At 55.7% G+C, this 54,631-nt stretch carries 43 protein-coding genes (1 of these 43 running past the window's edge); 22 read left to right on the top strand and 21 right to left on the bottom strand.

The annotated features are described in order from the left end of the window. Positions 1-77, top strand: partial view of an HAD family hydrolase gene (locus IM265_RS18045; RefSeq protein WP_028014726.1) — the 3' portion only. The gene continues 586 nt to the left of window position 1, outside the view; the window shows 77 of its 663 coding nt (coding positions 587-663); the start codon falls outside the window, past its left edge; it ends in the stop codon at positions 75-77. A 60-nt stretch (positions 78-137) separates the two neighbouring features. Here the strand turns inward: IM265_RS18045 and IM265_RS18050 are convergent, their stop codons facing one another. Further along, complete coding sequence (locus IM265_RS18050; protein WP_028014727.1) at positions 138-1,163, bottom strand: TerC/Alx family metal homeostasis membrane protein; 1,026 nt, start codon at positions 1,161-1,163, stop codon at positions 138-140. A 576-nt stretch (positions 1,164-1,739) separates the two neighbouring features. Here IM265_RS18050 and IM265_RS18055 point away from each other — a divergent pair. The 5 genes from IM265_RS18055 to IM265_RS18075 all read left to right on the top strand — a co-directional run bounded on the left by IM265_RS18055 (position 1,740) and on the right by IM265_RS18075 (position 8,563). Next, a complete protein-coding gene (locus IM265_RS18055; RefSeq protein ID WP_182034955.1) occupies positions 1,740-2,294 on the top strand; it encodes a fimbrial protein in 555 nt (184 codons plus the stop codon). Positions 2,295-2,349: 55 nt separating this feature from the next. Beyond that, positions 2,350-3,033 carry a molecular chaperone gene (locus IM265_RS18060; RefSeq protein ID WP_041911869.1) on the top strand — a complete coding sequence of 228 codons (684 nt, stop codon included), beginning with the start codon at positions 2,350-2,352 and terminating at the stop codon, positions 3,031-3,033. A gap of 37 nt (positions 3,034-3,070) precedes the next feature. After that, positions 3,071-5,578, top strand: a complete 2,508-nt coding sequence (locus tag IM265_RS18065) for a fimbria/pilus outer membrane usher protein (RefSeq protein ID WP_193031704.1) — start codon at positions 3,071-3,073, stop codon at positions 5,576-5,578. Between the two features lie 10 nt (positions 5,579-5,588). Continuing rightward, positions 5,589-6,632, top strand: coding sequence for a fimbrial protein (locus IM265_RS18070; protein WP_193031706.1), 1,044 nt, complete (start codon positions 5,589-5,591; stop codon positions 6,630-6,632). 107 nt (positions 6,633-6,739) lie between these two features. Beyond that, entirely contained in the window at positions 6,740-8,563 is a 1,824-nt protein-coding gene (locus IM265_RS18075) for an integrin alpha (protein ID WP_193031708.1), read from the top strand. A gap of 53 nt (positions 8,564-8,616) precedes the next feature. Here IM265_RS18075 and IM265_RS18080 read toward each other — a convergent pair whose 3' ends face one another. Next, positions 8,617-9,813 carry an NAD(P)/FAD-dependent oxidoreductase gene (locus IM265_RS18080; protein WP_193031710.1) on the bottom strand — a complete coding sequence of 399 codons (1,197 nt, stop codon included), beginning with the start codon at positions 9,811-9,813 and terminating at the stop codon, positions 8,617-8,619. Positions 9,814-10,041: 228 nt separating this feature from the next. Here IM265_RS18080 and pitA point away from each other — a divergent pair, with 228 nt between their 5' ends. The 3 genes from pitA to IM265_RS18095 all read left to right on the top strand — a co-directional run bounded on the left by pitA (position 10,042) and on the right by IM265_RS18095 (position 12,488). Further along, positions 10,042-11,541, top strand: a complete 1,500-nt coding sequence (pitA, locus tag IM265_RS18085; protein ID WP_028014734.1) for an inorganic phosphate transporter PitA — start codon at positions 10,042-10,044, stop codon at positions 11,539-11,541. A gap of 172 nt (positions 11,542-11,713) precedes the next feature. Next, positions 11,714-12,103: a polymorphic toxin type 44 domain-containing protein gene (locus IM265_RS18090; protein ID WP_028014735.1), complete on the top strand. Its 390-nt coding sequence runs from the start codon at positions 11,714-11,716 to the stop codon at positions 12,101-12,103. After that, positions 12,081-12,488 (top strand): hypothetical protein, encoded by a 408-nt coding sequence (locus IM265_RS18095; RefSeq protein ID WP_136344116.1) that lies wholly within the window; start codon positions 12,081-12,083, stop codon positions 12,486-12,488. The genes IM265_RS18090 and IM265_RS18095 overlap by 23 nt, the downstream gene beginning before the upstream one ends. A gap of 43 nt (positions 12,489-12,531) precedes the next feature. Here IM265_RS18095 and uspB read toward each other — a convergent pair whose 3' ends face one another. Then, on the bottom strand, positions 12,532-12,867 hold the full coding sequence (uspB, locus tag IM265_RS18100; protein WP_003861224.1) for a universal stress protein UspB: 336 nt from the start codon (positions 12,865-12,867) through the stop codon (positions 12,532-12,534). 283 nt (positions 12,868-13,150) lie between these two features. Between uspB and uspA the strand changes: the two genes are divergently transcribed. After that, positions 13,151-13,588, top strand: coding sequence for a universal stress protein UspA (gene uspA, locus IM265_RS18105; protein ID WP_003861223.1), 438 nt, complete (start codon positions 13,151-13,153; stop codon positions 13,586-13,588). Positions 13,589-13,648: 60 nt separating this feature from the next. Here uspA and rsmJ read toward each other — a convergent pair whose 3' ends face one another. Both rsmJ and prlC read right to left on the bottom strand, forming a co-directional pair. After that, positions 13,649-14,401, bottom strand: a complete 753-nt coding sequence (rsmJ, locus tag IM265_RS18110; protein WP_045259400.1) for a 16S rRNA (guanine(1516)-N(2))-methyltransferase RsmJ — start codon at positions 14,399-14,401, stop codon at positions 13,649-13,651. Positions 14,402-14,408: 7 nt separating this feature from the next. Beyond that, positions 14,409-16,451: an oligopeptidase A gene (gene prlC / locus IM265_RS18115; RefSeq protein ID WP_047367223.1), complete on the bottom strand. Its 2,043-nt coding sequence runs from the start codon at positions 16,449-16,451 to the stop codon at positions 14,409-14,411. Between the two features lie 179 nt (positions 16,452-16,630). Between prlC and IM265_RS18120 the strand changes: the two genes are divergently transcribed. From IM265_RS18120 to IM265_RS18130, 3 genes are all read left to right on the top strand, one after another. Further along, entirely contained in the window at positions 16,631-17,473 is an 843-nt protein-coding gene (locus IM265_RS18120; RefSeq protein WP_046889498.1) for a 23S rRNA (adenine(2030)-N(6))-methyltransferase RlmJ, read from the top strand. Positions 17,474-17,544: 71 nt separating this feature from the next. Continuing rightward, the gene (gene gorA, locus IM265_RS18125) at positions 17,545-18,897 is read left to right on the top strand and encodes a glutathione-disulfide reductase (protein WP_069733657.1); all 1,353 of its coding nucleotides are present in this window, start codon (positions 17,545-17,547) and stop codon (positions 18,895-18,897) included. Positions 18,898-19,080: 183 nt separating this feature from the next. Next, complete coding sequence (locus IM265_RS18130) at positions 19,081-20,730, top strand: alpha,alpha-trehalase (protein ID WP_028014741.1); 1,650 nt, start codon at positions 19,081-19,083, stop codon at positions 20,728-20,730. 47 nt (positions 20,731-20,777) lie between these two features. Here the strand turns inward: IM265_RS18130 and IM265_RS18135 are convergent, their stop codons facing one another. Then, complete coding sequence (locus tag IM265_RS18135; protein WP_193031712.1) at positions 20,778-22,370, bottom strand: STY4199 family HEPN domain-containing protein; 1,593 nt, start codon at positions 22,368-22,370, stop codon at positions 20,778-20,780. Positions 22,371-22,517: 147 nt separating this feature from the next. Between IM265_RS18135 and IM265_RS18140 the strand changes: the two genes are divergently transcribed. Both IM265_RS18140 and IM265_RS18145 read left to right on the top strand, forming a co-directional pair. Next, positions 22,518-23,057 (top strand): GNAT family N-acetyltransferase, encoded by a 540-nt coding sequence (locus IM265_RS18140; protein ID WP_028014743.1) that lies wholly within the window; start codon positions 22,518-22,520, stop codon positions 23,055-23,057. Between the two features lie 71 nt (positions 23,058-23,128). Beyond that, positions 23,129-23,467 (top strand): lysozyme, encoded by a 339-nt coding sequence (locus IM265_RS18145; protein ID WP_193031714.1) that lies wholly within the window; start codon positions 23,129-23,131, stop codon positions 23,465-23,467. On the opposite strand, the gene IM265_RS18150 is transcribed toward IM265_RS18145, so the two are convergent. Both IM265_RS18150 and IM265_RS18155 read right to left on the bottom strand, forming a co-directional pair. Further along, positions 23,446-24,048 carry a response regulator transcription factor gene (locus IM265_RS18150; RefSeq protein WP_193031716.1) on the bottom strand — a complete coding sequence of 201 codons (603 nt, stop codon included), beginning with the start codon at positions 24,046-24,048 and terminating at the stop codon, positions 23,446-23,448. The genes IM265_RS18145 and IM265_RS18150 overlap by 22 nt on opposite strands. Before the next feature lie 173 nt (positions 24,049-24,221). Next, entirely contained in the window at positions 24,222-24,980 is a 759-nt protein-coding gene (locus IM265_RS18155; RefSeq protein WP_193031728.1) for an SDR family NAD(P)-dependent oxidoreductase, read from the bottom strand. A gap of 119 nt (positions 24,981-25,099) precedes the next feature. Here IM265_RS18155 and IM265_RS18160 point away from each other — a divergent pair, with 119 nt between their 5' ends. The 3 genes from IM265_RS18160 (at position 25,100) to IM265_RS18170 (ending at position 28,660) form a co-directional block, all read left to right on the top strand. Continuing rightward, the gene (locus tag IM265_RS18160; protein WP_028014747.1) at positions 25,100-25,999 is read left to right on the top strand and encodes a LysR family transcriptional regulator; all 900 of its coding nucleotides are present in this window, start codon (positions 25,100-25,102) and stop codon (positions 25,997-25,999) included. 51 nt (positions 26,000-26,050) lie between these two features. Continuing rightward, positions 26,051-27,076, top strand: coding sequence for an inner membrane protein YhjD (gene yhjD / locus IM265_RS18165; protein ID WP_041911856.1), 1,026 nt, complete (start codon positions 26,051-26,053; stop codon positions 27,074-27,076). Between the two features lie 261 nt (positions 27,077-27,337). Next, complete coding sequence (locus IM265_RS18170; RefSeq protein WP_028014749.1) at positions 27,338-28,660, top strand: MFS transporter; 1,323 nt, start codon at positions 27,338-27,340, stop codon at positions 28,658-28,660. 50 nt (positions 28,661-28,710) lie between these two features. Here IM265_RS18170 and IM265_RS18175 read toward each other — a convergent pair whose 3' ends face one another. Beyond that, the gene (locus IM265_RS18175; RefSeq protein ID WP_193031718.1) at positions 28,711-30,753 is read right to left on the bottom strand and encodes an AsmA family protein; all 2,043 of its coding nucleotides are present in this window, start codon (positions 30,751-30,753) and stop codon (positions 28,711-28,713) included. A 65-nt stretch (positions 30,754-30,818) separates the two neighbouring features. Further along, positions 30,819-31,592 carry a cyclic-guanylate-specific phosphodiesterase gene (gene pdeH / locus IM265_RS18180; protein ID WP_041911854.1) on the bottom strand — a complete coding sequence of 258 codons (774 nt, stop codon included), beginning with the start codon at positions 31,590-31,592 and terminating at the stop codon, positions 30,819-30,821. A gap of 229 nt (positions 31,593-31,821) precedes the next feature. On the opposite strand from pdeH, the gene IM265_RS18185 reads away from it, so the two are divergent. Beyond that, positions 31,822-32,751, top strand: a complete 930-nt coding sequence (locus IM265_RS18185) for a sugar kinase (protein WP_193031720.1) — start codon at positions 31,822-31,824, stop codon at positions 32,749-32,751. Positions 32,752-32,797: 46 nt separating this feature from the next. Here IM265_RS18185 and IM265_RS18190 read toward each other — a convergent pair whose 3' ends face one another. The 9 genes from IM265_RS18190 to bcsR form a co-directional block, all read right to left on the bottom strand. Beyond that, positions 32,798-34,291, bottom strand: a complete 1,494-nt coding sequence (locus IM265_RS18190) for a pitrilysin family protein (protein WP_028014753.1) — start codon at positions 34,289-34,291, stop codon at positions 32,798-32,800. Positions 34,292-34,518: 227 nt separating this feature from the next. Next, positions 34,519-35,805: a dicarboxylate/amino acid:cation symporter gene (locus IM265_RS18195; protein WP_028014754.1), complete on the bottom strand. Its 1,287-nt coding sequence runs from the start codon at positions 35,803-35,805 to the stop codon at positions 34,519-34,521. 159 nt (positions 35,806-35,964) lie between these two features. Beyond that, positions 35,965-37,971, bottom strand: a complete 2,007-nt coding sequence (hmsP, locus tag IM265_RS18200) for a biofilm formation regulator HmsP (protein WP_028014755.1) — start codon at positions 37,969-37,971, stop codon at positions 35,965-35,967. 119 nt (positions 37,972-38,090) lie between these two features. Next, positions 38,091-41,573 (bottom strand): cellulose synthase complex outer membrane protein BcsC, encoded by a 3,483-nt coding sequence (gene bcsC, locus IM265_RS18205; protein ID WP_041911851.1) that lies wholly within the window; start codon positions 41,571-41,573, stop codon positions 38,091-38,093. Next, positions 41,555-42,661 carry a cellulose synthase complex periplasmic endoglucanase BcsZ gene (gene bcsZ, locus IM265_RS18210; protein ID WP_047363559.1) on the bottom strand — a complete coding sequence of 369 codons (1,107 nt, stop codon included), beginning with the start codon at positions 42,659-42,661 and terminating at the stop codon, positions 41,555-41,557. The genes bcsC and bcsZ overlap by 19 nt, the downstream gene beginning before the upstream one ends. Before the next feature lie 6 nt (positions 42,662-42,667). Beyond that, positions 42,668-45,088 (bottom strand): cellulose biosynthesis cyclic di-GMP-binding regulatory protein BcsB, encoded by a 2,421-nt coding sequence (gene bcsB, locus IM265_RS18215; protein WP_032644933.1) that lies wholly within the window; start codon positions 45,086-45,088, stop codon positions 42,668-42,670. 10 nt (positions 45,089-45,098) lie between these two features. After that, positions 45,099-47,714, bottom strand: coding sequence for a UDP-forming cellulose synthase catalytic subunit (gene bcsA / locus IM265_RS18220; RefSeq protein ID WP_028014759.1), 2,616 nt, complete (start codon positions 47,712-47,714; stop codon positions 45,099-45,101). Then, entirely contained in the window at positions 47,711-48,463 is a 753-nt protein-coding gene (gene bcsQ / locus IM265_RS18225) for a cellulose biosynthesis protein BcsQ (RefSeq protein ID WP_028014760.1), read from the bottom strand. The genes bcsA and bcsQ overlap by 4 nt, the downstream gene beginning before the upstream one ends. Before the next feature lie 11 nt (positions 48,464-48,474). Further along, positions 48,475-48,663: a cellulose biosynthesis protein BcsR gene (bcsR, locus tag IM265_RS18230; protein ID WP_028014761.1), complete on the bottom strand. Its 189-nt coding sequence runs from the start codon at positions 48,661-48,663 to the stop codon at positions 48,475-48,477. Positions 48,664-48,837: 174 nt separating this feature from the next. Between bcsR and bcsE the strand changes: the two genes are divergently transcribed. Genes bcsE through bcsG form a run of 3 tightly spaced genes read left to right on the top strand, consistent with a single transcriptional unit; the run spans position 48,838 to position 52,263 of the window. Further along, positions 48,838-50,400 carry a cellulose biosynthesis c-di-GMP-binding protein BcsE gene (gene bcsE / locus IM265_RS18235; RefSeq protein ID WP_126345966.1) on the top strand — a complete coding sequence of 521 codons (1,563 nt, stop codon included), beginning with the start codon at positions 48,838-48,840 and terminating at the stop codon, positions 50,398-50,400. Then, the gene (bcsF, locus tag IM265_RS18240; RefSeq protein WP_072201618.1) at positions 50,397-50,591 is read left to right on the top strand and encodes a cellulose biosynthesis protein BcsF; all 195 of its coding nucleotides are present in this window, start codon (positions 50,397-50,399) and stop codon (positions 50,589-50,591) included. The genes bcsE and bcsF overlap by 4 nt, the downstream gene beginning before the upstream one ends. Continuing rightward, complete coding sequence (gene bcsG, locus IM265_RS18245; protein ID WP_047367233.1) at positions 50,584-52,263, top strand: cellulose biosynthesis protein BcsG; 1,680 nt, start codon at positions 50,584-50,586, stop codon at positions 52,261-52,263. The genes bcsF and bcsG overlap by 8 nt, the downstream gene beginning before the upstream one ends. A gap of 194 nt (positions 52,264-52,457) precedes the next feature. Here bcsG and birA read toward each other — a convergent pair whose 3' ends face one another. Together birA and murB are read right to left on the bottom strand one after the other, a co-directional pair. Continuing rightward, complete coding sequence (gene birA, locus IM265_RS18250) at positions 52,458-53,420, bottom strand: bifunctional biotin--[acetyl-CoA-carboxylase] ligase/biotin operon repressor BirA (RefSeq protein ID WP_028014765.1); 963 nt, start codon at positions 53,418-53,420, stop codon at positions 52,458-52,460. After that, on the bottom strand, positions 53,417-54,445 hold the full coding sequence (gene murB, locus IM265_RS18255) for a UDP-N-acetylmuramate dehydrogenase (protein WP_193031722.1): 1,029 nt from the start codon (positions 54,443-54,445) through the stop codon (positions 53,417-53,419). Before murB ends, birA begins: the two co-directional genes overlap by 4 nt. Positions 54,446-54,631: the final 186 nt, after the last annotated feature.

Raw genomic sequence — 54,631 nt, forward strand, 5'->3', positions numbered from 1 at the left:
TGGCCGCGGCGCAGGATCCTCACTGGCGGCACTTCCATCACCCACGCAAGCGCCGGAATTCACCGATTAAGGGTTAGGTGCGGTCTGTTGCCCTCACCCCAGCCCTCTCCCACAGGGAGAGGGAGAAAAGCGGTGCATCAGGCCTCACGTTTCCCCGGGAACATCACGCTCGCAATAATCCCCAGCGCCAGCACACCTAACACCACAAACAGGCTGGCCGTCGCGCCAATGCTGTAACCGTGGTGCCAAAAGTGATCGGTCGCATTCAGACCCAGCTTGAACGCCACGAAGAACAGCAGCAGCACCACCGCTTTCTCCAGGTGCACCAGATACTGCTTAAGCGCTTCCAGCACAAAGTAGAGGGTACGCAGGCCGAGAATGGCGAACATCATGGCGCTGTAGATAATCAGCGGCTCGCGGCTTACCGCAATAATCGCCGGTACGGAGTCAAACGCGAACATCACGTCAGAGAGTTCCACCACTGCCACGCAGAGCAGCAGCGGCGTTGCGTAGCGCTTCGCCTTCTTCACGCGGCCAACCGTTACGTCCTGGTTTTCCGGCTTTTCAAGCTCCGCATCCACCTCTTTCTGCGTCAGGATAAACGCGTTGCTGCTGATTTTGGGCCAGACGGGATAGAAGCGTTTCACCAGGCGATAGGCAAGGTGACCCGAGTAATCTTCCACTTCGTCACTCTCTTCATTGCGCTTGAGCATCATCACCGCCGTCCAGCCGACGACCAGCGCAAAAATAACCTCCACGTACGGCCCCAGGCTCAGCAGGCTGGTGCCGATCGCCACGAAAATACCGCGGAAGACAATCGCCCCCAGCACGCCCCAGTAGAGCACACGGTGACGGTACTTATCCGGCACGCCGAACCAGGCAAAGATCGCCATCATCACGAACAGGTTATCGATGGAGAGCACCTCTTCCAGCGCGTAACCGGTGAGGAACAGGCTCGCCATCTCGGCGCCGTGGTGGATGTACAGAAAACCGGCGAAGGCCATCGCCATCGAGAACCAGAAAACGGACCACATGGCCGCACTTTTCAGCGAAACAGGTTTATCGTGACGGTGCATGAAGAGGTCGATAAACATCGCCCCAACGGCCATCACCACAAAGACAACAACGGTTTCAGTCGGGAAACCGAGATGAGCAGAAGCCATGAATCTATCCTTAACCTTCATCTGCGCGCTGGCAGAGGCAACGTTTGCAACAAAAAAAAGAAAACGCCCGTATCACCGGGCAAGAGAATAATAATAACACTTCTTAGCGCCAGCCCGGCAATGTATATGTGATGTTAAAAGCGCCAGGATTCCCCTTACATCTTCCGGGAAGGCAACGTGTTCTTCCGGAGATTATTCTTTCATTATTATGAAAGTTTTATTATCTGAGCTGAACCTGACATACGGCAAGTAGTAAATAAGCCGTAAAATTCTCACACTGAATTGCTGATAAAACCCTGATAAAAACAACCTAACTCATTGATTTTAAAACAACCAAAGACAAATCATGACGTTCTCACTTTATTTTTTTTAAACGCTTGTTAACCTGACCCAGAAAAATATTCAGACTTCTTGTGATGGAAGTTTTTCACATGGACTGGTAAGCGATGATGAATATCCACCTTAATGTTTCATATTAGCGGAATATCCACATCCCGTGACCACAACAACGCTTTCGAGTGACTAACCCGAAATAATACTGTTCTACCTTTTACACACTGAGGAATATTTTAAAAAATGAATAAATCCGTTATTACCATGGGATTTTTATTGGCTGCAATTGCCAGTCCTTCCAGCCATGCAGCGCCAGGTAAAGGCGCAGGGACGATTGAATTCACGGGTATGATTACCGCGAGCACCTGTGATGTCGATATTAACGGTCAGGGCGGGAACCCAACGATCGATATGGGTACCATCTCGTCTTCAGCATTTAAAGAAAAAGGTGACGTTGCGGGTATTCACCGTATCCAGATAGAACTGTCTAACTGCGATACCGCCGTCCTTAAATCAGCCGGAGCACGATTTGGCGGTGCCTATGATGCTAATGATAATAATCTGCTCGCGCTTAAAACCGGTGGCGACGCTGCAACGGGTTTGGGTATTGAATTCCTGAATGAAGATGGAACATCGTTAAAACTGGGCGACAACCCGAATAAATTTGTTCCTATTACCGGTGATGGCACCGCGGGGGCAGCCACCCTGCTGTATTCAGCCCGTTATAAATCATCCCTGGATGCTGTGACCGCCGGTAAGGCAGATGCGGTTGCGGATTACACCATTATCTATAAATAAATCATTCAACTCAGTTCCGGGCAATGAATAACAGCCCGGAACGCAAGGACGTTTTATGTTAAGGAAACGCTATCTGACGCTGCTGGCTCTGCTCTTTGGCTCTTGTATGTCACACGCCAGTGTGACCTTATCCAATACGCGGGTGGTATATCATGCGGACAAGAAAGAGAGCAATATTACAGTCAGAAATAATACTGCCAGCCCGTTCCTGGTACAGAGCTGGGTACAGGGCAAAGATTCACAGGGCACCAAAGCCCCGTTTATTGTGACGCCACCGCTTTTTCGCATGGATGCAGGTAAGTCCAACGCGCTACGTATTATCTATAACGGCGCGCCTTTACCGCAGGATCGCGAGTCGCTTTTCTGGATCAACGTAAAATCGATCCCCTCCTCTTCCAGAGAGGATATTAATAAACTGCAGATAGCGGTAAATACCCGAATCAAATTATTCTATCGTCCGTCAAATTTAATGGATGAACCCACGGATATTAGTAAGAATGTGCAATGGTCTGTTAAAAATAACGAACTCATTGTACGCAACAACTCGTCTTATTACATTTCCTTTGCGGAGGTGAAGATCAATAACAAAGCATGGTCAGAGATTGACATGCTCGCGCCTAAAAGCAGCACAACATTCACGCTCAGGAACACGCTTTTGAAAAACAATGCCACCGTGCAATGGAAATATATCAATGATTATGGCGGCAACAGCCAGTTAATCACACAAAAAATAGAATAACGATTTTAAAACAATAACCTCACAGGGGTATTTTTTCATGACTATATTTTGGGGCATTCGTCCAGCGCTTTGCTTTGCCTGGATATTACCCAGCGCATTATACGCCAGTGATTACTTCGACCCGGCCTTTCTGGAAACGGGTGGCGCGCCGCGTACCGCCGTCGATCTTTCTCTCTTTGAGAACAAAGAGAGCCAGACACCCGGCGTTTATCGTGTTGACCTGTTTATTAACAATAAAATGTTCGACACGCGCGATATCACGTTTCGACTCGAAGAGAACGCGCAGCATAAAAATATCCTCGCACCCTGCCTCAGCGAGGAGACGCTCCAGTCGTTTGGTGTTAAAACGGCGGCATTCCCGTTGCTCCGGGACGATACCCAGGGCTGCGCGAATCTGTCGGCGATCCCTCTCGCAAGCAGCGAATTTGACTTCAGCGAGCAGGCGTTAAGGCTCAGCATTCCCCAGGCGGCCCTGGACAGCCACGCTCACGGCTACATCGATCCTGCGCGTCGGGAACAGGGTATTCCGGGCCTGATGCTCAGCTACAACTACAGCGGCGCCACGTGGACCTCGCACAACGGGACGGGAACCGATAGCCAGTACCTCAGCCTGCGTCCGGGACTGAACGTTGGACCCTGGCGTTTACGCAATTTCTCGACCTGGAGTAACAGCCAGGGGCAAGCTGGGCGCTGGGAATCGGTTTATACCTATCTGCAGCGTGATATCAGCGCCCTGAATAGCCAGCTGATTGTCGGGGATAACAGTTCTACCGCAGAAGTCTTTGATAGCACCCCGTTTCGCGGCGTTCAGCTTTACTCGGATGAACAGATGCTTCCGGGCAGCCTGCGAGGCTATGCGCCGGTGATCCGCGGTATTGCTCGTACTAATGCCCAGATCACTATTTTTCAGAACGGCTACAGCATTTATCAAAGCTATGTCCCGCCCGGTGAATTTGTCATCAACGATCTTTACCTCGGCAGCAGCGGCGAGCTGAAAGTTGTGGTGAAAGAGGCGGATGGCAGCGAACAAGTCTCTTTAGTGCCTTACGCGTCGTTAGCGGTTATGCAGCGGGAAGGGCAATACAAATATGAAGTCATTAGCGGCAGCTATCGTTCCAGCAGCAGCGATGCTGAGAATGCCCTGTTTTCACAAGGGAGCCTGATTTACGGTCTCCCGTGGGAAACCTCGATATACGGAGGCATGCAGGCTGCCAGTCAATATCAGTCCCTGCTTTTTGGCATGGGTAAAAACATGGGCGATTTTGGCGCACTGTCATTTGATATTACCCAGGCCTGGGCCACCACTAAACAGGCAGAGAAAAACCGGGGACAGTCGCTACGCCTGCGCTATAACAAAAATCTGCTGACTACCGGCACTAACGTTGCGATTGCGGGCTATCGCTACTCGACGTCCGATTTCTACACGCTCGGTGAAACCCTGAGCAGCTATCACTCGCAACCCTCGCGCCTGGATCGACGCCGTAGCCGTACAGAACTGACGCTAAACCAAAACCTGGGAGAAAACCTCGGCTATCTCTCCGCCATGCTGGTCAGCGAGGACTACCACACGAGCCAAAAACGCACGACCTCCGCCACGCTGGGCTATGGCAACAGCTGGAACGGGATCAGCTATAGCCTGAATTACAACCACTATCTGAACGTGACAAAAGAGGATAACCAGCGTCTCTATAACCAGGACAATCTGTTCAGCCTGAGCGTGAGCGTCCCTCTGGACAAATGGCTCCGCTCCACACGTGCCGGTTACACCTTCTCTGCGGCGGAAAAACGCTCGCCAGGCCACAGTGTTTCCCTGAGCGGCAGCGCCCTTGAGGACAATAACCTGAACTGGAGCGTACAGCAGAATATCAACCCAGGGAGCCAGGCAAACAGCAGCGATGCCTCGCTTAGCTATAACGGACGCTATGCGCAGGTTGGCGCCGGGTATGGCTATAGCCGGGACGCGCAGCGGCTGAATTACAGCCTGCGCGGGGGCGTGCTGGTTCATCCTCATGGCGTCACGCTGGCGCAGTCGCTGGGTGAAACGGTCGCTCTGGTTGAAGCGCCGGATGCCGCAGGTGTCAGCGTCCGTAACCACACTGGCGTGCGCACCGACCCCTGGGGCTATGCGGTGGTGCCTTACCTGACACCTTATCAGGAGAGCAATATCCAGCTGCGTCCCGATACATTACCTGACGATGTCGAGCTGGAAAGTAACAGCCATAAAGTCGTTCCCACCCGGGGGGCTATCGTTCGGGCACGTTTCACCACGGCGGTGGGTAAACGCCTGATGATGACGCTGAAAGATGCGCAGGGCAAACCCGTTCCGTTCGGTGCCATTGTTTCTCAGAATACCACCAGCAGCATTGTGGGTGATGAAGGCAGCGTATTCCTCACCGGGATGGCGGAAAAAGGGACGTTAGACGTGAGCTGGGGTAAGAAACCCGATCAGCGTTGCCAGGTTCACTATCAGCTTTCTGGCCAGGAACCCACGATTAGCGGAATTGTGCAGTTAACGCAGACCTGCAAATCATCCGTTAATAAATAAAGGAATTAAAATGAAAAAATTAACGTTACTCGCGTGCCTGGCTGCAGGGGGATTGATGGGCGCGCCAGCTTATGCTGATGTTGTAGGAAGCTGCTGGCCGACATCAACCGTATCTGGCCAGGCGCACAAGTTTGATATTATCGAAAACCTTACTGCCGACGACGTACCCGGCACAACCCAATCCACATGGAATAATAAAGGTAATTTTAATGGTATCTGCTTCTGTCAGGACTCCAGCTTGCAAGAAAGTATCTTATTTCTATTTACCAGTTCGAAACTGGGCACAGGAGGCGGCAAACGTAACGCAGACTTTATCTATTATCCTCTGGATGCGGAAAAGGGTATTAATATCGGTATAAATGTCGTTCTTGGTGGCGAGGATGAATTGCGGTATATCCCGGTTGATTTGAGTAATACCGCCGGTGTTGATAATGGACGTCCTGCGACAAATAACTGTAATGATAAAAACGACCATACTCTGTTCGCAACCGGCTCCAGCGGGACTGTCTCTCTGGAATTAACTAAACCGCTTCCTTCAGGCCGCATTGATATTCCTATGCAGGAATTAGTGACCATTTTTGCCAAAAAACAGACGGGGAGTTATGACACCTCCAGACCTTTTGTCACACTTAATTTCCAACTGTCAATTGATATTCCACCACAATGCATGATTAATGACGGGCAAACCATCAAGGTCCCGTTTGGCAATATTACCGCGAATGAATTTAAGCCCGAGGCCACCAGTAAGCAAAAAAGCGTGGATATTCGTGTGACTTGCAAAAATCCTGAAGATGAAAGCAAGGTGAGTATTAAGTTCCGCGCGTCCGATTTTAATGGCTCTGGTTTTATCAAGACCCATAATGATGAAGGTGAGCGCAATGATTTAGGGATAAAACTTGAACACAACGGGAATAAAATTGATGGCAGCAGTTCGGCCGTACCAACGCAGGAGGGGAATGTCACTATTATAGCAACACCTGTCCAACAAGGAGAAAAGTCTCCACAACCAGGAAAATTTGAAGCCACATCCACGCTGGATTTCGAGTTTAAATAAAGAAAAAACTTAATACAGCGTAGAAACCTCTTATTTCCCGGCAACACATAGCGCTATACAAATGAGTTGCCGGGTATGAAAAATGGATTTGTATAAGGATATATACTATGAAACTCAAAACGAAAACGCGTGTAGCGCTTTGCGTTGCAGCTTTATCAGGTACTGGCATCACGGCATCACAGGTTATCGCCAGCGATATCGAGCCTTATTCTGTCCCTGTATCTATTAAGGGTGAAAAACAAAAAGACTATTTCGGTATGACGATGACCACGATCGGTAAGTTTTCCGATAAGGACAATGGTTCGCATATCGCGGGTGAAGATATTGTCATTACGGCTCCCTGGGGGGATGGCGCAAAAGGGATCGCGTACGTCATTTTCGGGACTTCCGGTGGGAAACCCATGCAGCAAGTCAATAACGTAGGTGAATTCGATCCGCAAAACGCGCTTAAAATTATCCACAGCAATAAAGCGAATAAGCCTGGCTCAGTGACGACAAAATGGATGGGCGTCGCGGTACGTAAAATAGGTGATATTAACGGCGATGGATATGATGATTTAGTCATCGCCTCCCACTGGCATGATCAGGTCTATATTATCTGGGGCGGACCGCATCACCGTACCGGCGCGCGTCTTTCTAATCAGATTGACCTCAATGATATCGACAACGGCGACGCTCGCCTGGGTATTCGCATCCGTACGGTGAATTCTTCAGGCAATGCGAATACCGGCGGCTGGTTTGGCGCCGCGGTAGGCCCAACTAAATATAAAAATTCTGCAGTGGCTAACAAGATGGTCGATCTTGCTATCGGCGATATCGAAGGCACGGGCGGACGCGGCGGCGCCATCATTATCTACGGCGCTCAAAAGCCAGGCGATCAGTGGCAGAACATTGATATTAAGCGCAACAACCTGGGCGACTGGGAGATCCCTGCCGCGACCGGTGCCTATATTCGTCCGCAAATGACCGCCACCAACGGTCCGGATAAACCCCTTAACTACAACCTTGGGCAGCAGATCAGCGATGTCGGGGATATTAACGGCGACGGCTTCAGTGATTACCTGATCGTCGACCCGGAATCGGTCAATGAAGGCCGTAAATCAGAGAACAGCGGCACTGATGGACGCGGCACGGCCTATCTCGTCTACGGCAGCAGCTTCAACCAGGGGAATCTCGACATCGCCTCGCTAAACTCGACGCAGGCAACCCGCATTCACGGTATGGGGGCGGCTTTCCTGGGTGGTCAGTCCGGCGGAGGTGAAGGAAGTAACGATCATAGCGCGTATACGCAGGATAAGCCCAATAACGGCACCATTACGCCATTAGGTAACTTTCTGAATGCTCACGCTAACGCTTTTGCGATTAGCGCCCCTGCCGACATGGGTATTGATAAAAAACGTTCCGGGCTGGTCTGGATTATTAAAGGTAAGGCCGACGGCAGTAAGCTGCCATCGTCTCTGTTCCTCGATGCGGCGCACACCCGGCTGAACTACAACAAAACATTTAGCGTACACGATGGCTATGCTATTTACGCCGACAGGCCTGGCAGCAAGCTGGCAGGGTTCGGGAACAGCATTCTCGGTAATGTGGACTTGAATGGCGACGGTAAAAAGGATCTGGTGATTGGCGATCCGAATGCGGTAAACGGCAGCGGCACGCAGGTGGGCGCCGTGTATGTCATCAACGGCGGTAAAAGCCTGGATGACTACGCTGACGATGAAGAAGGCATGATCAATATTAATACGCTGGTGAGAGAAGGCGTTGCGAAAGTCTACTGGGGTAAAAATCAGTATGAAAAATTCGGCGCGTCCATTGCGGCCGGGAGCTTCAATGGCTTCACTCAGGACAGTCTCGCCATTGGTTCTTACCGTGATAACACCTGGACAGGTAAGGTCACCTTCCGCATTGCGGATTACGCTATACCGGATTAATGCTTACATCATCTGAATGGGCAACACCGCCGGGGAGGAGACTCCCCGGCAATTTATTGCGCATTTTGCAGCGCCTGCGCGCACGCCCAGGCGCTCGACCACGCCCACTGGAAATTGTACCCGCCGAGCCAGCCGGTTACGTCCATTACTTCGCCAATAAAGTAGAGCCCCGGTACGTTGCGCGCTTCCATCGTGCGTGAAGAAAGCTCATTCGTATCAACGCCGCCCAGCGTCACTTCCGCCGTGCGATACCCCTCGGTACCGTTTGGCTGAACGCGCCAGTTCGTCAGCGTATCCACCAGCGTATCCTGCTCGCGGCTGTTAAGCTGCTTGAGCGACACGTCGGGGATCTGCCCCAGCCCCTGCAAACACTCCACCAGACGCTTCGGCAGCTGCATCGCCAGGGTATTTTTCAGGCTCTGATTCGGGTGCGCGGCGCGCTGTTCGTTGAGGAACGCGTCCAGATCGCTGTCCGGCAGCAGATTCACCGAGACAAATTCCCCCGGCTGCCAGTAGCTGGAGATTTGCAGGACCGCCGGGCCGGAGAGACCACGGTGGGTAAAGAGCAGGTTTTCGCGGAACACCGTCCCGTCTTCGGCGGTAATGACGGAGGGAACAGAGACACCGGACAGCGTCTGTAGCTGCTCCAGCAGCGGCTTATGCAGCGTGAACGGCACCAGCCCGGCGCGGGTTGGCAGCACCTTCAGGCCAAACTGCTCGGCAATCTTGTAGCCGAACGGTGACGCGCCCAGCCCGGGCATCGAGAGGCCGCCGCTGGCGATCACCAGGTTATCGGCGCTGACGGTGTCACCGTTCAGCTGCAGCGTGTACCCCTGCTCGTCGCGGGCCACCTCCAACACCTCGGTGCGCAGGCGCGTGACCACGCCGCCCTTCTCGCACTCGGCCACCAGCATATCGACAATCTGCTGCGCGGAGTCGTCGCAGAACAGTTGCCCGAGCGTCTTTTCATGCCACGCGATGCCATGCTTACCCACCAGGTCGATAAAGTCCCACTGGGTGTAACGCGCCAGCGCAGATTTGCAAAAATGGCGGTTCTGGCTCAAATAGGCCGCGGGTTCGACATAAAGATTGGTGAAGTTGCAACGCCCGCCGCCTGACATCAGGATCTTGCGGCCTGGCTTTTTTCCGTTGTCCAGCAACAGCACGCGACGACCCGCCTGTCCGGCCATCGCCGCACAAAACATACCCGCCGCACCGGCGCCAATAACCACGGCATCAAACCTTTCCACGTCAAAACCCTCTTCGTTAACTGCCGCGGATTGTAAAGTTTCCTCTGTGGTCACACCAGCGTAAAAAGATATTACAAAGCCATTCCATTGAAATTTAACGATTATCCTTTCAGGCACTTTTCCCAAATCAGGTGGTATGTCAAAAAAAGTCTATATTTCACTTTGCCCGTTGCGCATTTGTCCTGGATAATGCGCCGCGTTCATGTCCTCAAAATGGCGTAACGTCCTATGCTACATTTGTTTGCCGGCCTGGATTTACATACCGGGCTTTTACTATTGCTTGCTCTGGTTTTTGTACTGTTTTACGAAGCGATCAACGGCTTCCACGACACTGCAAACGCAGTAGCAACGGTTATCTACACTCGCGCAATGCGATCGCAGCTTGCGGTTGTTATGGCGGCGGTATTTAACTTTTTTGGTGTCCTCCTGGGCGGACTGAGCGTTGCGTATGCGATCGTGCATATGCTGCCAACGGATCTGCTGCTTAACGTGAGTTCCGGTCATGGCCTCGCCATGGTGTTCTCAATGCTGCTTGCTGCCATTATCTGGAACCTCGGTACCTGGTATTTTGGCCTGCCTGCATCCAGCTCTCACACCCTCATCGGCGCGATTATCGGTATCGGGTTAACCAACGCCCTGATGACCGGGACATCGGTTGTTGATGCGCTGAATCTGCCTAAAGTACTGGGCATTTTCGCTTCTCTCATCGTCTCCCCTATCGTGGGTCTGGTGGTTGCGGGTGGATTGATTTTCATCCTGCGTCGCTACTGGAGCAACACGAAGAAACGTGCGCGTATCCACCTGACGCCAGCAGAGCGTGAGAAGAAAGACGGTAAGAAAAAGCCGCCATTCTGGACGCGTATCGCCCTGATCATTTCCGCTATCGGCGTGGCCTTCTCTCATGGCGCGAACGACGGGCAGAAAGGCATTGGTCTGGTGATGCTGGTTCTGATCGGTGTCGCACCGGCGGGCTTCGTGGTGAATATGAACGCCTCGGGTTACGAAATCACCCGTACCCGTGATGCGGTCAACAACGTTGAAACCTATTTCCAGCAGCACCCTGAGCTGCTGAAAAAAGCGACCGGCGTTGACCAGCTGATCCCTTCTCCGGAAGCCGGTGCCACCACCGCGCCTGGCGAATTCCACTGCCATCCGGCTAACGCGATTAACGCGCTGGAACGTGCCAAAGGTATGCTGGGCAACATCGAAAGCTACGATAAACTGGCCGTTGAACAGCGTGGTCAGCTGCGTCGTATCATGCTCTGTATCTCCGACGTGACCGATAAAGTCGCGAAGCTGCCAGAGGTGAATGGTGACGACAAGCGTCTGCTGAAGAAACTGAAAAGCGATATGCTCAATACCATTGAGTACGCGCCAATCTGGATCATCATGGCCGTCGCGCTGGCATTGGGTATCGGTACGATGATTGGCTGGCGTCGTGTGGCGACCACCATCGGCGAGAAGATCGGTAAGAAAGGCATGACCTATGCGCAGGGTATGTCCGCGCAGATGACGGCGGCAGTGTCTATCGGTCTGGCGAGCTACACCGGTATGCCGGTATCCACCACCCACGTACTCTCCTCGTCCGTGGCAGGTACCATGATTGTTGACGGCGGCGGTCTGCAGCGCAAAACCGTGACCAACATTCTGATGGCCTGGGTGTTTACCCTTCCGGCTTCTATCCTGCTGTCAGGCGGGTTGTACTGGATTTCGCTGAAGCTGATTTAATTGGCTGAAGGCGACAAAAAGCGGGTCAGGAAACTGACCCGCTTTTTTATGGCTGTTATTTGCAATCCAACAGTTTATAACATTAGGATTTTCTGAACATTTTTTGCTCAAAAGAGTTGCGAAAATAACACTATGATGACGGCCAGAAGAAAAACCAGGCAAAGGAGAATGTATGGCTTCTGTCCCAATTTCAGGACCTGGCTCAATAGTTATAGCAAATAATATGCGTGAAGCACGTCTCCATGGCATGTCGCGTAACATGGCCACTCCCTCAACGTATTACTGGTTCTACCAAAAAGTCCGAAATGGTGGTCCCTGGGATTACAAAAAATTCGACCCTTATTTTGCTGCATTTGGTAATTTCAACTTCGGAGCCGCCGGAACTGCAGCAGGCATACCTGCAAACATCCTTCTTATGGGCGCTGGTTGGGCTCAAGGCCGTGCTGGCACGTCAAAACCTGAATGGGGAAAATGGCACGAAAAGCCGCCTTACGGGGACGATCCAACGGACCAACGCAATATCAGAGAAGGAATAGCGTATGCCATTCAAAACGGCTACTAAATGGATTCATCGCCTTGTTACTGTTTCGCTTCTGGCTCTGGTCATTGGATTTGTCTGGCTCAACCACCAGCCCAACCAGCAAGAGGACGATAAACTTCAACGCGTTTATAAATTATCTGACAGCGTCTGGCTCTATATGACCGTGAACAATCAGGGTGGCGCCACCGTACCCACAATCTACCGTTACTATCTCTCGGAAAAGATAACAGGGAAAGACACCGACATTATCCATCAGTTGGCAATGAAGCATCCTGTCATTGAAGGTACGGGTACAATCACGGCGGCCAGCATTGATACAAACGGACACGTTAATATCGCCTATAGCGGGAAGGTTATTTCGATTGAGACCAATATCTCCAATCTGCAGTTCTCAGTGAAGCCCTGAACCAGAGGAAAGCAGGCGGGGTTATCCCCGCCTGTTGTGGTACTCAGTGCCAAATCATCAACGCAATCATACTGACCACGACCAGCCCACACAGGGCGCTGGTTAAAATGAACTGACGGCGCAGACGCTCGCAGCGACGGATAAACTCTTCATCGTGATGATCGCGGTAGCGCTGGTAGTAGATATACCCCACCAGACGCATCTGCTTGCTGGGCTGTCCATGCGAGGTGAAGAACCCTCCACCGTCCACATACTGATACAGCAACGGATCGCAACCACGAAGTACCACTAACAGCGCACGTAACGATGAGAAGTAGCGCGCCATATTCACTATGCAAACTACGCATAACGCCCAAAACAATGCGACGGTGCTAATCATACATCCTCCCCGGCGTCCGCCCACGAAGCAAGGCTCCTGAGCTACCGCACCCCAATGCCCTGACAGACAGTTCAGTGAAAGAATGACTAAAAGTCGATCCGGTTCGCGTTTTAATATCCGAACGGCTCATTAAATAGTGTAGGAGATCCGTTAATTTTTTTGCCACAAGGTTAATCGTTATCAACACCAAAGCTTGAAAAATATGTTTAACTGGGCCGTAATGAAAGCATCAGACGACGGCTTTCCCATTTAGTCATCGATAACTTAAGGAAGGAGTAACACTATGGCTTACAAACACATTCTTATCGCGGTAGATCTCTCCCCGGAGAGCAAAGTGCTGGTTGATAAAGCGGTATCTATGGCACGTCCCTACAACGCGAAAGTCTCCCTGATTCACGTTGATGTGAATTACTCCGACCTCTACACCGGTCTGATCGACGTCAATCTGGGCGATATGCAGAAACGCATCTCTGAAGAAACGCATCACGCGCTGAGCGAGCTCTCCACCAACGCGGGCTATCCGATCACCGAAACCCTGAGCGGCAGTGGCGACCTGGGTCAGGTGCTGGTTGATGCGATTAAGAAATACGATATGGATCTGGTGGTATGCGGTCACCATCAGGACTTCTGGAGCAAGCTGATGTCTTCAGCACGCCAGCTGATTAACACCGTTCACGTGGACATGCTGATTGTTCCGCTGCGCGACGAAGAAGACGAGTAAGTGCAAAAAAAGCGGCACTGAAAGTAGGCCGGGTAAGGCGAAGCCGCCACCCGGCTTTTTTTATTCTGGCGTCCCCGAATAAATATCAAACCGATGCCCTTTCGTGGTCACCGCGTTAGTAGTCGCAACGTCCGCCAGCGGCGGCGCGTAGTCCGGGCGCTTCACCACTACCCGCTTCGTCGCGAGCTGACGAGCCGGCTCCAGCAGGCCATCTGCGTCTAAATCCGGCCCCACCAGCGACTGAAATACCCGCATCTCTTTCTTCACCAGCGCGCTTTTCTGCTTATGCGGGAACATCGGGTCGAGGTAGACCACCTGCGGACGCGGGGTGATGTCCGTCAGCGCCGTCAGGCTTGACGCGTGGATAAGCTGCAAACGCTCCTGCAGCCACGGGCCGATTTCCGGGTCCGCATAGCCTCGCGTCAGCCCGTCGTCGAGCAGCGCGGCGACAACCGGATTACGCTCCAACATTCGCACATGACAGCCCACCGACGCCAGCACAAACGCATCGCGTCCCAGCCCCGCCGTGGCGTCCACCACGTCCGGGAGATAGCTCCCCTTAATGCCGACCGCTTTGGCCACCGCTTCGCCGCGACCGCCGCCGAACTTACGCCGGTGCGCCATCGCGCCGCCAACGAAGTCGACAAAAATCCCGCCGAGCTTCGGTTCATCGCGCTTGCGTAATTCGAGATGTGCTGACGTCATTACCAGCGCCATCAGGTTCTCTTCATCGTGCTCCAGCCCCCAGCGGGCCGCCAGAACAGATAAGGCGCCGTCTCCGGCGCCCGTTTCATCCACTAAGCAGATCTTCACGTAACAATCAGCCTTTGATCCCGTAATGCTCAAGCATCGCATCCAGCTGCGGCTCGCGGCCACGGAAGCGTTTGAACAGCACCATTGGCTCTTCAGAACCGCCGCGGGTCAGGATGTTGTCAAGGAACGACTGGCCGGTTTCGCGGTTGAAGATCCCCTCTTCCTCGAAGCGAGAGAAGGCATCCGCCGCCAGCACGTCGGCCCACAGGTAGCTGTAATAGCCCGCCGCGTAGCCGCCCGCGAAAATGTGGCTGAACGCGTGCGGGAATCGGCCCCAGGTTGGCCCTGGAATAACGGCAACCTGTTTTTTAATCTCGGCCAGCGTTTCGAGGATTTTCGCCCCCTGCTCCGGGCTGAACTCGGCGTGCAGGCGGAAATCGAACAGGCCGAACTCCAGCTGACGCAGAATGAACATCGCCGCCTGGTAGTTCTTCGCCGCCAGCATTTTATCCAGCAGCTCTTTCGGCAGCGGTTCGCCGGTCTCGTAGTGGCCGGAGATAAACGCCAGCGCGTCCGGTTCCCAGCACCAGTTTTCCATAAACTGGCTTGGCAGCTCGACCGCATCCCATGGCACCCCGCTGATACCGGCGACGCCGGCGGTTTCGATGCGGGTCAGCATGTGGTGCAGACCGTGACCGAACTCGTGGAACAGGGTGATCACTTCGTCGTGGGTGAACAGCGCAGGTTTGCCGCTTACCGGACGGTTGAAGTTACAGGTCAGATAGGCGACCGGTTTTTGCAGGGAACCGTCGGCTTTACGCATCTGGCCCACGCAGTCGTCCATCCACGCCCCGCCGCGCTTGTTTTCACGCGCGTAAAGATCCAGATAGAAGCTACCGCGCAGCTCGTTTTTCTCGTCATACAGCTCAAAGAAGCGTACGTCCGGATGCCAGACGTCAATATCAGTACGCTCTTTAGCGGTAATGCCGTAAATGCGTTTCACCACTTCAAACAGGCCGTTGACGGCTTTGTTTTCCGGGAAGTACGGGCGCAGCTGCTCGTCGCTGATGCTGTAGAGGTGCTGCTTCTGTTTTTCGCTGTAGTACGCGATATCCCACGGCTGCAGCTCGTCCACGCCGAACTCCGCTTTCGCGAAGGCGCGCAGCTGGGCCAGCTCTTTCTCACCCTGAGGACGAGCACGTTTGGCCAAGTCGGTCAGGAAGTCGAGCACCTGCTGCGGGTTTTCGGCCATTTTGGTGGCGAGGGATTTATCCGCGTAGCTGTCGAAGCCCAGCAACTGAGCCAGCTCGTGACGGAGGGCGAGGATTTCCGCCATGACCGGGCTGTTGTCCCACTTACCGGCATTCGGCCCCTGATCGGAGGCGCGGGTGCTGTAGGCGCGGTACATCTCTTCACGCAGGGCCTGGTTGTCGCAGTAGGTCATCACCGGCAGATAGCTCGGGATATCCAGCGTTAACAGGAAGCCTTCCTGCTCTTTCGCTTCGGCCTGGGCTTTCGCCGCCGCCAGTGCGCTTTCCGGCATACCCGCCAGCTCTGCTTCGTCGGTAATCAGCTTCGTCCAGCCCATGGTGGCGTCAAGGACGTTATTGCTGTACTGGTTGCCCAGTTCGGACAGGCGCGCAGCGATTTCACCGTAGCGAACCTGCTTCTCTTTTGGCAGACCGATACCGGACAGTTCGAAATCACGCAGGGCGTTATCAACCGATTTTTTCTGCGCCGTGTTCAGTTCGGCATAATGGTCGCCGTCGCGCAGGTCGCGGTAGGCTTTGTACAGCCCTTCGTGCTGGCCGACCCAGGTGCTGTACTCAGAGAGCAGCGGCAGGGTTTGTTCGTAGGCTTCACGCAGCTCCGGGCTGTTTTTCACTGAGTTCAGGTGGCTTACCGGAGAGAAGATACGCCCCAGCACGTCGTCCACTTCGGCCAGCGGCTGACACAGATTCTCCCAGGTGTACGGCGCGCCCTGCGCAACCACGCTTTCTACCGCCGCGCGGCAGTTGTCCAGCGACTGGGTAACGGCTGGAACCACATGCTCAGGGAGGATTTTAGAAAACGGTGGCAACGAAAAAGGCGTCAGTAATGGATTGGTCATAAACGCTGTCCTGTTGAAATAGGTGAATGAAGCGCGCATCCGGCGCTGTGCATATTGTTTTCAGTAATGGGGTTAAGTGTAGAGGATTTCAATAGCTGCGCTTACCGGGCCTGCGGGTAATCTGTGCCGTTCTGCTGTAAACTGTGGCAAATCGTCAATTCAGCGGAATACCATTACCCATGCTCAGTTATCGCCACAGCTTCCACGCTGGCAACCATGCCGACGTCCTCAAACACACCGTTCAGAGCCTGATCATTGAATCGCTTAAAGAGAAAGAGAAGCCGTTTCTCTATCTGGACACCCATGCGGGCGCGGGCCGTTATCAGCTGAGCGGCGAGCATGCCGAGCGTACCGGCGAATACCTTGAGGGCATCGCCCGCATCTGGCAGCAGGACGACCTGCCCGCCGAGCTGGAGCCTTACATTGGCGTGGTGAATCACTTCAACCGCAACGGCCAGCTGCGCTACTACCCTGGCTCACCGCTGATTGCCCGCCAGCTACTGCGCGAGCAGGACAGCCTCCAGCTGACCGAACTGCACCCGAGCGATTTCCCGCTGCTGCGTTCGGAATTTCAGAAAGACAGCCGCGCCCGCGTCGACAAAGCCGACGGCTACCAGCAGCTGAAAGCCAAGCTGCCGCCGGTTTCCCGTCGCGGCCTGGTGCTGATCGACCCACCGTACGAAATCAAAACCGACTATCAGGCGGTGGTGACCGGCATCAACGAAGGCTACAAACGTTTTGCGACCGGAACCTATGCCCTGTGGTACCCGGTGGTGCTGCGCGCGCAGATTAAGCGCATGATCAAAGATCTGGAGGCAACCGGCATTCGTAAAATCCTGCAGATTGAGCTGGCGGTACGCCCGGACAGCGACCAGCGCGGCATGACCGCTTCCGGCATGATCGTCATTAACCCGCCGTGGAAGCTGGAAGCGCAGATGAACAACGTGCTGCCGTGGCTGCACAAAACGCTGGTGCCAGCCGGAACGGGCCACGCCACCGTCAGCTGGATCGTGCCGGAGTAATTGCAGCCATCGGTGGAAACTATTGATTTCAGGTATACAATCGCGGCAATTCACGATTAAGGACAAAAGCTATGACTAAGCATTATGACTACATCGCCATCGGCGGCGGCAGCGGCGGCATCGCCTCCATCAACCGCGCGGCCATGTACGGCCAGAAATGTGCGCTGATTGAAGCCAAAGCGCTGGGCGGCACCTGCGTGAACGTGGGTTGTGTACCGAAAAAGGTGATGTGGCACGCGGCGCAAATCCGTGAAGCGATCCATATGTACGGTCCGGACTACGGCTTTGACACCACCATCAACAATTTCGACTGGGACAAGCTGATCGCCAGCCGTACCGCCTACATCGACCGCATTCACACCTCGTACGACAACGTGCTGGGCAAAAATAACGTCGACGTGATTCACGGCTTCGCCCGCTTTGTGGACGCGAAAACGATCGAAGTGAACGGCGAGACGATCACCGCCGATCATATCCTGATCGCCACCGGCGGCCGCCCGAGCCACCCGAATATTCCGGGCGCGGAATACGGTATCGACTCCGACGGCTTCTTCGAGCTGCCTGCTCTGCCTGATCGCGTGGCCATTGTGGGCGCAGGTTACATCGCGGTTGAGCTGGCTGGCGTGATTAACGGCCTGGGTGCAGAAGCGCACCTGTTCGTGCGTAAACACGCACCGCTGCGCAGCTTTGACCCGCTGATCGTCGATACGCTGGTTGAAGTGATGAACACCGAAGGCCCAACCCTGCACACCAACGCCGTGCCTAAAGCGGTCGTTAAAAACGCGGACGGCAGCCTGACCCTTGAGCTGGAAGATGGCCGCAGCCAGACCGTTGATTGCCTGATCTGGGCGATTGGCCGTGAACCGGCGAACGACAGCTTTAACCTGGCGGTGACCGGCGTGAAAACCGACGAAAAAGGCTACATCGTCGTCGATAAGTTCCAGAACACCAGCGTACCAGGCATTTACGCCGTCGGTGATAACACCGGTGCGGTTGAACTGACGCCGGTGGCCGTTGCGGCGGGCCGTCGTCTCTCCGAGCGTCTGTTCAACAACAAGCCGGACGAGCATCTGGACTACAGCAACATCCCGACCGTGGTCTTTAGCCACCCGCCAATCGGCACCGTCGGCTTAACCGAGCCGCAGGCGCGCGAGCAGTACGGCGATGACCAGGTGAAAGTGTATAAATCCGCGTTCACCGCGATGTATACCGCCGTCACCTCTCACCGTCAGCCGTGCCGCATGAAGCTGGTCTGCGTGGGCCCGGAAGAGAAGATTGTCGGTATCCACGGCATCGGCTTCGGCATGGATGAGATCCTGCAGGGCTTTGCGGTGGCGCTGAAGATGGGTGCGACCAAGAAAGACTTCGACAACACCGTGGCTATCCACCCAACGGCGGCGGAAGAGTTTGTCACCATGCGATAATGCAGAAGCCCCTCTCCGGAGGGGCTTTTTTTATTCACATACATAAATCGTTGCAAAACGAATGCTCCGAAAAGAGTGATCTACCGCACATATCCCTCCACATCTACCGAAGCGAATGTCTACGCTTATAGGACGCCCGGAGAAACCTGTCTTCAGAACACACAACCGGAGGTCCCTATCACCATGTTCAACCAGAAACTACAGGCTACCGAGAACATCGAATTCGAGATTGCAGAAGAGCTGCGCTACGAGACCGATCCCTGCGAGTTAAAACTGGATGAGATGATTGAGGCGGAGCCGGAACCCGAAATGATCGAGGGGCTACCCGCCTCCGATGCCCTGACGCCCGCCGATCGCTACCTTGAACTGTTCGAGCACGTCCAGTCGACGCGGCTGTTTGCGGACAGCAAAACCTTCCCCGACTGCGCGCCGAAGATGGATCCGCTGGATATTCTGATCCGCTACCGTAAGGTCAGACGGCACCGGGATTTCGACCTGCGCCAGTTCGTGGAGAACCACTTCTGGCTGCCTGAAACCTACAGCACGGAATATGTCTCCGACCCCGGACTGTCGCTGAAAGAGCACATTGATAGCCTGTGGCCCGTCCTGACGCGCGAACCGCAGGACCATATTCCCTGGTCGTCCCTGTTGGCGCTGCCGCAGGCCTATATCGTGCCCGGCGGGCGATTCAGCGAGACCTATTACTGGGATTCGTACTTCTCCATGCTGGGGCTGGCGGAGAGCGGCCGTAACGATCTGCTGAAGTGCATGGCGGATAACTTCGCGTGGCTGATCGAACGCTACGGCCATATCCCTAACGGCAACCGCACCTATTATCTCAGCCGCTCGCAGCCGCCAGTCTTTGCCCTGATGGTGGAGCTGTTTGAAGAGGACGGCGTGCGCGGCGCGAAGCGCTACCTCGACCACCTCAAAATGGAGCACGCCTTCTGGATGGACGGCGCGGAGTCGCTCCTGCTTAATCAGGCCTACCGCAGCGCGGTGCGCATGCCGGACGGCTCGCTGCTGAACCGCTACTGGGACGACCGTGACACCCCGCGCGACGAATCGTGGATTGAGGACGTGGAAACCGCCCGCCACTCGGGTCGTCCGCCGAATGAGGTCTATCGCGATCTGCGTGCGGGTGCAGCGTCTGGCTGGGATTACTCCTCCCGCTGGCTTCGCGATCCGGCACGGCTCGCCAGCATTCGCACGACGCAGTTTATCCCCATCGATTTGAACGCCTTCCTGTTTAAGCTGGAGAGCGCGATTGCCAATATCTCGGCGTCGAAAGGGGATAAAGAGACGGCCGAGCTGTTCCGCCAGAAGGCCACCGATCGCCGCGCGGCGGTGAACCGCTATCTGTGGGACGAGGAGAGTGGCTGTTACCGCGATTACGACTGGCGACGCGAGCAGATGGCGCTGTTTTCTGCCGCCAGCATTGTGCCGCTGTATGTTGGAATGGCGACGCACGAGCAGGCAGAACGTTTATCTGACGCGGTTAAAGCGCGTCTGCTGACGCCGGGTGGGATTCTGGCAACCGAGTACGAAACCGGCGAGCAGTGGGATAAACCCAATGGCTGGGCGCCGTTGCAGTGGATGGCGATCCAGGGGTTCAAGCAGTACGGCAACGACTCGCTGGGGGATGAAATCGCCTGGAGCTGGCTGCATACGGTGAATCACTTCTACAAGACGCACCACAAGCTGATTGAGAAGTACCACATCGCCAGCAGTACGCCGCGCGAAGGGGGCGGCGGGGAGTATCCGCTACAGGATGGCTTCGGCTGGACGAACGGCGTGGTGCGACGGTTGATTGGGTTGTATGGGGAGCCTTGAGAGGGGTGCGATCTGGCCCCTCTCCCCTCTGGGGAGAGGGGAAAACGTTAGCGAATCACCTCATAAATGGCGGTCTGAATAGACTGCCATTTTTTCGTGGTGGCATCCGGCTGTGACTGCGCGCGTCGCGTTGCCATCTCAAGATCGTGCTTCTGGCGCTTAACCACGGCCGGCACGGTGCAGAACGCTTTCAGATACTCTTTACGTATTGACGTCAGGGACTCGCCGTTTGACATGGCGTGGCTGAGCGTATTGATGAAACGACGACACGGCTTCTCTTCTGCCATGTTCTGCCGATAGCGCAGCATAAGCTCCAGAACGTCGTCATAGCCTGCCGACATCGCCTCTTCGGTCCATGACAGCTTCCAGTCCATCCCACCCTGCAAAAAGAGCAGCGCCACGCGGGTATCGTTGCGGTTAATCGCCGAACGGAAATTACTCTCGTCCCAGGTCACTCCCATGCGCGTCAGCGTCTCCCGCGAGGAAGGGGTTTCGCGCATCTCCTGCGGCGGAGCCGCCGCTTGCGCCGTATTTTCGGCCACAAGCTGCGGTTTGCTGCTGGTCACCAGCCAGAAGCCGCCTACCACGATGGCAATCACCATCACGCCGACCGCTCCCCATAGCGCACCGGAGATAAGCTGCTCACGCTGTTCGGGCGTGCGCGGGGCGCGCTGGGTCGGCTTTTCAATCGTGTCGCGGACTTCAAACAGATCCCCACCGGTAACCCGATCCATTTTTTGCGCCTTTTCCCAGAACGCGTGCAGCTCGCTGGCATCCACCGCCATGAATCCGGCCGGGTTGACGCGCGTTCTCCCCTCTTCAAACGCGCGTTGAACCGGACGGGAGATCTGCATGTAGTAGTTATCCAGCAGCTGAATTTGCGCCGAACTCAACGTTTTCTGCACCGTAATGCTGTTGCGGATTTGCCGGATGTCGTCGAGGAAGGTTTGCAGCGTTTTGCGCGGCTCCACCAGGAGCGTCAGCATGGACGGGTCGTTAAACAGCGAGGCGTAATAGCGGCTGAACTCTTTTTTATCCACCAGCATTTGCGCCAGTTCACTGAACATCATGCCGCTCAGGACATCGTTGATTTCGCCATGCTTCAGCCAGCGCCGTACGCGGTCAGCGTTAAATAAGGTTTTAAGATGATTATTGAGCCGCACCTGATCGGGCCAGGCCTGCTGAATGAGGCCTTTAATCATTAACTCAATTGCGCGTACCTGCTTGTGCGCCTGCTGTTGCTGGAGTTCGCTTCCCGGGGCCAGCTCGGTGCTGTAGGTCAGAAGCGGCTGCTGCAGACGAAGATGTTCCAGCGTAGTCACAAACCGCATCGCCGCAATAAGCTGGTTTTCACTGACATCCTGCCCGCTTTCGTACTGCGGGACGCGCTGCTGCAGCAGGCGCAGCTGCAGCGTAAATTCCGACATCTCGGCATCATTCAGGTTAAGCTTCTTCGCAACCGTAGCCCATCCCCCGAGCCCTAAACGCGCGCTGTCCAGCTGTTCCAGAAACCAGCGTGGATCTTTCCCCTCAGAAACATGTACATTCAGAAGAAGCAAGATTTCCACCGACGCCTGGCGAATGACCGCCAGACAGTGTTCAAACTGTTCGCGGATATGATGTGATGTGCTGAGAGTCATTGTTTTCCTTAAGCGACAGCGAAGACATCCGGAATGGGCACTAACGGCCGTTTTTCTTTTTATTTATACGCGCTTAACCATACCTGACTTTCTGTTGAAATAAAGTGACAACCCTAAAATCATTTAAAATGCTTCAGGAGAATCTTAATGCCAGTTTTAATGACCTCACGCCTGAACTGCTCGCCCCTGCAGGAGCAAGACTGGCCCTTTTTTCTGGCGTTGCAGCAACACCCCGAAGTCATGCGCTTTGTTGCGGAGAACCGCCCCGTCGCAGCGATCCGGGAGGCGTTTGATTCGCGCCTGACGCCCTGGACGCCAGGCAGCGCGCACTGGCTGTGCCTCGTCGTACGTGATGCCCTCTCACAGGCCCCGCTGGGCGTTACCGGGTATATTCATCGGGAAGAAGATTGCGCCGAAGTGGGCTTTCTTTTTGCCCCCGAGGCGCAGGGCAAAGGTTACGGCTTCGAATCCCTGCAGGCGCTTTGCGATTACGCCTTTCATCAGGGCGGTATTCGTCGGCTCACCGCCACCGTCACCGCGGGAAACGTCGCCTCCAGGCGCCTGCTGGAAAAAGCTCGCTTCCAGCTGGAAGGCGAGCTACGTGAAAGCTATTACCTTTCCGGTCGCTGGCAAAATGACTGGTTATTTGGGTTATTACGGCAGGAATACCTGAACAATAATTCCTGATCAACAGCCATTTGGCGGATATTGCTCGTACCGCGATTCCTCTACAGTATCGCCATTAAGAGGAAACGAATATGAACGGTCATGCGCTAAATATATCTTCTGCCGCCATAGAATTAATAAAGAAACATCAAGGGCTTTCACTGGAGAAATATCGTGATGAAAAGGGTGTATGGGTTATCGGCTATGGGCATGTGATCCGCGAACGGGAAAATTTTCACGGCCTTATCACGCCTCTTCAGGCGGAATATTTACTCCATGAAGATATTCAGCTTTGTGAAACGCTGCTGCGGGAAAAGTGTATACATCCATTAACCCAGCAGCAGCATGACGCGCTGGTACTGATGATACTGAGTTTCGGCGTGACGTCTTCACTCCCGAAAGCGCTGCTTCAGGCCGTCACCCGGGTGTAGTACATGGCTGCCTGGGTTCGGTTTTTTACCTCCAGCCGGCGAAAAAGCGCTTCCAGATGCGCTTTTACCGTGGCCGCACTGATGTTGAGATTCCGACCAATCTCTTTGTTTGATTCGCCCGCCGCCAGCAGCTTCAGCACCTCACGCTGACGCTCGCTTAAGGAAAGTAACGCCTGCGCTGACGATTGCTGGCTGACCCACTCAGCGGGAAAGCAGACCATCCCTCTGGATACGGAATCCAGCACGGCGGCAAACCGCTCAGGATTAGCGTTACGGGGGATAATAGCCATCACGTTTCGCTGCATGAGTTGTTCAACCCATCGGGTCTCTTTTTTTGCCAGAACCATCATCACCCGTACCGACGGGAAGCGATGCATGATTTCATCAAGGAAAGAACTCCCCTCATCCTGAATTAAATTGCCGTCAATCATGACGATAGCAGACGGTGACGCGGATATTTGCGTCCATAAATCGTCTGCCTGACAAGCCCCCGTTATATTTATTTCAGGAATTAATTTCTGCAAACCGTGTATCGCTCCATGAATAAATATCGACTGCCTGTCAAACATGATTACTCGCATCGTATTTCTCCCTCTGAGAATAGCGAAGGGGGATTCTACATAGGCGCTATTTAAGAAAAAACTCAATGAATGGAGAGGTTACAAATCCGCCAGTGGTTTTTATATTTACCCGCATTTTGACACATCCATATTAAGGATTTCCTTAAGGGGTTCCCTCCCCTTAACATCAGACATCACAGGAACATACCGCCTGACACTTCAATACGTTGCGCGTTCATCCAGCCAAGCTTATCGCTAAGCAGCGCCGCAATGGCATCCCCGATATCGTCCGGCAAACCTACCCGCCCCAGCGCCGTCTGCGACGCCAGCATCTGGTTAAGCTGCGCGTTGTCGCGCACGCGCCCACCGCCAAAGTCGGTTTCGATCGCGCCTGGTGCGATAATATTGACGGAGATACCGCGCGCTCCAAGCTCCTTCGCCTGATAGCGGGTGAGCACTTCCATCGCCCCTTTCATGGCCGCGTAGGTTCCTGAGCCTGACTGGGTGAAGCGGGCCAGTCCGCTGGAGACATTGAGGATCCGCCCCCCGTCGTTAAGCAGAGGCAGCAGGCGCTGCGTCAGGAAGAAAGGCCCTTTGAAGTGAATGTTCAGCGCCTCATCAAACTGCGCTTCCGTCGTTTCGGTATAGGGTGCGTATAAACCTGTTCCGGCATTGTTCAATAAATAATCAAATGTTTCGCGCTGCCAGACACTCTTCAGGATCTCCTGAAGCTGTTGAGCAAAATTTTCGAAACTGGCGATATCCCCGACGTTGAGCTTTAATGCCGCCGCCTTGACGCCTTTTTCCTGAATTTCGCGCACAACTTCCAGCGCTTCCTGCTGGCTACGATTGTAGGTCAGGATAATTCCCGTGCCGTCAGCAGCCAGCTTTAACGCAGCGTTTTTACCTAAGCCGCGGCTACCACCCGTCACTAATGCGATACGTTCAGTCATCATAAACCTCGTTTTGGCTGTTATGGAGATTGAGAAAGAGCTTATTAGGTGATAGAAGATCAATAAAGATGGGTAATAACGCTTCACTGTTTCATTGCAAACAACAATGAGCTTCATCTATGGATAAAATTCACGCAATGCAGCTGTTTGTTCGCGTCGCGGAACTGGAGAGTTTTTCCCGCGCGGCAGAGACATTAACGCTGCCGAAAGGCAGCGTTTCCCGGCAAATTCAGGCACTGGAAAACCGGCTTGGCACCCAGCTACTGCACCGTACCACGCGCCGCGTCAGCCTGACGCAGGACGGCATGGTCTATTACGAACGGGCAAAAGATCTGCTGGCGAACCTGGATGAGCTGGACGGCATGTTTCAGCACGATCCCTCCAGCATCAGCGGAAGGCTGCGCGTGGATATGCCCGTTGGCGTTGCTCGAAATGTCGTCATCCCCAAACTGCCTGCGTTTTTACAGCAGTATCCGGGTATCGAACTGGAGCTCAGCAGCAGCGATCGTCTGGTGGATGTGGTCCGGGAAGGGTTTGATTGCGTCGTCCGCGTGGGTTCCCTGAAGGACTCAGGGCTGATAGCCCGTCCGCTGGGCAAGCTGTCGGTGATCAACTGCGCCAGCCCGGATTATCTGGCGCGTTTTGGCTACCCTGACACGCTGGACGATTTAGGCTCGCACGCCGTGATTCATTATGCCGCGATGCTGGGAAGCCGCCCTCAGGGCTTTGAATTTTATAACGGAAGCACAACGCAGTGGATAAAAACGGGCGGGGTGCTAACCGTCAACAGCACGGAAACTTACCAGGCCGCCTGCCTTGCCGGGCTGGGGATCATTCAGGCCCCGCGCGTTGGGGTGCGCGACCTGCTGCGCGCAAAGAAACTGATTGAGATCCTCCCGCAGTATCGCGCGGAACCGATGCCTGTCTCCCTGATTTACCCCCACCGGCGCAACCTCTCTCGCCGGGTTCACCTGTTTATGGAGTGGCTAACCGAACTCACAAAAGCTTACGTGGACTAGTCGCAAGCTATAATTCAATAACATCCAGCCAAACGAAAAAGGAAAAGACGCGTGACGCCGGAAAATAACCCGCAACGACCCACCCAACATTTAGATTATGAACCCATCAAGAAGATGGAAACCGAGCCGGAAGAGGCTAAAGCCCCTGGTACAGCCAGCAAGGCGCTGGGCACCGTCACCAGCCTGGCGGAGAGAATTCAGCAGTTTCCCATGGTTGCGCATCTTATACGTGCGACCGAGCGCTTTAATGACCGCATGGGAAACCAGTTCGGTGCCGCGATCACCTATTTTTCGTTCCTGTCGATGATCCCCATCCTGATGGTGTCGTTTGCTGCGGCCGGTTTTGTACTCGCGTCGCATCCAACGCTGCTGCAGGATATTTTCAATAAGATCCTGAATAACGTCAGTGACCCAACCCTCGCCACCACGCTGAAAAGCACGATTAACACCGCCGTTCAGCAGCGCACCACCGTCGGGATCGTCGGTTTGCTCATCGCCCTTTACTCCGGCGTTAACTGGATGGGCAACCTCCGCGAAGCTATTCGCGCCCAGTCCCGCGAGGTGTGGGAGCGTAAACCGCAGGATCAGGAGAAAATTTGGGTTAAATATTTCCGCGACTTTATTTCGCTGATTGGCCTGCTTATCGCGCTCGTCGTCACGCTCTCCATTACCTCCGTGGCGGGCTCCGCGCAGCAGATGATTATTTCTGCGCTCTATCTTGATTACATCGAATGGCTGAAGCCCGCCTGGCGCGGCATCGGGCTGGCGATTTCCATCTTCGCCAACTACCTGCTGTTCTTCTGGATTTTCTGGCGCTTGCCTCGGCATCGTCCGCGTAAGAAGGCGCTGCTCCGCGGCACATTGATTGCGGCGATCGGCTTTGAAGTGATTAAGATCGTGATGACTTACACCCTGCCGTCGCTGGTGAAATCCCCGTCCGGCGCGGCATTTGGCTCGGTGCTGGGGCTGATGGCGTTCTTCTACTTCTTCGCGCGTTTAACCCTGTTCTGCGCGGCGTGGATTGCCACCGCCGAGTACAAAGGCGACACGCGAATGCCCGGAAAAACACATCGTTAATTCCGCTCTCGGGCTGATATTTCAGCCCGACTCATCATTTCAGCATATAAATCCAGTCCGTAACTTTTATTTAACCGAAAACCAGTTTTATCCACCAATATTTAAAAAACGTGAAGCATTTCATGGAAGCATTTTGGCTGGCCTGAACATTATCCGCTTTTTGTTGATTTTATAATCAGGAAGCTAATTTGTTACAGATTGAAATGTCGCTTTTGCTGTGCGTAATATGGCCTTTCGTTCGACAAAAAATAAGAAAATATTATGCAATCAACAGCCACAACACTCGACTCTGGTGCGGAAAACGTCCCGGTAAACTCGCGCAATAAAGTTGTCGTCGCATCGCTGATTGGCACCGCCATTGAGTTCTTCGACTTTTACATTTACGCCACCGCAGCGGTCATCGTTTTCCCGCATATTTTCTTCCCCCAGGGAGACCCGACGGCGGCGACGCTACAGTCTCTGGCGACCTTTGCTATTGCGTTTGTGGCGCGTCCGATTGGCTCCGCGCTGTTTGGACACTTCGGCGATCGTATTGGGCGTAAGGTCACCCTGGTGGCCTCGCTGCTGACGATGGGCATCTCCACCGTGGCGATCGGCCTGCTGCCGACCTACGAAACCATCGGCATTCTGGCGCCGGTCCTGCTGGCGCTGGCGCGTTTTGGTCAGGGTCTGGGGCTGGGCGGTGAATGGGGTGGCGCGGCGCTGCTGGCGACCGAGAACGCCCCGCCGCGTAAACGTGCGCTGTACGGTTCATTCCCGCAGCTTGGCGCGCCGATTGGCTTCTTCTTTGCCAACGGGACCTTCCTGCTGCTCTCCTGGCTGCTGACGGACGAACAGTTCATGAGCTGGGGCTGGCGTATTCCGTTTGTCTTCTCGGCCGTGCTGGTGCTGATTGGCCTGTATGTGCGTGTTTCCCTGCATGAGACGCCGGTGTTCGCAAAAGTAGCCGCGGCGAAAAAACAGGTAAAAGTGCCGCTGGGCACCCTGCTGACCAAACACGTGCGCGTGACCGTGCTGGGCACGTTTATCATGCTGGCGACCTACACGCTGTTCTACATCATGACGGTGTACTCCATGACCTACAGTACCGCTGCCGCACCGGTTGGGCTGGGCCTGCCGCGTAACGAAGTGCTGTGGATGCTGATGATGGCGGTAATTGGGTTTGGCGTGATGGTACCGATTGCCGGCCTGCTGGCGGATAAGTTTGGTCGTCGTGCGAGCATGATTACGATCACCACGCTGATCATTCTGTTTGCTCTGTTCGTCTTCCCGCCGCTGCTGAGTTCAGGTAGCCCGGCGCTGGTGATGGCGTACCTGCTGATTGGCCTGAGCCTGATGGGGCTGACCTTCGGCCCGATGGGCGCGCTGCTGCCGGAGCTGTTCCCGACGGAAGTGCGTTATACCGGCGCATCGTTCTCCTATAACGTCTCGTCTATTCTGGGCGCGTCCGTGGCACCGTATATCGCCACCTGGCTGCAGGCAAATTATGGTCTGTTCTACGTGGGCGTTTATCTGGCGGCCATGGCGGCGCTGACGTTGATTGCGCTGCTGCTGACGCATGAGACTAAGCATCAGGCGCTGTAAACTAATGCCGGGTGGCGGCTACGCCTTACCCGGCAATAACAAACCGCACCTTACTTCTTCATCTGCGACAAAATCGTCCGGCATTGATTCGCCTCGCCTTCTGACGGCGAAATCAACGCTAGCAGCGCGGCGGCCGGGGTGACCAACGTCGCGAGGGCTGCGGCCACCGCGCCACGCGCAATCAGCGGCCCGGGCTTGACGCCCGCCTGCGGATTTTTGAAGGTCCCACGCACGTAAAGCGGCGAGCGCAGGGTAATAATACGAATCCCCTTACTTTCCGGATCGATGGTCAAATCCAGCTGTTCGGAGGCCATGCTGGCGGTACCGGTCACGTTAATCACCGCGTTTTCCGTGTCGAAGGCAAAAATCTGCGGACGCGCCACGCCGTTAACCAGATCCACATTCGCCGCCGCGCAGTTCACCCTCACCTCGTCATCGCCAAAGATTTGCCCGATGATAAAGTTACCGACGTTCAGCCCCAGGATCTCCATCAGGTTGCGGCTGACCAGACCGTCGTTCATTAGCAGTTTCAGGTTACCGTTGCCGCTGCCCAGCAGTGCCGCCACGGAATTCCCCACCCCGCGAATGTCCGCATCGCCGTTCATTTCACCGAGGGTTTTCTGCATCAGCTCCACGTTCGGCATCAGCTCTTTCAGCTTCAATCGACGCGCCTGGATCTCCGCCCGCCCCTGCATCGGCTTTTTATCGCCTTCCAGGTGAATGTTGGAGGAAATCGTCCCGCCCGCCATGCCAAACTTCAGCGGCTGCAGGCGCAGGTCGGCATTTTTCAGGATGATATGCGTCGAGAGATCGCTCAGCGGCAGCGTGCTGCCATGCTCAATCTTGCGTCCTTTGAAGCGCACATCCGCATCCATCACGTCCCACTTATCGGTTTCAAAGCGATCGTAAGGCAGCACTTTTCCCGCAGGCTGAACGTCCTTCTTAACCTCTTTTGACTTTGTCCCTTTGCCCGAATCCACGCCTATCAGCGGGCCAAGATCGGCCAGACGCAGCTGGCGGGACTCGACATCCCCTTCCAGTTTTGGCCGTGGTTTTCCGGTGGTGTAGGTCAGCGTGCCGTGAATATCGCTGTCGCCGATGCGGCCGTTGAAATCCCGGTAGTCAAAAACGGACGATTTTTCGGTATCAATTTTGGCAACCAAATGCCCGTCCGTTTCGAACGGCGGGGTATCCGGCAGCAGTACGCCAGTCAGTTCATACAGTTCGCCAAGCGAGTCACCGGCGAACTTGAGCTGCAGGTCGACGCCCCCCATGTTCATCGGGTCGTTGACCGTCCCCACAAACGCCACGCGCGTATTCCCCGAGCGGAAATCCGCCTGCACCGGGAATGGCGTGCCTTCGCTCCGGAGCGCCAGCATGCCGCCGATTTTCCCTTCCCCGTTAAGCGCCTGGCCGTTGTAGTGCCCTTTTGCCGTCAGGCCGAAGACATAATCACCCGCTTTGGCGCTATCGCCTTTCGCTTTATTGCCCGTGACTTCGCTAAACGGCAGCGGTTTACCCAGCGGATCGACCAGGATCTCCACGTCTGCCTTGCTGACCTTATCGTCGATGGCGATCCGCCCGCGATCGAAAAGAATATTGTCCAGACGGAATGACCACGAAGAGGGCTTGGCATTCGGATCTTTTTCGCCGTCGCTGGCAAGGTTAAACGTCCAGTTATTGTTTTTTTCAGAGAGGCGGATCAGGCGCGCATCGGGCTGCTGGAGCTTGATCCACGGTAGATAGACGGTTTTGGTCAGGAGCGCCAGCGGCGCCAGCGTGGCTTCCACGCGCGGCAGATGCACCATGGTCACTTCGGGGATATCCGGCGGGTTGCCGAGAATAATGTCGTCGGCGTGGACGTGCGGCCAGGGGATCCAGCTTCGCCAGCCGGTCTCCTCTTTCTGACGCTCCCATACCACACCCAGATCGCCACGAATGGCGAAGGGACGGTTCAGCTCAGTTGAGACTTTCTGGTTGATGGTCGGCTTAAGGCGGTTCCAGTCAAACGTCGCGATAATGATGACGACGATCGCGATCAACAACAAGAAAATCCCTGTAATCCAGGAAATGACCCTGGTTGTTTTTGTCATTGTTATCCCCTTTCCTGATGACCTGTCCTGTAAAACTATAGTCCAGACAAAGGGAAACGGGGCTATCAGAGGGTCGTTCTGGCGCTTTCGAGGAGATCCATCGGCACGGGGCGAGAGAGGAAATAGCCTTGCGCCGCCGCTGCGGGAGAGTTTTGCACATCACGCCACTCTTCCAGCGTTTCCACGCCTTCAACGATCACCCCCTGGCAATAGCGATTCATCAGCTGCAATAACAGCGTAAACAGATTCCGTCCTTCCGGGGTCTGGCGCAGCATGATGAACAGATCGCGAGCCACCTTGATGTAGTCATAGCGCACTTCGCTGAGGGCCGAGAAGTTCGCCATACCGGTGCCAAAGTCATCCAGCCACAGCGGGCCAAATTCACACATTGACGCAAACGAGGAATCCTGCGGCAGGCGCACGTGCTCCACCAGCTCAAAGCGCAGCCACGGCAGGGTGGCGATCAGCTCCTGCAGCTTCGCGTTCTGACGCAGCGCCAGCAGAGTTGGGCCATCCACGTTCACCGAGGCGAGGATCGTATGCTGCTCGAAAAAGGCCTGTTTCGTCGCCAGCATACGGAGCTGCTCTTCCAGCACGTCCAGACGCTGGCGAACGGCAACTTCGGCAAAGTAGCGATCCGGCGCGATGCGCTGAGTAGGGTTTGAGGGATGCGTAACGACGGTCAAAATCTCAATTGCCATCAGCCGACCGTCCGTTCGATAGATCGGCTGCCAGGTGTACGCGCGCTCACATTGCAGCCAGTAGCGATGCTCCTGCAAGTTCTCAATACTTGCCTCAGGCGTAGTGCTCAGCCGCTGGATAACCTGCTCTGACTTCATTTCAGATGTCCTGTTGTTGGGATAGCCTTTCTGGACTCGTCACAGGATTATCGGCGCGATAATTGAGAACTTTATGTTCAATTCACCGTGAAAATGAAATTAAGATGACAGAAATTTGCCGGAACACGCGCTGGCTCAAATAAAATAATGGAACACCGTTTTAATATAGTTGACCATCTAATTCACTCGGCGCACACTGCTGAAAATTCTTCTGTTCAGGTTCACGACTATGTCCAAAAAAATTGCCGTGATTGGCGAATGCATGATTGAGCTGTCACAAAAAGGCGCGGAAGTCAGCCGCGGATTTGGTGGCGATACGTTAAACACCTCGGTTTACATTGCCCGTCAGGTTGCGCCTGAGGCACTCACCGTGAACTACGTCACCGCCCTCGGCACGGACAGCTTCAGCCAGCAGATGCTGGAAGCCTGGCAAAGTGAACATGTTGAAACCTCGCTTATACAGCGTATGGAAAACCGCCTGCCTGGGCTTTACTACATCGAAACTGACAGCACCGGCGAACGCACGTTTTATTACTGGCGTAACGAAGCCGCGGCCAAATTCTGGCTGGAGAGCGACGCCGCTGGGGCCATCTGCGAAGAGCTGGCGACGTTTGACTATCTCTATCTGAGCGGCATTAGCCTGGCGATTTTAAGCCCGACCAGCCGCGAAAAGCTGCTCTCGCTGCTGCGCGAATGCCGCGCCAACGGCGGGAAGGTGATTTTTGATAACAACTACCGCCCGCGCCTGTGGGCCAGCCGCGAAGAGACGCAGCAGGTTTATCAGCAGATGCTGCAGTGCACGGATATCGCCTTCCTGACGCTCGATGATGAAGACGCCCTGTGGGGTGAGAAGCCGGTAGAGGACGTGATTGCCCGCACGCACGCAGCAGGCGTGAGCGAAGTGGTGATTAAGCGCGGCGCGGAGTCGTGCCTGGTCGCGATTGCGGGTGAAGCGGTGGTTGAGGTCCCTGCGGTGAGGCTGGCCAAAGAGAAAGTGATTGATACCACTGCGGCGGGGGATTCCTTCAGCGCGGGCTACCTGGCGGTACGCCTGACGGGGGGAACGCCGGAAGCGGCGGCACAGCGTGGGCACCTGACGGCCAGCACCGTGATTCAGTATCGCGGGGCGATTATTCCGCGCGAGGCGATGCCTGTTTAGTTTCCCCTAACCCTCTCCCTTTGGGGAGAGGGCCGGGGTGAGAGGATTACTGCCCCTGCGGAATATCCGACGCGTCCTGGTGTAGATCATCAGCCGTTGCAGCCTGCGCCGGCTGCGACGCGGTGGCCATAATGGAATCCCAGGTCTTCTGAAGTTCCTTCATGTCATATTCCGGCTCGCCTTTCGGCTGCAGAAGGATCAACGCCATATCCTGCGACAGCTGCTGACGTAAATCCTGATTCAGCATATTCACAGTCAGACCGTTCAGGAAGTCCTGACGCAGCTTCTGGTACTGCTCAGGCGCAATGTCGACAACCTGATTCTGCAGGGAGCGAATCCGCTGGCTGATCAGAATGTCGGTATCGGCGCGAGCGTAGGTGGCAAACAGCTTCTGCAGCTCCAGTTTTTTCTGGGCCAGCAGCGCGTTGAACTCCTCTTCAGAGAGCCCCTCTTTACGTACTTTTTCCAGCTCTTTCGCCACCACACCCAGGTTCGCATTCAGTTTATCGCCCGGCGATTCAACGTTAATGGCACATTGCGCACGCTGGAACAGCACGCGGCAGTCAAAGCCAAGGCCAATGTTCTTCACGTTGTTTTTGCTGAGCGTCTGCTGAACGTGCCAGAACAACGCCTCACGCGCCAGATCGGCACGCCAGTAGCGCAGCAGCGCCGCAGACTCGCGAATAGGCTGCCAGGCGTTATCCCACATCACGGAGAGCCTGTCCTGGCGCACGGTGTCCGTCATAATGCTGACAGGCTCGGCGCGCAGCGGAGAGAGCGTCGGGACAGGGGCTGGCGTTTCACGTTTGCCCTTCAGATCGCCAAACGCTTTGTTGATCTGCTCAACCACCGCGCGGCTATCCACATTGCCGACGACGATCAGCGTCATCGCGTCCGGGGTGTACCATTTCTGGTAGAACGATTTTACCTGTTCGACGTCCACCGGCTGCTTCAGCGGCTCTGCCGGATCGTGCCCCAGCAACGTTGAGCCTTTCAGACGGTAGCGCCACCAGCCCTCTTTGGTATCCGCAGGCCAGGTCGCCACCATGTCGCCGTTGCTCAACGCATAGTTCACGGTGTCCGGCGTAATCGCCAGGTTGCCAGAGGCATCGGAGAGATAGGTAAGGGCTTCTTTAAGCAGGTCGTTACGGTTATTTGGCAGGCTCAGGTTAAACATGGTGTAGTCATAGGAGACCACAGCCGGAGGAAGGGGGCGTTTCGGATCGATGGCCTGTTGCCACAGCGAACGCACCTGTACTGCCTGCAAGCTGCCGCTCTGCGTGAGCGCCAGACGGGGAATAAAATGGCTAAAACCGGTTTGCTGAGTGCTTTCCGTAAGGGAGCCGGTATTTACGGACAGACGGATTTCAATACGATCGCTGGGACGCTGTGGAGTAGATAACACCTGCCACTGAAAACCGTTCGCTAGCGTGCCTTGTTGCCAGGCCGGGTCTGGCTGGAGCGCATCTGCCTGCACATAACTGGCTGCTGCCATCATCAGCAAACCGCCGGTTAAGAGTCGAATTTTTGTGCCCTGCATGTGAACCCCTGATCAACATTCCTGGTTAAAAAAGAGTGTCTCGCGACGCGCTGCACTCTAAAAGATGACGATGAAAACACGTCGATTAGACCGCGCGTTCGGCAAAACGTCACGGTCCGAAGTGAAATATACCCAAAAAAAATCTTGTCGAATTATGACAGGTATGAACAGTTATTATGCGCAGGAGCCCGCATCCCGACAAGGGAATGCGGGCAATTGTGACAAGATTAGGAGGTTAAACCAGGATTTTTGCTATCAGACGCGCGATTATTCAGCGTATCGTTGAGCTTCTTGTGATCCAACTCTTTCACCCATTTCGCGACCACCACCGTGGCCACGCCGTTACCCACCAGGTTGGTAAGAGCACGCGCCTCAGACATAAAGCGGTCAATACCAAGAATCAGTGCCAGACCCGCCACCGGCAGATGCCCCACCGCAGAAATGGTGGCTGCCAGCACGATAAAGCCGCTGCCCGTCACGCCCGCAGCCCCTTTAGACGACAGCAAGAGCACCACCAGCAGGGTGATTTGATGGAAAATATCCATATGGCTGTTGGTTGCCTGGGCGATAAACACGGCCGCCATCGTCAGGTATATCGAGGTACCGTCAAGGTTGAAGGAGTACCCCGTCGGGATCACCAGGCCGACCACCGATTTACGGCACCCGAGCTTTTCCATCTTGTCGAGCATACGCGGCAGCGCCGATTCTGAAGAGGAGGTCCCCAGAACAATCAGCAGTTCTTCACGGATGTAGCGGATGAATTTGAAAATGCTGAAGCCTGTCGCACGGGCGATGGAGCCCAGCACCACCACCACGAAAAGAATACAGGTGATGTAGAAGCAGATGATCAGCTGACCCAGCTGCACCAGCGTGCCAACGCCATACTTGCCGATGGTGAAGGCCATCGCACCGAAGGCACCGATCGGCGCCAGGCGCATGATCATATTGATGATGCCAAAGATGACCTGCGAGAAGCTTTCAATCACGTTGAAGATAAGCTGGCCTTTGCTGCCCAGACGGTGCAGGGCGAAGCCAAACATCACGGCAAACAGCAGCACCTGCAGAATGTTTCCGCTGGCGAAGGCGCCGATGACGCTGCCAGGGATGACGTCCAGCAGGAAGGCGACCACGCCCTGATCCTTCGCCTGTTCGGCATAGACCGCAACCGCTTTGGCATCCAGCGTAGAGGGATCAACGTTCATACCCGCGCCAGGCTGTACCACGTTGACGATGACCAGACCAATAATCAGCGCAAGGGTACTGACCACTTCAAAGTAGAGAAGCGCCACTGCACCGGTACGGCCCACCGCCTTCATGCTTTCCATGCCAGCGATGCCCGTTACCACCGTACAGAAGATCACCGGGGCGATGACCATTTTAATGAGCTTAACGAACGCGTCGCCAAGCGGTTTCATTTGCGCGCCCAGCTCCGGGTAATAGTGACCCAGCAGAATACCGATGGCGATGGCTGTCAGGACCTGGAAATAAAGACTTTTGAAGAGTGAGGTTTTCATAGGGTGTCCTTGGGAAGAAAAACCACAGGCTTTGTAAGGTTATGGTTAACCTGCGGCTCTAAAATAACACCCGTATAACAGGACAGAAATAAACCCGGTTCAAATTTGAAACACAAATGTTAAGAACTTTGAACTGGCTCGCACAAGCCAGCAACAAAATTACACTTTTGCGTTATGGTCAGCGCCAGAAAGGTATCGCTGCTCGAAGACATCCGGCGGCACCGCGGGGGCAAAAAGGTAGCCCTGGCCGCTCTCGACGCCCGCCTCTGCCAGCCAGACGCGTTGCGCTTCGGTTTCAATCCCCTCGGCAATAAGATGCACCTTGAGGCTACGCGCCATCTGGACGATGGCCTGCACCATGCTGCTGTCCTCCGGCAGCCCGTCGACAAACGATTTATCGATTTTGAGCACGTCCACCGGCAGAGCTTTCATGTGCTGAAGCTGGCGCAGCCCGGCGTACCCCATACCAAAATCGTCCAGCGCGATGCGAATGCCGGCATTGCGCAGCGGCTTCAGGATGGCCACCGCGTCGTTAGGATCGTCAATGCGCCGGCTCTCCGTCACTTCCAGCGTCAGCGTATCAGGCTTGATCCGGTAGCGGTGGATCAGCTCCAGCATCTCGGAGACCATCGTCGGATGCATAAGCTGCAGGGCAGACAAGTTGACCGACAGCGGCAGCGTTACGCCGCGCTCCTGCCAGGCGGCAAGCTGGCGGCAGGACTCCTCCAGTACCCAATAGCCAACGGTGACCATCAGGCCGCAGGATTCGATGCGCTCAATCAGCCCCTCCGGCAGCTCCCAGGAGCCATCCGGCTGCTGCAGGCGGAGCAGCGCCTCGGCGCTTTTCACTTCCCCCGTCTGTAGATTCACCTGCGGCTGTAGCCAGAGGGCGAACTGACGGTTATCCAGCGCGGTCAGGATATCGCTCTCTTCCGTCAGGCGCTGCTGCGCCTTTTCCATCTGCTCCGGGTCGAAGAACTGGATCTGATTTTTCCCTTTGCGCCGGGCGGTAAACGCCGCCGAGAACGCGCGGCGGTACAGCTGTTCCGCCGTTAAATCACCGTAGTACATGGCGATACCGATACTGGCGCTCGGACGAAGCTGGATGCCCTGCACGGGCAGCCGCTCATTTATAACAGTGAGTACTTGCTGACCTAATGTGATGGCATGCCACGGCTCTTTCACGCCGTTGGCAATCACCACCAGGTCGTAACCGCTGACCTGGGTCAGCACCATGCGCGGGGCAAGAACAGACTTCACCTTTTCCACCAGCGTCAGCAGCAGCATTTCACGCTGGCTCTCCTTGAGCACGCCCGCCGTGTCCTGCAGGGTTTCACAGGCAATCACCATCAGCGCCGTGGTTTGCTGCCGCGCAACGGTCTGCTCCAGCATTGCCATCAGAAACGCTTTATTAGGTAGCTCCGACACCGGGAAGCGCGTGGCGCTGTTGTTTAGCTCATCCTGATGACGCTGGATGCGCTGCTGGTTGAGGTTGTAGCTGCGCACCAGCATACCGATCTCATCGTCTTGATGCAGACGCGGCAGCTCAAGCTGGTGCCCCAGTTGATCCTGCGGCGAAAGCCCATTCAGCTCGCGGGCGATACGGCGCAGCGGGTGAACAATGAGGCGGTTTATACACCACGTCAGCGCTACGCTGATGATCAGGGTCATAAGTAAGCAAGTGGTCACTAACGTAACCACCCAACTCATGACGAATTTATACATCCGGTACGAGTCCGCCTGCAGAACCAGGTAGGCCAGTGGCTGCGGATTGGCAGGACGTTCAAGCGAATAGAGAGGCAGAGAAATTTGCACCGGCAGTTCAAACAGGCGCATCACCATCATCGGGACGGGACGCTCCGGGATAAAACTCATCCGCAACGCCTGGAACTGGTTGGGTAAGACGACATCGGCGCGGCTAACGACCCCGGCAGGCTGAATGCGCTTTAAGATGGTTTCCGCTTCGGGAATGTCCCCTTTCAGGATCGAGGCGGAGAGCGGGCCGCGCACCGAGCGGGCGATACTTTCTAACTGCGAAGCCGTGTTATAGCGATTCTGCTGTACGGAATGAAACAGCAAAATTACGCAGAAGAGCAGTACAAACAGCATAGTGACGGCAGAGACCATCGCCATTTGTTTGATCGTTAAGGAACGGCTGACACGCAAAATGACTCTCCACAAAACTCGAAGCGCAGGGCGCGCCAGGGTGTAAACCTGGCGCGCCTGAGTATACCCGATTGCCGCGCTATTAAGAGAGACTTACAAATGGATTAAGGAAAATCCGATTACCAGTCCGCATAAGGAATAAGCGGCTGCGGCGGTAAGTCCATATCGCCCTGCCAGCCTGCAGCAGAGTAGCGCACATAAATTAGCGCATGGCTTGGGGTGTAATCTTTCGCTTCCTGAATATCCACGCCCATACCCACAAACCAGTTGGAGGTGACCCGGCGTTCAATAATTGCCCGCGCGGTATAACCCGTCCCGGAGGAGGAGCTGCCGGTTTCCATCGCGCCACGGTCGGTATAGCGGCCTGGCTCATCGGTCGGGATCAGGCTCTGGATCGGGTAACGCAGCTCGTCTTTGGTTTTGGAGTGGGACCAGGACACCGAGCCACCCAGCTCCCAGGACCAGTTTTCCGTACGCTTACGCCAGGTCACCGGCAGCGCGAAGGAGACATACTCCTGCGGGCTGTAGTAGCCGCCCTGACCGAGGGAATAGCCGCTCAGATCCTTATCGTAGTGCCAGAGCATATTGGAGACACCGACCGTCAGGCGCTCGTTGTTTTTATTAATGAGCTTGTAGTAATAACCCGTCATCCAGCGGACGCGCCAGTTATCTTCCACATTTTTACCGGTCAGCGTTTCCGCGTTCAGGCTTGACCAGACGCCGTTCGCCTCGCCTTTGTCATAGCTGATGCTTACACCGCCGCCCGTCGCGCGCACGCCGCCCCAGGTGGTGCCGGTATTGGTATCTTTTTGCCCGGCGAACGCCAGCAGAGAGCTGGAGATAGGCCGACGATGGGCGTTGACGGTGTAGCCGATGGGGCCTAAATCGCTGCTGTAGCTGATACCGCCCACCACGTCGACGACGTCAAAGCCCATTGGCGTGGTACCAATATCCATCGCCCAGGTTTTATTCTGCCAGCCAACGGCGACGCTGGCGCCGCTGTCGCTCTGGCTGGTGTTGCCGCTACACGGCGTGTCGTAGCAGGTCCCCCATTTAGGGTCGTAGGTTCCGTTATTGTTATCAAAGGTGCCGGCGTCCATGTTGACCAGATCGCTTCTGAAGAACATGCGCCCGTCAGAGAGCGGGGCGTCCACCTGGAGCATGGTGGTATGCGCTTTCAGGTCAGAATAGCCGCCCGTGCCGCTGGAGCCCCAGTAGTCGTGCTGCAGCGTGACGTTAACATCCTGCTGACGGTACAGATCACCGGCGTCACTGCGCACGCCGCGCTTCAGCCAGTCATCTTTTTCATCGTTACGCGTCAGACGGGTGAAACTGTCATTGTCCACCGGACGCGTCGTGGTGATGCCGGACGACACCATCGCATCTTTATACGTCTCCAGCGCCTGCTGCGGCTGGCCGTTTTGCGTCTGGAAGCGGGCAGCATCACGCAGCACCAGCGCGCTTTCCATGGAGGCGGGCTGCGATTTAGCCTGCGGAATGATTTTGCTGAAGGTCTGTTCTGCGGCAGCGGAATCGCCCAGTCCTGCCTGCGCCATCGCGATCCGGCGCTGCATATTGAGCGACAGCGGCTGGCCGTTTTGCGCGGCGGGCAGTTTCGCGAGCTCCGCACGGGCGGCATCTTTGTTACCTTCCGCGCTGTAAATTTCGGTCAGACCGAGGATCGCGTCTTCGTTCTGCGGCTCACGCTGCAGGACGGCGCTGTACGTCGTTTTCGCCGCGTTCAGATCGCCACGCTGCTGCGCCCAGTCCGCCAGCGTCAGGTCGATGCGGGTGGAGGCAGGCTGCTGACGCAGAAGATTTTCCGCCTCCTGCTCTTTGCCGCTGTCGCGCAGGCGGTTGGCGGTTTCCAGCACCTGATTGCTTTGCAGACGGTCGGCAAGCTCCTGAATGTTGCCGTTCCACTGGCTGCGCGGCAGGGTATTCAGATGCGCCAGCGCGGCCCGGTCCTGATCGTTTCCGGACAGGTAGAGCCCGTTGGCATACACCTGCTCCGGGTCAGACGGTTTCTGGCTGGCAAGCTGGCGCATCAGGGTATCCGCCTGGCTGCGCTGGCCCGCGCTGTAGAGATCGCGCGAGAGACGATACGTTATCCAGACGTCACCGGGCGAGAGTGCCAGACGGCGACGCTGAATTTCTGCCGCCTGAGCGTATTTCCCTTGACTCTCCAGCTGTTCTGCCTGGGCGGAAAGCTGCTCATTAGTAAGGCTACGCTCAATATCATCAATACTCCGGCGTTGGCTGGCAGAGAGCGACTGGATAAACTGCGAGGCTTTCTCCGGAGACTGCGCACGGTAAACATTGGCAAGGCCGCGAACCGCATTGCTGTTGCTGCTGTCCATACGTAACGCCTGGCGGTAATAACGCTCCGCCGCGTCGTTATCTTTACGCGCCGCAGCGGCATCTCCCAGCCCCAGCACCGCATAGCTGTCGGTATTGTCGACGTTGCGCGCCTGCTGATAGTAACGCTCCGCCTGCGCCGGGTTATTCGCCTTCAGCGCCGCATCCCCCTGCTGGATCAGCAGCCAGTAGCGGTTAACCTTCAGCAAGCTGTCCCATTTCCCGCGGTTATCGCTCTGCGGATCGAGGGCAATCGCCTTTTCAAACTGTGCCACCGCGCGGGCGCGGTCGCCTTTCTGGGAATAGGCCTGCCCCAGAGCCCCCACCGCTTCACTGTCGGCATGGTTGGCGCTGACGGCTTTTTGCAGCTCCGCCACCGCCTTACTCCCCTGCCCGGCATCCACCGCCGCCAGCCCTTCTGCTTTCGCGCGGAACGCCGGGTCAGCGAGCTGCTTTTGCTGCGCCTCAAGCTGGGCGCGCGCCGCCGCGACGCTATCGCCGTCGCTGAAGACGGTCAGGTATTTTTGCAGCGCGGTGACGCTGGCGCTGCTGGCAGGCTGGTCTTTGATCTGCTCATACCACATGTCAGAGGCCTGGCCGCGGCCGCCGGTGGATTTAGCCATCTCCTGCAGCACCGCAAAGCCTTCATCACGGCGTCCGCTCTGGAACAGAAGCTGGGCCAGCGTCGTCTGGAGCTGGGTATTCCCGGGGCTGCTGCTGTTTATTTTTTTCAGCTGGTTGATGGCCGAAGCGCGACGGGCAGGATCTTTCGCCACCACATTCCAGTATTCCGTCGCCACGTCGCCGCCCGGCGGGTTGCCGTCAAAGAGCTTGTCATAGGCGGCAATCGCCTCCTGCGTGTGCCCTGTCGTAGCGAGTAAGCGCGCCTGCTGAAGCTGCTGGCGGCCATCCGGGGTGGAAAGCAGCATGGTATTGCGTGAGGACTGGTACGCGCCGGAGTCAGGGGCGATCCCCTTCAGGCGGTCCAGCTCTTTTTGCGCTCCGGCGTTATCGCCCTGGCGCAGCAGGTAGCGAAAGCGGGCGGCAATGACGTCAGGGTTGTTCGGATCGATCAGCTCAAGACGGTAGAGCGACTGACGAACCAAATCCTCGCGATGGGTCGATTCGCCCAGCCGAACCTGCTCCAGCAGCTGTTTCTGCTGCGGAGAGTTAACGGCCTGCGCCAGCGGCATCAGTGCCAGCCCAAGCGATAGAGTGAGTAGATTTACTGTGAACTTGCGCATTCCTGGCCCCAATCCGGTATTAATTCACCCTTAGCGGTGAAGCGAAAACGATGCTGATCCCATCCCTGACCAAAAAGAGTCAATACATAGCTGTAGTAGGCATTGTTATCGGGAAAATGATCTGCCACGCGCTGGCGCTGAACCGCCTGGGCATCGCGCTGCTGTAAAAACGGCAGCATCGCGGCAGAGAACCCGACCGGGCCATTGCCGGTGTGTTTACCCGTCGCCACATCCACTTTCTCCGGCGGCACGCCCTGTTTGATTGTCTTTGCCGCCATCGGCTGGAAGCGCGTCAGCAGCCGGGCTTTTTGAGGATCTTTATCGCTCATCATGCCCACCCAAAGATAGACACGGATGGCGTCATAGCCCCCTTCCAGCGTTTTATCCTGCTGTAGCTGCCAGCCTTTGTTTTTCTGATACTGCACCCAGTTCGGCGAGAATCCCTTCGGCGCGCTTTCCAGCAGCAGCCGCAGATTGGTTTCACGCAGCGTGGTCCACGGGGCACCGTAGCGGGTGAAATAGCTCGCTAACTGTGGAGGAAGGTAGCTGGGGTTAAAGCGCCAGGCGTTTTCTTCGGCAAAACCGACTTTACCGGGAAGCAGCATTGAGCCGAGCCCCGGCACTTTCACCACTTCCTCGCTGGCAATGCGTTTTAGCAGTGCCTTGCCCGTTTGGGTATAGTCCGGGTCTTTCCATAACCGGCCCGCTTCGAGCAGCGACCAGGCAATCCAGACATCGGCATCTGAGGCGGAGTTGGTATCAATCACCCCCCAGTTTTCTTTGTCTTTCTGTCCCCAGAGCCAGGCGGGCAGACGATCGTTGAGATTGCCGCTGGCGAGGTTATCGCGCGTCCACGTCAGCAGCTGGTCAAACGCCTTGCGATCGTTAGCGGCCAGGGCAAAGAACAACGCATAGCTTTGCCCTTCCGACGTTGTAATTTTGCGCGTGTCGCTCGGATCGATGACGCGCCCGCCCTCGCTGATGTAATCCTTTTTAAACTGTTCCCAGGCAGGCCAGGTACAGGCGGCGCGAAGAGGGATCGCCGCCAGCATCAACGCTGCGACTACACACCAGCGAAAGGCTTTCATCACGTCTTACTCATCCGGGTTAAGGCGACGACGGCTGATGATGCGCAGCAGACGCCACAGCACCCATGCCAGCAAGACCACGCTGACCGCAGCCAGGATGGCGAGCAGAACCGGATGGTTCGACAGCGCATACCACAGGCGCTCGAACCACGGCAGATGGCCGACGTAATACACATCACCCACGCGCAGGCTGTTAACGCCGGACTCGCGGATCACCGACACAGAACCAAACATCGCGGCACGTTTGCCGCTGTCGTTCATCGCGGTATTCAGCAGCTCATAGCCGCGCGGGCTGTCCGCCAGCAGGGCTATCACGCTACGCTGATCGTTGTAAGGAGACTGGAAGCCCACCACCGCAGCCATCGCCCCCTGAGAGGTTACGGCCGTCTGCGCGCTGGCCTTACGGTCGTTCACGTCCGGCATAATGCTTGGGAACTCGGTCTGGCGAAGCGGCGTGTTAACCCACGACTCGGTGGCTTTCACCAGCAGGTCGATACGTTTTTCATCCTTCAGCTTGTCCGGGATGGTGCCGATCACCATGATATCCGCATCTTTGTTCTGGATCTGACTGCCATCGTCCGTCAACGTGACGTTAACTGCCGGTAATCCGGTTTGCGCGCCTACGGTTGCCATGGTGTCGAGCAGGGTCGTCACCTGACCTTCGTTTGGCGCTTTTGGCATCACCACAATGGATTCAGAGAGATCGGCCATGCGGCTGAACGGGAAGCCCGCGTTAGCAAAGGCACGCAGATCCGGCATCGCCAGGAAATGGTAGTACTTCGAGAAGTCGATGGTCGACTCATCGCCGATCACAACGTGGTTTTGTACCGGCTGGAAGGTGATGCAGTTATCCACCGAACCGCCAGGCATCGGGTTCATGTACTGGAAATCAAAACGCAGCTGGTTGATCGCGCCAAGCTTCAGCGCCGGAATAGAGACGTCCGTTTTTCCGTCCAGCAGCCCCTGCAGCACCGGCAGGCGGAGCATCAGACGGTTAGTGTCCTGGGTACTTTGCAGGCTGAACGATTGCAGGAACTGGTTGTTCAGGCTGATATCCATGCGCGAGCTGTCTTTCGTCGCCGGCGCGGTATAGCGGTAGTTGAGATTGATATCAATGCCGTTGGTGCGCAGCAGGTACAGATCCGGCGGCAGGTTCAGCGACAGGCTAATCGGCGATGGCTCCAGCCCGGACGCCTGCAGCTGCTCTTCATAGGTCTTCAGTTCACCAAACGTCACGGCGCGGTCGGTACGCACCCAGTTTGGCGCGTCATAAGGTTTACGCGCCAGCAGCGGCTTAACTTCGTCCACCACCACGCTGTTGCCGCGGAAAAGGACGTTGCCCTGAGCAATCGCCTTCGCGGCCTGGACCAGATCTTTATCATCACGACCAAAGACCACCAGCAGCTTCACGTACGGGTTATCCGGGTGGCTTACCATCTCAATGGTTGGCGCTTTGACTTCCGGGTGGTCGCGCAGGAAGCCCGGACGCTTCGCGTTGGTTGCAAAGACAATCGCGTTCCTGTCCGGCATTTTGTCATACATCACCGGGAAGTTCTGACCGCGCCAGCCGGAGCGGGAGCCAAACCAGGAGGCCACAATGGTCGCCGCCAGCTGCTCGGTTACGTCAGGGGACGATGCAAACACCATCGGCAGCGTGAGCGGACGGTTATCACGCGGGTCGAAGAACGGAACCGGGAACGCCGACAGATCGTTTTTCAGCGCCAGCGGCTGGTAGGTCATCTGCAGCGAGGAGTTACGCCCGACGTCCAGCCACAGCGTGTTGCTGGCGGGGTTTTCGCAGACATCGCGGTAGTGACCAACAAACTCCAGACGGATACGGTTAAAGTCGGTGATGAACAGCGGGTTAATCGGCACCTGCGCCTGTGTTTTCTTACCCAGCTGCTCTTTGGTCACCGGCAGAACGTCCATCAGTTCATCGTTCAGGTAGACCTTCAGCTGAGACTGTGTCGGCAGCAGGGATGGCGACGGGGTGTATTCAAGGTTCAGTACCGCATTTGAAACAACCTCATCGCTGCGCATACCAAATTCAATGCTGCCGTTAGGGTTGACGCCGCGCAGCACCATGCTACCCGGCGGCGGCGCAATTTGCGCGAAGGTCAGCTTCACGTCCCGCGACGGCACATTATCCGCGACAACGGGCGCGTTAGCCCCCCGCACGCCCGGCATCACCTGCCCGATGACCGGATTCTCGACCGGCAGGGTGTTCCCCTCCGTTGGCTGGTTCGGAATGATGTTTTCTGTTTGACCGGGTGCCGCCGTAACAACCGGATCGGTTGCCTGCGCGACGACAGGGACCGTCGGCGCAGGCGTCGCCGCTGCGTTACCGGGTGCTGCGTTAGCCATTGTTGCGGGAAGTGCACTCACTCCCATTGCCACTGCACATAACCAGGAAAGTTTTGTTTTCATCGCGTTATCATCATTGTTGAGCCATAACCGGGTCCGCCTGCTTCGTCTCATCCCGCTCGGGACGACGAGGAATGAACGACACGACCCAGGAAACCAGCGAAGTAAGTGACCGGAAAATTAATTTCACCGACGACGGGGCAAATTCTGCAAGGTGACGATAGCCACGGAACCCCAGCTTCAGAATATCCAGCAGGCTTTCCAGAGGTTTATCTTCCGGGAAGCTGTCCTGCCAGAGAGCCCATGTATCCGCACGGGCAAACGTACACTGCACAAAATCAATGTGTTGCTTTTTGGTCAACGGCATCAGCTGCAGACCCACTTCACTGCCTGCCACACGCACAACCTGCGTCGGGAAGACATACTCCTGCTGACCGCGCTTAAGCAGCAGGTTAACCTTCTGCCCTTCCAGCACTTTCGCCTGGCCGTTGATTTTGATCCCCAGGCCACCGTCAGAGAAGTCGTGCACCGTACAGGAGAAGAGGTGACCATCTTCACGGGCGATCGCCGCAGGCATGCAGATTTCAACGCGATGCGCGCGACGAACCTGTTTACTCTCTACCGACACCGCCACCGCGCCGCCGAGGATAATCAGGTTGTAGAACACCCAGGCCATACTTACAAAGACGGTCAGGATTTCGTTTTCCGGGCCGTAGAAGTAGCGCCAGATACCGGCTATCACGCCGACAATATTCAGCAGCACGAGGAAGATATACGGGCGGGAGATCACCCAGTCGACGTACTCTTCTTCCACCAGACCGCCCTTCGCGGTGACGTTGAATTTCCCTTTGTGCGGGTTAATCAGCGCGACCATCGTCGGCGGCGCGATGTACCACGCCAGCACCGTTTCGTAGATTTCACTCCAGAAGGAGTGCCGGTATTTGCCCTGAATCTTCGAGTTCGTCAGGCTCGCGTGGATCATGTGCGGCAGAACGAACAGCGCAATCATCAGCGCGGGGGCGTAAATGATATAGGCGTGAAGGAGCAGGAACGCCAGCGGCGCGGTCAGGAAGATCAGCCGCGGGATGCCGGACAAGAAGTGGAACATGGCGTTGACGTAGCAGAGACGTTGCGCCAGCTTGAGCCCTTTGCCTATCAGCGGGTTATCGAGGCGGAAAATCTGCACCATGCCGCGCGCCCAGCGAATACGCTGACCGATGTGCGCGGAGAGTGATTCCGTCGCCAGACCGGCGGCCTGAGGGATACGCATATAGGCAGAGGTATAGCCCCGACGGTGCAGGCGCAGCGAGGTATGCGCATCTTCCGTTACCGTTTCAACAGCTATTCCGCCGATTTCATCCAGCGGCTTACGGCGGATAACCGCGCAGGAGCCGCAGAAGAAGGTGGCATCCCACATGTCGTTCCCGTCCTGCACCAGCCCATAGAACAGCGTGCCTTCGTTCGGGGTTTTGCGGAAGCGGCCAAGGTTACGTTCAAACGGGTCCGGCGAGAAGAAGTGGTGCGGCGTCTGCATCATCGCCAGCTCTTTCTCTTTCAGGAACCAGCCCATGGTCATCTGCAGGAACGAGCGCGTCGGCACGTGGTCACAGTCAAAAATCGAGACGAACTCCCCGGAGGCATACTTCAGGGCGTTGTTGATATTCCCGGCCTTCGCGTGCTCGTGAGTCGGGCGGGCGATGTACTCAACGCCGACCTCTTCCGCAAACTGGCGAAACGCCGGACGGTTGCCGTCATCCAGGATCCAGACTTTGAGCTTATCTTTCGGCCAGTCGATGCCCAGCGCGGCATAGATGGTGTTTTTCACCACGCTCAGGTCTTCGTTGTAGGTCGGGACGAAGAGATCGACGGTCGGCCACTGCGTGGTGTCTTTAGGCAGCGGAACCGGCTGGCGGTTGAGCGGCCAGATCACCTGGAAATAGCCTAGCACTAGCACAATCCACGCGTAGGTCTCAGCAAACAGCAGCACCAGACCGCACACCAGGCTGACCGGGTCGTCCCAGTTCAGCGTTGAGGTGTAACGCCACCAGATGTAGCGGCAGGAAACCGTCAGCGACAGCACAATCAGCATCAGCGCCGAGAAACGGCCCGGAATACGACGAACCAGTAACGCCACGCCCCACAGCAGGATCAGGAAGATGAACTGCGCCAGCGGGTTGAAAGGTTGCGTAATACAGACCAGCGCCAGAATGAGCGAGAACACGACAATCACGCCGAGAATAAAACGCCGCAAGCCTGGGTGGAGATGCCCAAGCTCTTTATGGTTATCCAGATGGCTGGTCTTATCGCTGACGCTAGCGGGCAGTTTATCCAGCCACTGGTGATAGCGTTCACGTAACTGCTGTACGCGGGAATAGCTGCGCCAGTGCGGCGTTATTTTCTCCGTTCGGGATGACGATATTGCCAGCCAGACGGCCTGAATAAGATAGCGCGCCGGGTCCAAAGGCCGTGGTCGGTCGGGGTTAATGTGTGGGTATAATTCGCCGTGACGCGCACGGATGCGCTGCCAGCGCGGGTGCTCGAGTGGAATGAACGTCCAGGCCAGAATCAGCCAGAAACAGCCGAGCGCGGCGCTGAATGCCGGAGCACCATGCCGGCGAAAGTGCCGGTAATGGTCGCTCAAACGCGAACTGACCGGCGGGATGAGAAGCCAGCTGGCGAGTCGACTCATACCGAACTCCCAGCAGGCTCCGCCTTGCTGGCGAAGTTCAGCAGACACCAGTTCGCCAGCGTCAGGATCTCTTCTGCTGCCAGCGAGTCGCTGCGGTATTCGCCCAGCGGCTGCTTGGAGGCGAGGCATTCCGCCATCCCCTCATCCCGATGAATCACAATGGGAAGCAGGCGGCGCTGGCTTTGCAGCCACACCTGATAGAGATCGTCCTGGATTTGGCTACCGATACGTAAATCGTTAATCAGGAGGTGCGCGTTCTGAGGCAGTCCCTGCTGATGCAGGCGAATATGGCAGTTCGCATCGACGTTCACCACGGAAAGTACATGATCGCACTGGGCGATGAGCTGCCGGGTCAGCGTCCCGGCGCCGTGCGGCAGATCCAGCAGGATCCACTGGTAGTGCCCCTTTTCTTTCAGGCTCTGCAGCGCAAGCGTGAACTGCGAAAACAGACGCTGATAGGCGGCTTCATTCTCGCGTTCTGTGGTGGTCAGTTGGCCAAAAGGCAGTAAATCCAGCTGGGAGGTATAGCGTAGCCCCGCATCCCGCCAGTCTTTGTCATCAAGCAGCGCGCGGGCCCAGCCCTCTTCGCGAGTGAAATCGACGTTGAACGACATACGCAGCAAATTATCGGCGCAGGCGTCAATCACCAGCACCGATTCACCTAAAAGCTGTAATGACCACGCCAGCGCCGCGGTAACAGATGTGGTACCCACACCGCCACGGACGCCCTGTAATCCGAGTATGGCCATCAATGGCTCCCTTAATGTTGATGGGCGAATTCAGCTAATAACGGCCAGCGTTTAATAGCAGCAGCCAACTGTTCCCGCTGGGAAATATCGGTGTAATCTATTTCAGGTAGAGAAAAGGCCTGCGCCAGCGCCAGAAAATCGTTTTGGAATGTGTAACCCAGAGTCGAGTCGACTGGGGTTGCAGGTTCGTTATTATCCATTCTTATTCCATCCCTTTGAGGAAAATCGCACGCTCGGAAGTTGCGGGGCATCCTGCCCTGACAAATTTCATTTACATGCTAAATCTGATGTTCTTTAATTTCAATGTTAGGTTTATTTCTACGCTTTCGCTAGTAAACTGAGATACAGGCAAATTAGACGAAAAGAGGGACATCGTGGACTCCATATTTTCTATTGGCATCCAGTCATTATGGGACGAATTGAGCCACATGCCAGTCGGTGGAGTCTGGTGGATTAATACGGATCGTAATGAAGACGCTATCAGCCTGGTAAACCAGACAATTGCCGCTCAGGATAAGGATTCCCGCGTGGCCGTCATTAGCATGGGCGAAGAGCCGAAGAAAATAATTACGCTGGAAAGCGACAGCGGCCCCCAGAAAGTACGTTTGTTTTCTATGTCAGCGGAAGCGGATAGTCTATACTTTTTGTCCCGCGACGTTCAGTGCTCTATAGATCCGGATCACTATTTAGTGATTCTTAAATGTGCAAATAACATACTGCAAAATATTCCTGCTGAAAAACTGCTGTCGTGGCTGGAAAAAATCAATAAATGGGCAAAGTTTCAAAATTGCACGCTATTGGTCGTCAACCCCGGCAGTAATAACGACAAGCTGTTCTCACTTTTGATGGGCGAATATCGCTCCCTGTTCGGGCTGGCAAGTCTTCGTGACCAGGCAGGCAGCTATCTCTACGATATTGCCTTCTGGTGCAATGAAAAGGGCGTGAGCGCCAGGCAACAGCTGACTCTTAAACCTATTGAGGGGAAATGGCACCTGGCACAGCAGGAAGAAACCGTGGTGCAGCCGCGCAGCGATGAAAAGCGCATCCTGAGCCATATTGCGGTTTTAGAGGGCGCGCCCGCGCTTTCGGAAAACTGGTCACTGTTTGAGTCTAACGAAGCGCTTTTTCATGAAGCCCGCACCACCCAGGCAGCCACCCTCGTTTTCTCGTTGATGCAGAATAATCAGATTGAAACGCTGGCGAGACAAATTCACACCCTGCGCCGCCAGCGCGGCAGCGCGTTAAAAATTGTGGTGCGCGAAAATAATACCAGCCTGCGCGCTACCGATGAGCGTCTGCTTCTGGGCTGCGGGGCAAATATGGTTATCCCCTGGAATGCGCCACTGTCACGCTGCCTGACGCTTATTGAAAGCGTTCAGGGTCAGCAGTTCAGTCGCCATGTACCGGAAGATATCTCCACGCTGCTCTCCATGACCCAGCCGATGAAGCTGCGTGGCTACCAGAAATGGGATACGTTCTGCGATGCCGTCGGCAACATGATGAGCAACACGTTACTTCCGGCGGACGGGAAAGGGGTTATGGTTGCCCTGCGGCCGGTCCCGGGCATTCGCGTTGAGCAGGCGCTCACCCTGTGTCGCCCGAACCGTACAGGGGACATCATGACCATTGGCGACAATCGCCTGGTGCTGTTTTTGTCGTTTTGCCGGGTCAACGATCTTGATACCGCGCTTAACCACATCTTCCCCCTGCCTACCGGGGATATTTTCTCGAACCGTATGATTTGGTTCGAAGATAATGCTATCAGCGCAGAGCTAGTGCAAATGCGCGCTCTCCAGCCTGAACAATGGGTTAAACCGCTCGCAATCACGAGCGATGTAAAACCGCTCCTCAATGCCAGACATGACGGACATGTCTGGCGTCGGGTTCCGGAACCCCTTCGCTTATTAACTGAGAACGGGGAGAACGCACCATCATGAATATCAGCGATATCATCCAACTGGTCGTATTCTGCGCGCTGATCTTTTTCCCGCTTGGCTACTATGCACGCCATTCCATACGCCGTATCCGTGATACGGCCAGAGTGATGTTTGTAAAACCTCGCTATGTAAAACCAGCCGGAACACTGACACGGGCATCACACGTCAAGGCAGACCGTAAACATGACTAATTCTTCCTATACCGCTTCGTCACCCTCGCCGCTCTGGCAATACTGGCGCGGCCTTTCCGGCTGGAACTTCTACTTTCTGGTGAAGTTTGGCCTGCTTTGGGCAGGTTATCTGAATTTCCATCCCCTGCTTAACCTGGTGTTTATGGCCTTCCTGCTGATGCCTCTGCCGAACATCAGGCTGCATCGTTTACGCCATTGGGTGGCCATCCCCATCGGCTTTGCGCTGTTCTGGCACGATACCTGGCTGCCTGGTCCGGAAAGCATAATGAGCCAGGGATCGCAGGTCGCGGGCTTCAGCGCAGACTATATGCTTGACCTGGTTGAGCGTTTCATTAACTGGCAGATGATTGGCGCCGTCTTTGTCCTGCTGGTTGCCTGGCTGTTCCTGTCTCAGTGGATCCGCGTCACGGTGTTTGTCGTCGCCATTATGATCTGGCTTAACGTGCTGACGCTGGCGGGGCCAAGCTTTTCGCTGTGGCCTGCCGGCCAGCCGACGACAACGGTGACCACGACGGGAGGAAGCGCAGCGGCTACCGTTACAACGGCAGGCGATACGCCGGTGGTGGGCGATATTCCAGCGCAGACTGCACCGCCGACCTCCACCAATCTTAATGCCTGGCTCTCCAGCTTCTATACCGCTGAAGATAAGCGACAGACGAAATTCCCGGATGCGCTGCCAGCCGATGCGCAGCCGTTTGAGCTGCTGGTGATTAACATCTGTTCCCTCTCCTGGGCCGACGTGGATGCCGCCGGTTTGATGTCTCACCCGCTGTGGTCCCACTTTGACATCCAGTTTAAAGATTTTAACTCTGCCACCTCATACAGCGGCCCGGCGGCAATCCGCCTGCTGCGAGCAAGCTGCGGTCAGGCATCGCATAAAAACCTGTATCAGCCCGCTGGCAACCAGTGTTATTTATTCGATAATCTCGCGAAGCTGGGCTTTACGCAGCACCTGATGCTGGGGCATAACGGTCAGTTCGGTAACTTCCTGAAAGAGGTACGTGAACAGGGTGGCATGCAGGCGCCACTGATGGATCAAACCGGTCTTCCCGTTACGCTGCTGGGCTTCGATGGCTCGCCGGTTTATGACGATACCGCCGTGCTGCAGCGCTGGCTGCAGACCATCGAAAAAGACAGTAATCCGCGCAGTGCAACGTTCTATAACACCCTGCCGCTTCACGACGGTAACCACTTCCCGGGGGTGAGTAAAACGGCGGATTACAAAGTGCGGGCGCAGAAATTCTTCGACGAGCTGGATGCGTTCTTCACGGAGCTGGAAAAATCTGGCCGTAAAGTGATGGTAGTCGTGGTACCTGAGCACGGTGGCGCGCTGAAAGGCGACAGAATGCAGGTATCCGGCCTGCGCGATATCCCAAGCCCGTCCATTACCAACGTGCCTGCAGGCATTAAATTCTTTGGTATGAAGGCACCGCACCAGGGCGCACCAATTGAGATTACCCAGCCAAGCAGCTATCTGGCGATTTCAGAACTGGTTGCCCGCGCCGTTGACGGGAAGCTGTTTGTGGAAGATAGCGTGAACTGGGATCAGCTCACCAGCAACCTGCCGCAAACGGCAGAAGTCTCCGAGAACGCCAACGCGGTGGTGATTCAGTATCAGAACAAACCGTACGTTCGCCTGAACGGCGGGGACTGGGTACCGTATCCGCAGTAACTGATTTCCCCCTCTTCCCACAGGGGAGAGGGGATAGTCAGTGCGTCATTATTGCGCTGAAATCCACATCCGCATTTTCAGACTTGTCGAATAGTCGTCGTCTTTAGAGGTGATTTCGGGCTCTCCGGAAGGCTGCCCCATCGTTAAATGCCAGGGTAGCGCAGACGGATTTTCGCATCGTTTACTCCATCCGGTCATTCGGCGCTTCGCAGGGAAATCTCACCGCCCACCCAGGGCTTGATCGCGCCATCCTGCTCCAGAAGCAGCGCGCCCTGTGCGTCAATACCGCGGGAAATGCCGTAAATCTCTTTATCACCAATCAGCAGCTTCACCGGACGGTTGATGAAGTTATCCAGCTTTTCCCAACGAGACAGGAACGGTGCCAGGCCTTCCTGTTCAAAAAGCGTGAGTGAGCTGCGCAGCTCTTTAATCATGCGCACGGCAAGGGTGTTACGATCGATGACAATCCCCGCCTCCTGGAGATTGGTCCAGGCCTGATTCACCACGTCGTTTTGGACAGTACGCATCACCATATTGAGCCCCGCGCCAATAACAATTTGCGCCGCATCACCGGTTTTTCCCGTCAGTTCGACCAGAATACCGGCAAGTTTACGATCGTTAAGGTACAGATCGTTTGGCCACTTAACGCGGACCCGATCGGCACCCAGATCGTGCAGCACTTCCGCCATGACGATACCAATGACCAGACTCAGACCAATGGCTGCGGCAGGCCCCTGCTCCAGACGCCAGTACATGGACAGATAGAGATTGGCGCCAAATGGCGAGAACCATTTGCGACCGCGACGGCCACGACCGGCCTGCTGGTATTCAGCAACACAGGCATCGCCGGATGAGAGTTCGCTCAGCCGATCCATAAGGTACTGGTTCGTCGAATCAATCACCGGCAGCACCGCAACGTTGCCGTGTCCAAGCTGGCTGCGGATGACGTCTTCATTCAGCAATTGAATTGGCTCCGGCAGGCTGTAGCCTTTTCCCGGCACCGTGAACACATCGACGCCCCAGTCGCGAAGCGTCTGGATATGCTTGTTAATGCCGGCACGGCTCATGCCCAGCTGCTCGCCCAGCTGTTCGCCAGAGTGAAACTCCCCGTCAGCAAGGATGCTAATCAGGGTTAATGGAATGGTATTGTCCTTCACGCAATGGTCTCCACGGCATTCACTTCACCTGTGCGGCCAATGAAGCGGACTTCTGGCTCCAGCCAGACGTTAAACTTTTCGCCCACACGTTGACGAACATAATGCGCCAGCTGTACAACATCATCGCTGGTCGCATCGCATTGATTAATCAGTACCAGAGCCTGCTGCTGGTGAACGGCAGCGCCACCTACGGACGTGCCTTTTAACTGGCATTGATCGATCAGCCAGCCAGCGGCCAGCTTCACGCTGCCATCTGCCTGAGGATAATGAGGCGCAGTGGGCCATCCTTCAAGAAAGGCTTTTGCATTTTCGCTGCTAATAACCGGATTTTTGAAGAAGCTTCCTGCATTTCCGTTTACTTTCGGATCGGGAAGTTTGGTCATTCGCATATGGCAAACTGAGTCAAATACATCGCGGGGAGTGACGGTTGCCGGATCGAGACGCGTTAAATCGCCATAGGTCAGCACCGGCTGCCAGTTCTTTGGCAGACGCAGGCCCACGGCGACAATCACGTAGCGATCCTGATATTCATGCTTGAAGATACTGTCACGATAGCCAAACCGACACTGCTCTGCCGTTAAGCGCTTAGCCGTTCCGGTCGCCAGTTCGATGCAGTCGACATATTCACAGACATGTTTCAGTTCGATGCCGTAGGCACCGATGTTTTGGATGGGTGACGATCCGGCGCAGCCTGGTATAAGCGCCAGGTTTTCCAGACCCGGCATCCCTTTTTCGAGGGTAAATTGCACCAGCTGATGCCAGTTTTCTCCGGCCCCCACGTGCAGATGCCAGCTATCGGCGCGCTCTTCCACACCAATGCCCATGATGCGGTTAACGATCACCGTTCCCGCGAAATCGTCGAGAAACAGGACATTGCTTCCTTCGCCCAGAATCAGTACGGGTTCGTTATTTTCTGTTGCGCTTTGCCATGCATCCAGCAGCTGCTGTGCAGTATCGGCACGTACAATTTGATTAGCATTACATTGAATGCCAAAGGTATTCCAGGGCTTAAGGGAGTGGTTCATAGACGCTATCCTGATGCAAAAACGCAGGTAGTTTACCGTATAAGCAGGGCGTTGGGGGATTAGTTTGTGCAGCGCAGAAACGCAAAAAGGCCATCCTTCCGGATGGCCTCTTCACTTATTTGATGCCTGGCAGTTCCCTACTCTCACATGGGGAGACCCCACACTACCATCGGCGCTACGGCGTTT

Source organism: Enterobacter cloacae complex sp. P17RS, assembly GCF_014895885.1.
In the GTDB taxonomy this organism is placed as follows: Bacteria; Pseudomonadota; Gammaproteobacteria; order Enterobacterales; family Enterobacteriaceae; genus Enterobacter; species Enterobacter bugandensis.

Bases quoted from the DNA above. Each gene is read 5' to 3' on its own strand.
- IM265_RS18050 (WP_028014727.1), bottom strand. From the start codon at position 1,163: ATGGCTTCTGCTCATCTCGGTTTCCCGACTGAAACCGTTGTTGTCTTT.
- IM265_RS18055 (WP_182034955.1), top strand. From the start codon at position 1,740: ATGAATAAATCCGTTATTACCATGGGATTTTTATTGGCTGCAATTGCC.
- IM265_RS18060 (WP_041911869.1), top strand. From the start codon at position 2,350: ATGTTAAGGAAACGCTATCTGACGCTGCTGGCTCTGCTCTTTGGCTCT.
- IM265_RS18065 (WP_193031704.1), top strand. From the start codon at position 3,071: ATGACTATATTTTGGGGCATTCGTCCAGCGCTTTGCTTTGCCTGGATA.
- IM265_RS18070 (WP_193031706.1), top strand. From the start codon at position 5,589: ATGAAAAAATTAACGTTACTCGCGTGCCTGGCTGCAGGGGGATTGATG.
- IM265_RS18075 (WP_193031708.1), top strand. From the start codon at position 6,740: ATGAAACTCAAAACGAAAACGCGTGTAGCGCTTTGCGTTGCAGCTTTA.
- pitA (WP_028014734.1), top strand. From the start codon at position 10,042: ATGCTACATTTGTTTGCCGGCCTGGATTTACATACCGGGCTTTTACTA.
- IM265_RS18090 (WP_028014735.1), top strand. From the start codon at position 11,714: ATGGCTTCTGTCCCAATTTCAGGACCTGGCTCAATAGTTATAGCAAAT.
- IM265_RS18095 (WP_136344116.1), top strand. From the start codon at position 12,081: ATGCCATTCAAAACGGCTACTAAATGGATTCATCGCCTTGTTACTGTT.
- uspB (WP_003861224.1), bottom strand. From the start codon at position 12,867: ATGATTAGCACCGTCGCATTGTTTTGGGCGTTATGCGTAGTTTGCATA.
- uspA (WP_003861223.1), top strand. From the start codon at position 13,151: ATGGCTTACAAACACATTCTTATCGCGGTAGATCTCTCCCCGGAGAGC.
- prlC (WP_047367223.1), bottom strand. From the start codon at position 16,451: ATGACCAATCCATTACTGACGCCTTTTTCGTTGCCACCGTTTTCTAAA.
- IM265_RS18120 (WP_046889498.1), top strand. From the start codon at position 16,631: ATGCTCAGTTATCGCCACAGCTTCCACGCTGGCAACCATGCCGACGTC.
- gorA (WP_069733657.1), top strand. From the start codon at position 17,545: ATGACTAAGCATTATGACTACATCGCCATCGGCGGCGGCAGCGGCGGC.
- IM265_RS18130 (WP_028014741.1), top strand. From the start codon at position 19,081: ATGTTCAACCAGAAACTACAGGCTACCGAGAACATCGAATTCGAGATT.
- IM265_RS18135 (WP_193031712.1), bottom strand. From the start codon at position 22,370: ATGACTCTCAGCACATCACATCATATCCGCGAACAGTTTGAACACTGT.
- IM265_RS18140 (WP_028014743.1), top strand. From the start codon at position 22,518: ATGCCAGTTTTAATGACCTCACGCCTGAACTGCTCGCCCCTGCAGGAG.
- IM265_RS18145 (WP_193031714.1), top strand. From the start codon at position 23,129: ATGAACGGTCATGCGCTAAATATATCTTCTGCCGCCATAGAATTAATA.
- IM265_RS18150 (WP_193031716.1), bottom strand. From the start codon at position 24,048: ATGCGAGTAATCATGTTTGACAGGCAGTCGATATTTATTCATGGAGCG.
- IM265_RS18155 (WP_193031728.1), bottom strand. From the start codon at position 24,980: ATGACTGAACGTATCGCATTAGTGACGGGTGGTAGCCGCGGCTTAGGT.
- IM265_RS18160 (WP_028014747.1), top strand. From the start codon at position 25,100: ATGGATAAAATTCACGCAATGCAGCTGTTTGTTCGCGTCGCGGAACTG.
- IM265_RS18170 (WP_028014749.1), top strand. From the start codon at position 27,338: ATGCAATCAACAGCCACAACACTCGACTCTGGTGCGGAAAACGTCCCG.
- IM265_RS18175 (WP_193031718.1), bottom strand. From the start codon at position 30,753: ATGACAAAAACAACCAGGGTCATTTCCTGGATTACAGGGATTTTCTTG.
- pdeH (WP_041911854.1), bottom strand. From the start codon at position 31,592: ATGAAGTCAGAGCAGGTTATCCAGCGGCTGAGCACTACGCCTGAGGCA.
- IM265_RS18185 (WP_193031720.1), top strand. From the start codon at position 31,822: ATGTCCAAAAAAATTGCCGTGATTGGCGAATGCATGATTGAGCTGTCA.
- IM265_RS18190 (WP_028014753.1), bottom strand. From the start codon at position 34,291: ATGCAGGGCACAAAAATTCGACTCTTAACCGGCGGTTTGCTGATGATG.
- IM265_RS18195 (WP_028014754.1), bottom strand. From the start codon at position 35,805: ATGAAAACCTCACTCTTCAAAAGTCTTTATTTCCAGGTCCTGACAGCC.
- bcsC (WP_041911851.1), bottom strand. From the start codon at position 41,573: ATGCGCAAGTTCACAGTAAATCTACTCACTCTATCGCTTGGGCTGGCA.
- bcsZ (WP_047363559.1), bottom strand. From the start codon at position 42,661: ATGAAAGCCTTTCGCTGGTGTGTAGTCGCAGCGTTGATGCTGGCGGCG.
- bcsB (WP_032644933.1), bottom strand. From the start codon at position 45,088: ATGAAAACAAAACTTTCCTGGTTATGTGCAGTGGCAATGGGAGTGAGT.
- bcsA (WP_028014759.1), bottom strand. From the start codon at position 47,714: ATGAGTCGACTCGCCAGCTGGCTTCTCATCCCGCCGGTCAGTTCGCGT.
- bcsQ (WP_028014760.1), bottom strand. From the start codon at position 48,463: ATGGCCATACTCGGATTACAGGGCGTCCGTGGCGGTGTGGGTACCACA.
- bcsR (WP_028014761.1), bottom strand. From the start codon at position 48,663: ATGGATAATAACGAACCTGCAACCCCAGTCGACTCGACTCTGGGTTAC.
- bcsF (WP_072201618.1), top strand. From the start codon at position 50,397: ATGAATATCAGCGATATCATCCAACTGGTCGTATTCTGCGCGCTGATC.
- bcsG (WP_047367233.1), top strand. From the start codon at position 50,584: ATGACTAATTCTTCCTATACCGCTTCGTCACCCTCGCCGCTCTGGCAA.
- murB (WP_193031722.1), bottom strand. From the start codon at position 54,445: ATGAACCACTCCCTTAAGCCCTGGAATACCTTTGGCATTCAATGTAAT.